This is a genomic window from Acinetobacter sp. ACZLY 512 (genome assembly GCF_023614015.1).
GTDB classification, from domain to species: Bacteria; Pseudomonadota; Gammaproteobacteria; order Pseudomonadales; family Moraxellaceae; genus Acinetobacter; species Acinetobacter soli.
Map to the genome: position 1 here is coordinate 115,344 of NZ_JAKIVI010000004.1, position 57,671 is coordinate 173,014.

Sequence of the window (57,671 nt, forward strand, 5' to 3'; positions counted from 1 at the left end):
GGCCCAGTGATTTTACTTCGCGAACCATTTCAAGCACATAAGGCATATCGCGCTCATGCGGATTACGCCATGCAGCACCCATACAAAAACGTGAAGAGCCAGATTCTTTAGCAGCTTTCGCTTCTAAAATAACTTTATCGACGGCAATACGCTTTTCTGCTTCTAATTTAGAATCATAATGTGCAGATTGAGAGCAATATTTACAATCTTCCGGGCATTTACCTGTTTTGATTGAAAGTAACGTACTTACTTGAATCGTGTTGGCAGAAAAATGCTCACGATGCACTTGTTGTGCCTGAAATACCAAATCTAAAAAAGGTTGATCGTAGAGTGCTTGGATTTCGTCACGAGTCCAATCATTACGTAATGTCATTGTCATAGTCCATGATGATTGCATTTACTAGTTCCTAATCATACAGAATTCGTGCCAAAGCCGAAGGGCAAAAAACATCATTTTTTAATGGATCTGGTATTGTTTTTTCAATTGTTGTTCAATTGCCCAATCAATATGAATTTGTACAATTTCATCATGCTGCTCGCGCGCCATTTTTAATGCCTCGATGACTTCATCTGAGTAGGATGCATTTCCCAACCCAATCGCAATATTGCGTTTAAATGATTGAAAGCCAGTTCGCCGAATTGGGCTACCTTCAGTATTTGCCAAAAATGTGGCCTCATCCCATGTCCATATTTCAAGTAGTGAAATATTATCTAATCCATGTCGCGGGTTGAAGTCCGGAATTGAAGCTATTTTTGCAAAACTGTTCCACGGGCAAATGAGCTGGCAATCGTCACATCCAAAAATACGATTACCAATACCAGCTCTTAATTCTTCAGCAATGATGCCTTTATATTCAATGGTTAAATAGGCAATACATTTGCGTGCATCCAGCATATAAGGTTCGACAATCGCTTGGGTTGGACAAATATCGATACAGGCGGTACATGAGCCACAATGTGCTGTGGCAGGCTGATCAAAGGGTAATTCCAAAGAGGTAAATAGTTCACCTAGCACAAAAAAAGAGCCAGATTTTTTATGAATGAGTAGGGTGTGCTTGCCCGTCCAGCCCATTCCGGCACTCTCCGCCAGTGATTTTTCAAAAATTGGCGCAGAATCGGCAAATGGACGTGATTCAAACTCACCAACGCGCGCTTTAATGATTCCAGCCAATGTTTTGAGGCGCCCACGCATGACCTTATGATAATCGCGCCCGCGTGCATAACGCGCAATAATGGCCGAATTGGGTTGATCTGGTACATATCGAGGCTTAGGGCTTTCTACCAGATAATTCATGCGCACACAAATAATGCTTTTGGTGCCCGGCACCAGTAGGGTTGGGTCGGCACGCTTATCGAGATTTTCTGCCAGATAATGCATATCGGCATGATAACCACGTTTTAAATACTCTTTAAAACGTGGCATTTGGTCTTGAGCATCTGGTTTAGCGATGACACAATCAGAAAAACCCAGCGCTAAGGCCTGCGATTTAATCCAGCTTTTGAGTTCTTCTGGATCATCTTGGGTAAGGGGAATGCTGCCATGCGGCTGATCAAGTGGCATAAATTAAAAAATAACGGAGAATTCAAAATGCATGCAGCAGTTTATCACAGCCAAGAGATCCGAGCATGGGAACAACGATGGTTCCAAAAGCAAAATTCATCGCTCGGGCTTATGCAACAGGTTGCATGGTCGATTTGCAATAAATTAGATCATTTTATTCAAAAAAATAGCCTAAGTGTTCGTAAAATCGCGGTTTGGTGTGGAATGGGGAATAACGCAGGTGATGGTTATTTTCTGGCGGATTATCTTCAGCAAGCGGGTTATCAGGTTACTATTTTTGCTGCCCCGGCAGGTGAATCTCCAGATCTTGCGCAGGCCGTACAAACTGCGCGTAGGTATCAGCTTAATATTCATTCATCTTTCGATGTACCCGATGTATATGATTGTCATATCGATGCGCTATTTGGTCATGGTTTAAATCGTAACCTCGACTCAGACTGGCAGACGGTGATTAAGCACTTTAATCAGCTTTCGGGGTTTAAAGTGGCGATTGATTTACCTAGTGGCTTAAATGCAAATACGGGGCAGTGCCTACCTATAGCAATTAAAGCCGATATCACCTATACCGTGCTTGCCCAAAAAATAGGACTGCATACAGGGCAAGGTTCTGAGTTCTCTGGACAAGTTGAACTGATTGACTTGCTTCCACCTGACGTTTCGTTGCAAGCGACCGCACTTTTAAAGCCTGCCAAGATTATATTGCCTAAACGTCAAGCCTTTGGACATAAAGGAACATATGGCCATGTACTGGTTGTTGGTGGCCATCGTGATATGGGCGGCGCGGTGATTATGGCAGCAGAAGCAGCCTTTCATGCTGGCGCAGGAAAAGTGACTGTGGCTTGTGATGCGACTCATCATGCTGCTATTTTGGCACGAGCGCCCAACATCATGATTAAAGACATTCAAGCTTTAACTTCAGATGAAATTCTGACTTTACTTCAGCAAATCGATTCGGTTTGTTTTGGTATGGGGCTTGGCCGTGATGAATGGTCAGAAAAACAGTTTATGAAATGGTGTCCTGTATTACTGAAACGCGCTGAATTACATCTAGTCATCGATGCCGACGCACTCTGGTTTTTAGCCGAACACAGTTTCACATTTTCACAAAACGTATATCTCACCCCTCATGCTGGCGAGGCGGCGAGATTACTAAATACTTCTGCTAAAGAGATCGAACAAGATCGAGTAACTGCCATTGAGCAGCTTTATCAGCGATTTTCAGGACAATGGGTACTCAAAGGTGCTGGTAGTCTTATTTTGGAGCCAGATCAGCTCTGGATCTGTACAACTGGCAATGCCGGCATGGGCACGGCGGGTATGGGGGATGTACTGGCAGGTATGATTGCCAGCCTGAAAGCACAACTCGATACGCATATTTCGTTATCGGATATTGTGACTTTACACGGACAGGCAGGTGATCGACTGGCGCAATCGGGCCAACGAGGGATTCAGGCGCACCAAATGCTTGATGCGATCTATCAGGTCGTTAATCCTTAGATTTCATTTTAACGACGCCGGCTACTGTATCTGCTGCGGCCTCTGGCCATACCGCCAAGTGCATTGAGCACTGCAAATTTACTCATATTGCCCGATGCATGGGCATGGCAAATTGCAGCAGCCAAGGCATCCGCAGCATCTGCCTGTGGTTTGATGGTTAAGCTCAAAATACGCATGACCATCATTTGCACTTGCTCTTTGTCGGCTGCGCCATATCCAACCACCGATTGTTTGATCTGACGTGCGGTATATTCAGCCACGTCTAAATCTAAATTGACCAATGCAGCAATCGCAGCGCCGCGTGCTTGACCGAGTTTTAAAGCAGAATCAGGGTTTTGTGCCATAAATACTTGCTCAACCGCAGCTTCGGTTGGGCCATGAAACTTTACAATGCGTTCAACGCCAGCAAAAATTCGTTTTAATCGCTCTGGCATTCCTTGGGTTTCGGTGCGAATCGTACCGGCATCGATAAAACGTAGGTCATTTCCATTTTTTTCAATGATTCCATAACCGGTTAAACGCGAACCTGGATCAATTCCGATGATTAATGGCATAAAAGACTTTAAAAATAAAATAATGCCCATATTTTTACATAAGCGCATGAAAAAAGCTTGATTCTCTTTGAGTCGGTCTTGATACTGCATAAAACCTTTAATTTTTTGAGATAGACATAGTTTTAAATGAATTTACTTCTTATTGTTGTTCTTGGCGCGATTCTGGAAATTGCTGTATGGATTGGCATTGCTCAATTCATAAGCGGCTGGTACGTGTTTTTCTGGTTTATTATCGCTTTTTTCATTGGTTTGAACATGTTACGTTCAAGTGCATCCACCATCATGCCACAACTACAACAAATGCAGATGTCAGGTCAGCTTGGTAACGATCCAGCGGTCAGCAAGAAACTTGCAACGGCGATGGCTGGCTTTTTACTAATGATACCAGGTGTGATTTCCGATATTTTAGCATTATTGATTTTAATTCCAGGGGTACAAACATTCTTCCGTAATGCCTTAATGAAAACGCTCGCTAAGCGTCAAGAAGCCATGATGAACAAAATGATGGGTGGCATGATGGGAGGTGCTGGCGGAGCAAATGGCCAAAACCCATTTGAAGATCTCATGCGTCAAATGCAAAATATGCAGAATCAGCAGGGTGGTGGATCTCCATTTCAAGATTCAAATGTAATTGATGGTGAAGCGCGCGAAGTGAAGCCAGATCAGAAACAAATCGAGCACAAAGATCAGAAATAAACGATTTTCTGAGTTGAAAAAAAGCTGAATGATATTTTCATTCAGCTTTTTTATTGTCATCAGTTTTATCAGAAGTCTCTTGATCTAATGTGAGACCAGAAGCTTCAGTACCGTGATTGGGTTGATATTTGTTGGGAAGGAGCGCAGTTTGGCGATTTTCAGACTGCTGATATCCACGGCTGCGGTTCGCGCGCTCACGGAAACCACCTTTGTTAATAAGTTGAGCCATATGATGAGGTTAATTGCTGCATGACATTTCACATTTTAACAGTTGAAACTTTTTTTCACTAGCCGTGCCAAAAATGTAACAATTTTGGCACTATTAAGTCATTTGATTGAAATGGTTTGCTGTTGAAATATCGTACACATTGTCATAGTATGCAATTAAAGATCCATATTTGGTTCTTAATTATGCAAACGAAACTAGAAAAATAAATCAGCACTAAGACAGGGGGAAGCCCATGCTGTATCAATATCGTTGTGCGTGTTGTGACAAGGTCGTTGCATCAACAGACAAAGAATGTCCTCACTGTGGTTCGCATCATATCCGTAGTCCTTACGGGTGGTGGGTATTTTGCTTAGTGGGTTGTCTAGCCGTAGTGATGGTGGTTAAAACCTTTCATTTCTATGTTGAGGCGCAAGATGACACACCCAATCAGCATACTTTGCTGGATATTTTTAATCATGATAAACCGACTAAATCGAATCAATAACGCGTAATTAAAACCAAAAAAATGTCCGACTTGTGTCGGACATTTTTTTAATCAATTGCTTAGCAATTAAAGGCCAGATGCATCTTTGAGCACTTGTACTTTATCTGTTTTTTCCCAAGTAAAGGCAGTATCTGATCCTTCGCGACCAAAATGGCCGTAAGCAGCAGTTTGCTTATACATCGGTTGAAGCAGGTTAAGCATACGGGTAATACCAAATGGACGAAGGTCGAAGTGTTCGCGCACCAAGGCCACGATCAATTCGTCATCTACTTTTCCAGTATTAAACGTATTGATTGAAATCGAAGTTGGCTCAGCCACACCAATCGCGTAGCTCACCTGAATTTCACATTTGTCTGCCAAGCCAGCTGCAACAATATTTTTTGCCACATAGCGCCCTGCATAAGCAGCAGAACGGTCAACTTTCGATGGATCTTTACCAGAGAATGCACCACCACCGTGACGTGCCATACCGCCGTAAGTATCTACAATGATTTTACGACCTGTTAAGCCACAGTCACCCACTGGGCCACCAATCACAAACAATCCCGTTGGATTAATGTGGAATTTAGTTGCGGCATGGAACATGTCTGCTGGAATAACTGGCTTGATAATTTCTTCAATAATGGCTTCTTTTAGCTGTGCTTGAGAAATTTCAGGATCGTGTTGAGTCGATAAAACGACCGCATCCAAGCGAACAGGTTTGCCATTTTCATAAGCGAATGTGACTTGGCTTTTTGCATCTGGTCGTAACCATGGCAAAACACCAGAGCGACGAAGCTCGGCTTGACGTTCCATTAAGCGGTGCGCATAAGAGATTGGTGCAGGCATAAGCACGTCAGTTTCACGGCTTGCATAACCAAACATCAAACCTTGGTCGCCAGCGCCTTGATCTTCAGGTTTCTGACGATCTACACCTTGTGCAATTTCAGGTGATTGCTTGCCGATCATGTTAATGACCGCACAGGTTGAACCATCAAATCCGAGATCAGAGTGATGGTAGCCAATACCGTTTACGGTTTGACGAACGATCGCTTCAAAATCAACATTCGCTGTTGTGGTAATTTCACCAGCCAGAACCACAGCACCTGTTTTTACGAGTGTTTCACAAGCAACCCGTGCGTATGGGTCTTCTTTTAAGATCGCATCCAAAATAGCATCACTGATCTGATCTGCCATTTTATCGGGATGACCTTCGCTTACAGATTCCGAAGTAAAAACAGCGTACTCGCGCATGAAAGTCCTATCACAGTTAATTCAAAAGACGGGATATGTTACATCGACTTAGACTTCAGGACTAGCTTAAGCTGACTAAAATCAATGAATTTATTTCAATTCATATAAATTTTAATTTATATCAATAGAACTTATAAAGCATAGTGTTTTGTCTAAGTTTCAGTTATACAATAATCAATCTCAGATGAAATTTATGTGAAATCATCCGATTCTTTTCACCGAAGTGTATTAAATCGAAAACTCTATAACTGATTGAAGCTAACAAAGACGTATATAAAGATGAATCAAATTCACTTTCAACAAGATTGAGTGTTTAAATTTATTGCCTTTAGATTTGTTCATCAGATTTGAGCAATTTAAAAATCATCGAGAATCAGTTAATTTTTAAACATTTTGTGCCTGAATTCAAAAAAACAAACATGAAACGTCACTCTAGGCTTTACCCATTCAGTTTTTTTTAAGACAATACTCACAGTTTGAATTCTGATTCATTTCTTCTTCCTTATCAGCTTTAATTTGGATACTGACCTATGACGACCCCTTTAAACGAACGTCGTATTGCAAACGCAATTCGTGTATTGGCTATGGATGCTGTGCAACAAGCAAACTCAGGGCATCCTGGTGCACCAATGGGGATGGCAGATATTGCTGATGTGGTGTGGCGTGAATTTTTAAACCATAATCCAGCAAACCCGCAATGGGCCAACCGTGACCGTTTTGTACTTTCTAACGGTCATGGATCAATGCTGCATTATGCTTTGTTGCATTTAACTGGTTATGATCTTTCAATTGACGATCTAAAACAGTTCCGTCAGCTTCATTCAAAAACACCGGGTCACCCAGAATATGGTTATGCACCAGGTATCGAAACAACAACAGGTCCTTTAGGTCAGGGCATTGCAAATGCTGTTGGTTTCGCACTGGCTGAAAAAACACTAGCCGCTCAGTTCAATAAAGACGACTTAACAGTCGTTGATCATTTCACTTATTGCTTCTTGGGCGATGGCTGTTTGATGGAAGGCATTTCACATGAAGTGTGTTCATTGGCGGGTACATTAGGTCTAGGCAAACTCATTGCTTACTATGATGATAATGGCATCTCGATTGATGGTGAGGTTGAAGGTTGGTTCAGTGATGATACTGAGCAACGTTTTAAGGCTTACGGTTGGCAAGTTCTTCGTGTAGATGGTCATGATGCCGCTGCAATTCGTCAGGCAACGATTGAAGCAAAAGCAGAAACTACTAAACCAACTTTAATTATCTGTAAGACAATTATTGGTTTAGGTTCTCCAAACAAGCAAGGTAAAGAAGACTGTCACGGTGCGCCATTGGGTGCAGAAGAAATCAAACTTACCCGTGAAGCACTGGGTTGGAGCGATGAAGCATTTGTTATTCCGCAAGATATTTATGCCGCTTGGAATGCCAATGAAAAAGGTCAAACTTCTGAAGCTGCATGGAATGATGTATTTGCCGCGTATCAAGCAAAATATCCAACTGAAGCAGCAGAATTATTGCGCCGTGTAAATGGTGACTTGCCAGCAGACTTTACTGCACAAGCCGATGCATTTATTGCGCAGGTGAATGAGAAAGCAGAAACAATTGCAACCCGTAAAGCGAGCCAGAACACCTTACAAGCGTTTGGTCCGTTATTGCCAGAAATGCTAGGCGGTTCAGCAGATTTGGCAGGTTCTAACCTGACACTTTGGAAAGGGTGTGAAGGTGTGCAGGACAACCCGGCAGGAAACTACGTTTACTATGGCGTACGTGAATTCGGTATGACAGCCATTGCTAACGGTGTTGCGCTGCACGGTGGTTTTGTTCCTTATGTTGCAACGTTCCTGATGTTTATGGAATACGCGCGTAATGCTGTACGTATGTCTGCATTAATGAAGCAACGTGTGATTCATGTATATACCCACGATTCAATTGGTTTGGGTGAAGATGGTCCAACACATCAGCCAATCGAGCAAATCGCGTCTCTTCGTGGTACGCCAAACCTCAATACATGGCGTCCTGCTGATACAGTTGAAACAGCAATTGCATGGAAATCTGCGCTTGAGCGTAAAGATGGTCCAACCGCATTGATCTTGTCTCGTCAAAACTTGCCATTCCAGTCACGTACTGAAGCACAAATTCAAGATGCTGCGAAAGGCGGTTATGTATTGGCACAAGAAAAAGGCGAATTGAAAGCGATTATTATTGCTACAGGTTCTGAAGTATCTATCGCGATGGATGCCTACGCACAGCTTGAAGGCGTTCGTGTGGTATCTATGCCTTGTGCAGAGTTGTTCATGACTCAAGATGCAGCATATCGTGAAGCGGTATTGCCTGCGAGCATTCGTGCTCGTGTTGCGGTTGAAGCGGCGCATGTCGATTACTGGTGGAAGTTCGTAGGTCTAGACGGTAAAGTGATCGGAATGACCACTTATGGTGAATCTGCACCTGCAAAAGATTTGTTCCAGCACTTTGGTATTACTAGCCAAGCTGTAATTGAAGCGGTACAAAGCTACTAAGTTTTAGCGCTTTAAAAGAAAGGCCCTTGTTTGCAAGGGCTTTTTTTTGCCTGTAATTGTGATCGATTGAATCAATAATGTAGCTTTTTGTCTTTTAAAATAAGATAAATTCTTTAGAGCAACTTTTATTACATCCTCTAAATGTATAATTTAAATAAATAAAATTCAAAATTATTAAGAAAAATTAAATTTAAAGTGTGGTGTTTCATCCATGCAACATATCGTTTTATAAATCAGAATGATTTAAATTGTTGAATGTATAGACTAAATAACATGATTTAAAAGGAAAACATCGAATGAAACTTCAATCATTATCTTTAGGTTTGGCGGTTGCGATCAGCAGTACATTCGCACTTGCAGCGCCAGTAGATTATAAAATTGATCCAACGCATACAGCAACCGTATTTAGCTGGAACCATTTTGGTTTTTCAACACCAAGTGCGAACTTCAGTGACATCCAAGGTGTCATTAAAGTCGATAACGCTAAACCTGCAAACTCATCGGTAGACGTGACGATTCCAGTCAGTAGCGTAAACACCAATGTGCCAGCTCTAGATAAAGAATTCCAGCAAGAAGGCTGGTTTAATGCAGCCAAGTATCCAAACATTACCTTCAAAAGTACTAAAGTTGAAACCAAAGACAAAAAACACTTCAAAATTACAGGTAATTTAACCGTTAAAGGCATTACCAAACCTGTGGTGCTTGATGCTGTACTTAATAAACAAGGTGAGCACCCAATGGCAAAAGTTCCAGCGATTGGCTTTAATGCAACCACTTCGTTTAACCGCTCAGAATTCGGTATCGGTAATTATGTGCCGAATGTGGGAGATAAGATCACAGTCAACATCACCACTGAAGCAACTGCTGCTAAAAAATAAGTAATGACACAATAAATCATTCAAAAAGAGATGCTGAGGCATCTCTTTTTTTATTGTGATTAAATTTGAACTTGTAAAGATTTGATTGTGTTATCAATCTCCCTTCTGTAGCAGGCATTAGGTTTTCTGTCCGTATGCAATTAAAAGTAAGCGAAGATTTGGAAGTTCCGATGAGCAAAGCGCAGAACCTCTAAAAGAGTTTTTATAAAATGGCAATTCCTTCCGACAGTGTTGCACGTGTAATTGCCTATGCAATTGAACAACCTAAAGATGTCGATATCAATGAAATTGTGCTACGTCCAACACAACGAGATTTTTAATGCTATTTAGTTTTACAAAAAATAAAAGCCTACTCATGATGAATGGGCTTTTGAATCTTTAACACAGAATGATTTGAATGACATGATCGCACCTCGTGATCACAGTTCCTTTAAATGCATACCATCTTGATCTTATAAAGCTTGACAAAACAAGGTATGATAACGCGTTTTGCATAACAACCTTTTGGAGATCCCTGAGTGGAGCGACCGACAATCAGCCCTGAACATTTACAGGAAGCAGCAGAAAGTTTAAGCACAATTCGTGATTTTATTCGTTTTGGTGTGACTGCATTACGTCAATATGATGCTCATTTAGGACAAGGGACAGAAGATTATTTTGCTGAAAGCTCAGCATTGGTATTGCAAACGTTGTCACTTGAATGGGCGGCAGACTCAGAAATTCTAGATGCCAAATTGCTGCCAAGTGAAAAAGCCGAATTTTTGAGTTTACTCGAACGCCGTATCAATGAGCGTACGCCAACGTCATATTTGCTCAATCTTGCTTATTTTGCCAACAAACCGTTTTATGTCGATGAGCGTGTTTTGATTCCTCGCTCGCCGGTAGCAGAGCTGATCGAACAACGTTTTGCGCCGTATTGCCTTGATGAAAATGGTCAAATGCGAGAGGCACAAAACAATCTGCCGGAAAATGCTGCGCCAAAAACACCGCACCGAATTCTAGATATGTGTACAGGTTCAGGATGTATCGCGGTTGCATTGGGTTATGCTTATCCAGATGCAGAAGTAGATGCAACAGATATTTCAAAAGAAGCACTTGAAGTGGCTGCGCTGAACGTTGAACATCACAATAAGCAATATCAAATTGCACTTATGGAGTCGGATCTTTTCGCAAAAATTCCTGCCGAAAATCAGTACGATTTGATTGTCAGCAACCCGCCTTATGTTGACGCTGAAGATATGGCTGACTTGCCAGAAGAGTTTTTACATGAGCCTGAACTGGCTTTGGCAGCAGGTCAGGATGGACTAGATTTGGTGCGTAAAATGCTCGCTCAAGCGGCTGATTACTTAAGCGAAAATGGTCTGATTGTGATTGAGGTGGGTAATTCTGAGTGGGCGATGCGTCAAAACTTTAATACGGTCGATTTCCACTGGTTGACATTCCAAAAAGGTGGTTCGGGAATCTTTGCATTGACTGCTGAACAGTGCCGTCGTCATCAGAAATTATTTCAAGCATCATTAGAGGGATAAGGAAGAAACGTTATGGCAGGGAATAGTATTGGGCAGCTGTTTCGAGTCACCACCTGTGGGGAATCGCATGGCGTCGGCTTGATGGCAATTGTAGATGGTGTTCCGCCGGGTCTTGAACTTTCTGAAGCGGATTTACAGCAGGATCTTGATCGACGTAAACCGGGTACCTCAAAGTTTGCAACACAGCGCAAAGAGCCCGATCAGGTTAAAATTATTTCGGGTGTGTTTGAAGGTAAAACTACGGGCACATCGATTGGTCTGTACATTGAAAATACGGATCAAAAGTCGAAAGATTACGGCAATATTGCGCAAACTTTCCGTCCTGGACATGCCGATTATACCTACACGCAAAAGTATGGTTTTCGCGATTATCGCGGTGGCGGACGCTCAAGCGCACGTGAAACGGCCATGCGTGTCGCTGCTGGCGCGATTGCGAAAAAGTTTCTTGCAGAGAAGTTTGGTATTGTCATTCGCGGGCACGTAACACAAATCGGAACTGAAGTAACAGAAAAACTCGACTGGAATGAAGTTTCTCAAAATCCATTTTTTTGTGGTGATGTTGATGCCGTTCCACGTTTTGAAGCTTTAGTTACCTCTTTACGTGAACAAGGTACAAGTTGTGGCGCCAAACTCGAAATCGTAGCGGAAAATGTTCCAGTTGGTTGGGGTGAACCTGTATTTGATCGACTCGATGCCGATATTGCACATGCGATGATGAGCATTAATGCAGTAAAAGGAGTTGAAATTGGCGATGGTTTTGCTGTCGCTGGCCAGTTTGGGCATGAAACCCGTGATGAGTTGAGCGCTGATGGATTCTTGGCGAATCATGCAGGGGGTATTTTAGGCGGAATTTCAAGCGGTCAGGATATTCGCGTTGCGATTGCCTTGAAGCCAACTGCGAGTATCACTACGCCGGGTAAAACCATTAATATCGATCGTGAAAATATCGATGTTTTAACCAAAGGTCGCCATGATCCGTGTGTCGGGGTTCGGGCAACGCCAATTGCAGAAGCAATGCTTGCGATTGTGTTGATGGATCATTTTATGCGCCATCGTGCACAAAATGCAGATGTGATTCCGCCTTTTGAGCCAATAGCGCCTTAAGACGCTATTTTTAAAAAACACCTCACACCATCGATGGCGTGAGGTGTTTTTTTATGACTTGTTATACACTTCGATAAAGTTTTTATAGGCGCTTGATTGTTGTCCATCTTTATACATGGCACGTTTGATTGGGCCATGATCGGTATTGATTTGTACTTCAATCGATTTTGCGTTTTTAAATTCAGATAAAAAGCTACTTGGTACCACAATATAGTTACTCGAACGTCTAGGCTCTAAACGATTCACATAACGTAAGACGGTAGGCTGTTTGGGTTTGTAAGATAAATGTTTACCATCAACAATAAAAGTCACCTTTTTGATGTCGTAATACAAATACGAGCTATTGAGGCGAACATCGATTCTTAATTGGCTCTTATTTTCCGGATTCCAGCGTGCACTCATAATTGGGCACTGTTCGGTCGGTTGACACAAAAGCAGTCCCGCCGTTGCCACATCATCCGGTGGAGCCGTATCTTGAGGAACAGTTGCACAACCATGCAATAAAAAGAGTGCTGTACACCACCCAAAAATTCTTTTCATGTTTTTCCTCGTTCATCCAATTTTGAGAAACTTTCGACTTAATCGTCTTTACCTAAAAAATGAAATGGGGTTGATGCTTTAAACTGACTGGTTGCATCTCCCGCATAGACATTTTCCTGATTTTTTCCTAAATCCAGTTTCTTTGTTATACCATCTTTAAAGTTAATCTTTTTTAAATCTATCCAAAAAATATTGGGTGAAAGAGCTGATTCAAAAAAGTACATTTTATGTTTATGGTCAACCACTGTTCGCCATCGGGTCGATGAAATATTAGGTTCTTCTTCAGTATTTAAGCCATAAGGAACAGATACGTTTCGAATCACGCCAAATACAGAAGCAAGACTGGCTTTTGGATCTTCAGTTTTGGGAATGGCATTGATATAAAACGATGCCCGAGCAAATCGGTCAGCTGCGCGGTTAGTTCCCGGTAAAAATGTTGTACCCCCTATTTTTTTCCAATATTCATTTAAGGCAAGCTGCTCTTCAAAAATAGGGGAGTTGGTCATCACCTGATAAGTCTTACTGTGATGAATCACTTGCTTGCCATTAATATATTCAACAATAGCGCTGTCGCCCGTGACATCGGAAAGTGACAAATGTAAGGTGGTTAGTCTTTGTTCTCCAGGAACTGCATCACTGACAATAATAAACGGCTCTTTTTCTAAAGCTATAACCGCTTCATTTACGGTTGCAAAATTATCGAGCGCATACTGTGCCCACGCGGCAATGGTTAATTTAGGCTTGTTCGAGGTTTTTTCGTCTGGATATTGTGATTCCACCAGCCACAATAGATTGGCGTTGAGTCCTGCTTCGTTGACACCGTCTGTGGTTGCAACATCATAACCAGTAGCAACAACGCTTCCGTATTTAGACGTCCACTGGATGGAGTTTTTACCTGAATTGCCACTGCGTTTGATACCGCTAGGTAGAATCCACAGATTGGTACCTACATCACTTTTCCAATCCATGGATCGGGCAGTGAGAATATTCTGATTGTTACCTTGATATACCACACGAGTACACGCCTGAGCAGTGTAAGATAAAAGAAAGGTCGAAGATGCAATAACAGAACTCAAAAGTATGTGCTTAAACATAATTTTGTCCTTTAATTCAAACTATAATTTTTAGAATGCGTTAATTTTCAATTAAAATTTAATGTACGATCTGCGTTTAATTACGCAGTCTGTTGTCCTGAATGTACTCGATTTAGGCAATAAAAACGAGTTTAATTACAAAAAGTAAGTTTTTAATTCACTTGGGCTGAATGAGTTCAACTTATTGGCCATCGACTATGATATTTGTCACTAAAATTTAGCCTGTATTAGCATGTCGGATAAGCTACACATCTTGCGCATCCTCCTCATTGATTCGATATGATGAGAATATTGAACAAACCGACACGGAAAAACATACGCTCAAGTCAGCGTTTTAACTAAAATCAAATCAGGCCATTAAATACACCAGAAGATAAAAACTGCTCAGGCTTATACAGATTGTGGCTAGCGTATGTCGAATAACATAGGCAACCAATATGGTAATCAATGTGGCAATAAAGTAGGGGTTTATAATGTGCTCTCGAAAGACATGATTATCCATCAGAATAATCGGAACGCAAATCGATGAAAGAATGCAAGGTGCAGAATAGCGCAAGGCACGATTAAGCCAGTCGGGAATTTTGATCGGAAAACGAGGTTCTAAAAAAATATAACGATTTAAAAAGACAATTCCCGCCAGTAAAAGCATAAATGTCCATGTCATTCTTTTTTCTCCTTAGATTCAGACCATGCCGCTACGCACATCCCAATCAGTGCAGCAATTAATCCACCCATCAAGATATTTAAATATAGGCTTAGTGCTGTCAGAACAAGCGTGGTGATCACCCCGATCAGAGCATGTCGGTTTTGAATGAGAGGCACAATAATGGCTATAAACGTTGCAACAATAGAAAAATCCAGATGCATGTGTTCAAGTTGTGAAAATGATGAGGTCAGTAGCACACCAAAAAAACTAAACACAAGCCAGCAGAGATAAAACCAGATTCCTGCACCGAGTAGGACACGGTAGTAGTTATAGTGTGGTTGAGTGCTACTGATTGCAAAGAGTTCATCGGTTAAAACAAATCCAAATAATACACGTTTGCCGAAAGATTCATTTTTCACAGATGAACGTAAGTTGAGCGCGTATAGGTAATGTTGTGAGGTGATCAGAAATACAGACAAAAAAATACTAATGAGTGGAGCGCCCGCCATGATCATACCAAGTGAAACCAACTGAGCTGCACCAGCAAATACAAAAGCAGACATCCCGATGGCTTGAGCAGGGGAAAGTCCAGCCTGAATCGCCATCGAACCGGCCAGTAATCCCCATGGCAAAACAGCAATGCACAAGGGAGTAATTTTTAAGGCGCCCGTAACTAAATCACGTATATGGGCCAAGTTAAAATAATTCGATATTACATTATTCATCATGATTGGATTTTATATCTCAAAATAACAGTACGATTTTAGCCACCTAAAATTGATCTTAATTGCATAAACTTGCTTATTTTAAACTTCGAATATAACCGCCGGGTGTGATGCCGAGTGCATTTTTAAAATGTCGCGTGAAATGACTTTGATCTGAAAAACCGCAACGTTGCGAGACATCTGAAATCGTCAAATCTTCACGTAATAATTTTTGTGCTTTCATAATACGACATTGAACAAGCCACGCATGCGGAGAAAAACCTACATGTTTTTTAAATTGTCTTAAAAAATGCCACTGGCTTAAATGTGCAAAGCCTGCGAGTTCACCCAGTGAAAAATCATGTTCGGGATGTGTTGCGATCATTTCTTTGATTGTAAGTATTTTGCTTTTGGCATCACTTAAGCTCAATAATGACGGCTTTGTTTGACTATAGCGTGTAGTCAACCAAGCCATGGTAGATAGAAAAAGTGTTTCTTTAAGTAAAATATTCTGTGGCTGCTCAAGAAGATCAAATAATAATCTGAGCTGCTGGGCAAGACCTTCATCATGAACCACAGCATGCGTAAACCAAGGAATGAAACGCTGGGTAGAAACCAAATCCTGAGTAAGACGGCTCAATAGTTCAGGGGTTGGATAAATTGCTCGATAGCGCCAACCAGTTTCAACAGCCGAAGAACCTGTATGAATTTCATCTGGATTGACTAAAATAATATCGCCTTTGGGTGCAACATGGTGAGCACCAGTACGGAAAAAACGCTGCGCACCTTCTTCAATTACACCAATACAAAAGCCTTCATGAACATGACGAGAAAATGTTTGCTGATAGTATTGTGCGCTCAGCATTTCTAATCCACCTAACTCCTTAAGATGCAGATAATGAACCTGTTCACGCGGTCTTCGGGACATAATAAACTTACCTGTAACGCATGCTGTAGAGAATGATAAAACGTGATGGTGGTTTATAGAACAAAATTGCTGCTTTTCAGTTTAAATTTCCAGTAAAAAATGATCATGTAGTCGTTAATTTTTTAAAATTAATCAAAGTGTAAAGAAATCTAAGTACTTTAAATAAGTATCAAGGCTGAAAGAATAGATCTGATGAAAAAAGCAAATGTTGCATATCTTGATCAATTAATTGAAGATTTTAAACATAATGGGGAAAAGCCATCCAAGATTGTGATTGGATATAAAATCTATTCGGAGTTGATGAATGATACAACTTTTTCTAATGAGGTTTTGCACTCAGCACTCGATGCCAGTAAGCGTAAATACAAAAAGCTCAAGATTAAAATTAGCCAAGATGAATTTCAGCTCAAAATTGAATAGCGACGCTGGCTGCAATTAAGCTGAGTGTTGAAAGCGCATAAGTGTTTACAAAATCTAAAGCATCACAGTGCAATATTTAGCCATGTGATGTTTTTTTTCGATAGTATAAAAGCCGACTCAAACAAATAAGGAAAATAAGAAATGTTAGGCGCTTGTTTGTGTGGTGCAGTGCAGATTGACGTTGAGGTCAATTCTGAGGAAATTACAGTGTGTCATTGCAGCATGTGTAGAACATGGGGAGGAGGCCCAGCTTTGACAGTTGAATCGACTCAAAAAATCAAGCTTACTGGGCAGCAATTTGTTCGAAAATATGACTCATCGGAATGGGCAGCGCGATATTTTTGCCAGCAGTGCGGCACCAATTTGTTTTACAAGCTGAACGAACGAGAGTATTACAGCATTAATGCCGAATTATTCGACTTAGCTTCCGATGCCAAAATCCATCTTGAGATTTATGCCGATCACAAGCCAGATTATTATCAGTTTCTAACGAAGTCACCTCAAATGACCGAGCAGCAAGTGATCGATCAATTTTCCAGTGACGAATAAAAGATCAGAAATAAAGCTGACTTATACTAGGTTAAGCTGCTTGAGATAATCTAAGAGAATCGAACGTGCCTCGTGAGATAAACCTTGAGCATAGCGTGCGGTATCGGCGCGAAGCGCTTGAACTAAAAAATTTCCTTGTCGAAGCTCAGCTGTATGCCCGATGAGCCAGCGTTCAAAGTTATCACCACACACTTCCAAATGAAACTGTAAAGCAAGTACATTCGTTCCACATGAAAAGGCTTGATGCGGATAATGTTCTGAACTTGCCAGCAGCGTCGCTGACGTAGGTAAATCAAAGGTATCACCGTGCCAGTGTAAAACCGGTTGATCGATCAGCCCCTGTAATGGGTTCTCTGATGTGGCCTTGATGTCTAAGGTACTCCATCCAATTTCTTTGTGCTCTCCAGCATAAACTTTGGCACCGAGTGCTTTGGCAATAAGCTGAGCACCTAAGCAAATTCCAATCGTCGGCTTATTCGCCGCTAAGCGCGCTTTAAGAAGTGCCGTTTCTTGTTTTAAAAATGGATAGTCGGCTTCTTCATACACACCGATTGGACCACCTAAAATGACGGTAAGGCCATCATGCTCAAAGGCAGGCTTGAGGTCATCTACACCTGCTTCAAAATAACGCACTCTAAAACCAAGCTCATAAAAAAGATCTTCAAGCGAGCCGAGATCTTCAAAGGCCAGATGTTGAACTGCATAAATAGTTTTCATGGCGTAAGTTACACAATATTAAAAAGATCTCATGCGATCATACCTGAAGTATGCATAGAACAAAATGCAAAGCCATACCTCGATATTGCTCAAAAGAAAGGCCCATCGTGGGCCTTTTTTTGTTACGTTACACGTGATTAGAAGAAGCCCATTGGTTTGGTTGAGTAGCTCACCAACAAGTTTTTGGTTTGCTGATAATGATCGAGCATCATTCTGTGGTTTTCCCGTCCAATACCAGACTGCTTATATCCTCCAAATGCGGCATGAGCAGGGTATAAATGGTAACAGTTGGTCCAGACTCGACCAGCCTGAATTGCACGGCCCGCACGATATGAGGTGTGTGCAGAGCGAGACCATACACCGGCACCTAAGCCATACATGGTGTCGTTGGCAATCTTGATGGCCTCGTCAAAATCTTTAAATGTGGTGACCGATAGTACTGGCCCAAAAATTTCCTCTTGGAAAATTTTCATGCTGTTGTCACCTTTAAAAATAGTCGGTTCAATATAAAAACCACCGTCAACATCGTGACGCGGATCGCCACCCGTCATCAATTGCGCGCCTTCGTTTCGACCAGTATCGATGCAGCCAATAATCTTATCAAACTGTTGTTTAGATGCTTGAGCACCAATCATGGTGTCGGTATCAAGTGGATGACCTGTTTTGATTTTTTTAACCCGTTCGACTGCCAATTCCAGAAACTGATCGGCAATACTTTCCTGTACCAGCGCGCGTGATGGACATGTACATACTTCACCTTGGTTCAGTGCAAACATGGCAAAGCCTTCAAGTGCTTTTTCAAGATAGTCATCTTGCTGTGCCAGCACATCTTCAAAGAAAATATTAGGCGATTTACCGCCCAGTTCGAGCGTAACAGGAATAATATTTTCAGTCGCGTATTGCATAATCATCTGGCCAACTTTTGTTGAGCCGGTAAATGCAATTTTTGCAATTCTTGGGTTCGTCGCCAGTGGACGACCAACCTCGGCACCGTAGCCATTTACAATATTGAGTACACCAGGTGGAATTAGGTCTTGAATCAATTCCATTAATACCAGGATACTTGAAGGCGTTTGCTCGGCAGGCTTTAATACAATGCAGTTACCCGCTGCAAGTGCTGGTGCAAGTTTCCACGCGGCCATTAAGATTGGAAAGTTCCACGGAATGATCTGTCCAACCACACCGAGCGGTTCGTGAAAATGATAGGCAATGGTATCTTCATCAATTTCAGAAATTCCACCTTCTTGAGCGCGAATACATCCTGCAAAATAGCGGAAATGGTCAATCGCCAGTGGAATATCTGCTGCCAGTGTCTCGCGAATCGGTTTGCCGTTTTCCCATGTTTCTGCTACGGCAAGTAACTCAAGATTTTCTTCTAGACGGTCTGCAATTTTAAGCAGTAAATTTGAACGAACAGTCGGTGATGAGCTGTTCCAGTCGGCTTTTGCTTTATGCGCCGCATCAAGAGCAAGCTCGATATCTTCAATACTAGAGCGTGGAATTTGAGTGAATACCTTGCCATCTACGGGAGAACTGTTGCCAAAATACTCGCCTTTAACAGGAGGCACCCACTGACCCCCAATAAAATTTTCATATTGTGCTTTAAATTGAACTTTTGAACCGGGTTGGTTTGGGTCGATGTATCGCATATCAGTATTCCTTTGCTTATTATTCATCTATGATTGAAGCATCTACAGCTTTGGTATAAGGTACTTTTGTACATTATTTAATTAGCATAGAAGAAATAAGGTTGGAGAAAGGTTGGAAATAATGAGAATTTGCAAGGGAACGACAAATGTTTACAAAACAGGATTTACTACACCAGCGGCATACCATTGATAAACTGAGAAATCAAAGTGTACTGACGCCGCAACATGCTGAAAAAATTGAACAAAGTATTGCGAGCTCTTGGCAGCGATCTGCATCTGCCGATATTCCTAAAGAGCGCTTAGCTGCACCTTTGCTCAAACCTGCCTCAAACAAAAATCCCAGTGTTTTAGATGTGGCGATTCAGGCGTGTCAACATGATCTTAAACACGTCGCGGAGCAATCATCGATGGTGATTGCGGTGGCAGATATAGGCAGCACGATTTTATGGGCAGCGCCAAGTGCGCAAATGCGAAGCGCTGCTGAGAAGGTCCATTTTGTTGCTGGTGGTCAGTGGAAAGAAGAGCTTGTAGGGACGAATGCTTTGGCTTTGTCACTTAAAACCCGGCAGTCGAGTTGTGTTTTTTCCAATGAACATTACATGTCTTCTGTGCATGATTGGGTGTGTTACGCTGCGCCAATTTTAGATCCTTATACACAACAACCTGTGGGTGTTGTCGATTTATCCGCCACTTGGAAAAATCACAATGCTTTAGGCATGTTGGCGGCAGAGCGTTGTGCTGCCATCATTCAAAATGCGCTTATCGAGCATCAGCGACAGCACTTATTTATTCGTGCTTTTTCTACACCGCAGATATTATTTAACGGCAAAGCGCTCGTATTAACGCCACGACAAGTTGAAATTTTAACTATTTTAACTTTATGTCCACAAGGGCTGAATCTGGAAAAACTGCATCATGCACTTTATGGTGAGCGCAAGGTCAGTGTAGGGACGCTCAAAGCTGAAATGTCTCAGTTACGTGATATTTTGGGTGGCTTACTCGGATCGAGACCTTATCGCTTACTGGCACATGTAGAGGCAGATTTTTTACAGGCAGAAGATGCGCTTAATGCAGGTTATGTCGCTGTGGCCTTAGAACTGTATACAGGTGTGCTGTTATCCCGCTCGGAGAGTCCTTTTATTTGTACATGGCGTGACTGTCTTGAATCACGTCTGAGTGATGCAATTTACAAAGCAAAAGAGCCTGATATGTTGCTCAAGCATCTAGCACGCTTTCCAGAAGCCATAGATGCTGTACAACGATTAACCGAGCTGCTTCCACTGGATCATCCTGCACACCAATTATTGGTCAAATATTATGAAGGATAAGGTCAGTATGAACTGATTTTGCTGTTAAGCCATTGAAATAACTTTTGATAGACAGCTTCACGTACAGCGGGCGCTGATAAGACCAGATCATGCACACCATTTTGGATGCTCTGGATTGTCACATCGCCCTTGATTTTTTTAGCGTATTTGCGAATGTCTTTTACATTTAAAATCACATCACTTTGTGTGACGCTCTTATGCCAGCGTTTCGGATTTTTAGTTTGATGTGAATGCATCACCAGTACAGGAATATCAATATACACACCTTTGTGAATTTCTTTTTGGGCACTATGTATAGCATGTACAAAACTAAGTAAAACGGTCGGTGCAGATACTGGCTTCCAGTTCAGATCAAAATCCCATTCGCCTTTTAGGCTTTGATGCAAACTGGTAACGTACCATCGGTTGAGTTTGCTCGGAAAAGGTTGACGCGGCAATACTCGACCAACCTGACTCAACAGCGGAATTCCCAGTTTCTTTTCGGCAAGACTCAAATTGAACTCATAAAATGGACTGTTTACCCAGAGTGCTTTGATCAGTGAATTCTGACGATAATGTGCAGCATACAAAGTGGCAATCAGCCCGCCAGTAGAGTGACCTGCAAGTAACACTTGATGATGAGATTCTTGCTCGATTAGCTCAAGTGCCAGACTAATTTCGGCATCGTATTCGCGTAAATCGTGCACATTAAAAAATGTTTGATGGGGGAGTTTAGAGCGGCCATATTTGCGTAAATCAAGGGCGTAAAAATCATAACCATGTAGATTAAATTGCTCGGCCATTTCTTTTTGAAAAAAATAGTCAATATAGCCATGAATATATAGCACAGCCTTATCAGTAGTATGATTGGCTTTTTTTCTTACCAGTGTGGCGATCACTCGACCTTCATAATCGTCAGGAAAATTCAGGATTTGCTGTTCATAGCCTTCACCTAAGAGATCGGCGCTGTAATCTGACATTCTTGTTTTTTCTATTGAATCATGATGTCTTCATCGTTATCTGAAATTTAAACTTTGTCAATTACGACATGTGAATAAAAAAAGGGAATATCCATGATGGAGATATTCCCAAAATCCGAGTAAGTTGGTTAGAGAGAACCTACTCAGAAGAGGATTTTTGCTTTTTAAGCCAGTTACAATGCTGCTTTAAACATCTCGACAACTTGTGCATGCGTTGCTTTACGTGGATTGGTAAGCATACAGGCATCATTTTGTGCATTTTCTGCCATAACTGCCAAATCTTCTGGTTTAACGCCCAATTCTGTTAAACCAGATGGAATACCAATTGAAGAAGACAACTCACGTATCGCATTAATCGCTGCATATGCCGCGGCAGTGGTACTCAAGCCTTGAGTATTTACACCCATCAGTTCTGCAATTCGGGCATAACGTTCAGGGCACGCAATTAGGTTGAATTCACAAACATGGGGCAATAAGATCGCGTTGCATACGCCGTGCGGCAGATTATAAAAACCACCTAATTGATGTGCCATGGCATGTACATAACCCAATGAGGCGTTGTTAAATGCCATACCTGCCAGATACTGCGCATAGCTCATGGCATCGCGCGCTTCGATATCTTCACCGTTGGCTACTGCGGGTCTGAGCCATTGACTGATCATGCTAATAGCTTTTTCTGCACAGGCATCGGTAATGGGGTTGGCTGCTGTCGATACATAAGCTTCAACCGCATGTGTCAAGGCATCCATCCCTGTGGCAGCGGTCAAGCCTGTCGGTTTAGCAATCATAAGTTTAGGGTCGTCTATGGCAATCAATGGTGTGCAGCGCCAATCGACAATTGCCATTTTTACGTGCGTATCTGTATTGGTGATGATACAAAAGCGTGTCATTTCAGAAGCGGTGCCTGCTGTAGTATTGACTGAAATCAGCGGGGTCATTGGGACTTTGCTTTTATCAATTCCTTCATAGTCACGGATGTGACCACCGCCGGCAGTCACCAGTCCAATGCCTTTGGCGCAGTCATGTGATGAACCGCCTCCTAAAGACACAATAAAATCACAGTCATTGTGAGTATAGGCTTCTACACCACGATGTACATTGATGTCGGTCGGATTAGGTTCTGCACCTGAAAAAATATGACTTTTTACACCGGCGCTATGTAGATATTCTGCAATTGTGTCGGCTACACCAAATTTAAAGAGGCCTTCATCGGTCACAATCAGAGCTTTTTTTGCTCCTAAATCAATTGCTTTATTTCCAATTTCTTTGGCACATCCTGGACCAAAAAGTGAAACGCTCGGGATGAAAAAACCGTTGGTTTGATCTGCAATTTGTTTAAACGCCATTGAGATATTCCTTATTCAATCTGTTTATGTCTTGTTATCTAGGTGTCCTTCACCATGTCACTAGTATTATCTGAGCGTAAAATAATGTGTACCTACCAAACACCTACCAAGAATTTTTGAATTAAGATTTTGTATTTTAAGTGATATTTTAATCGATTGAGCTTTAGCATTTTACTTTTATGTCAAAGTCGTTAAGCTATGTGCTCGTTGTTAGAAGTCGTTGGATTATGAAGCAAGAAACTGCACTGAAGTTATTAAAAGCCGGAGAAAATGTATTCCTAACGGGCTCGGCCGGTGCAGGTAAAACCTATACACTTAATCAGTACATTCAGTATTTAAAGGCGCGTAAGGTACCCGTTGCCATTACTGCCTCAACAGGTATCGCGGCGACGCATATGAATGGCATGACCATTCATACATGGGCAGGTATTGGCATTAAGGATCATCTATCCGATGATGACCTGAAACGTATGAAAGAGCGCAAGTATTTAAAAGAACACCTTGAAAACGCTCAAGTGCTGATTATTGATGAAATTTCAATGTTACATGCCAAACAGCTTAATCTGGTAAATCAGGTACTGAAATACTTCAAAGAAAGCGACGAAGCATTTGGCGGTATACAAGTCATTGTGGCCGGTGATTTTTTTCAGTTGCCGCCTGTTGGTAAAAATGATGAACGCAACCGCGATAAATTTTGCTTTATGTCGGATGCGTGGGTTGAGGCAAAATTTCGAGTCTGTTATTTGACAGAACAACACCGTCAGGACGATGAAATTTTAAATCAGATTTTAAATGCCATTCGAGCGCAAAATATACAGCCAAATCATAAGCAAGCCTTATTGTCATCGCGTCAGCATGATATTGGGGATACGTTTACACGGCTTTACACCCACAATATGGATGTAGACGCGATCAATTTTCAACATTTGAATGAAATTGAAAATGATGGCCATCAGTTTAATGCCACATTAGATGGCAATGAAAAATTACTTGAAACATTAAAATCGTCGGTACGCGCGCCTGAAGAGCTTACGCTTAAAAAACATGCCAAAGTGATGTTTGTAAAAAACAACTTTGATATGGGATATATCAATGGCAGTTTAGGCGAAGTGATCGGATTTGAAGAAGACGACGAATTTGGCTTACTGCCCAAAGTAAAAATGACAGATGGAACCACGTTGCTGGTAGAGCCTGAAACATGGTCGATCGAAAACGAAGCCGGGAAGGTGATTGCAAGTTTCCAGCAAATTCCATTACGTTTGGCTTGGGCGATTACCATTCATAAAAGCCAAGGTATGACTTTGGAAGCCGCAGAAATTAATCTAACCCATACGTTTGAAAAAGGTCAGGGTTATGTGGCTTTATCTCGACTGAAGTCATTAACGGGTTTGCGTTTACTTGGTTTTAACGAGCAAGCTTTGGAGCTTGATACCCTTGCGCTTAAAGCAGACAAGCGTTTTCAGGAGTTGTCTCAAGAGGCAGAAGATCATTTTGCAGAAATTGATTTAACCGATAAGCACAAAGCGTTTATTCGACATTGTGGTGGTACGCTCAATGAAACCGAAATTGCTCGTAACGAGAAAAAACTCGCCAAAGGTGAAAAGCAAAATTATGGCTCTGCGACCTTAGATGAAACTCGTGAGCTATTCGAGGGCGGGTACGACATTCAAGATATCGCCCAAGAGCGAGGACTTACACCAGCCACCATTATTAATCATCTGGCGCGTTTACACCGTGAGCAAGGACTGGATATTTCGGTGGCCCACCCGGGTGATGAGGTAGTCGAGCAAGTACGTAAATTGTTTAAACGTGTGCAAAAAAGCAAACGGCCAGAAAATTTTAATGACGATGGTTCAATCAAACTCAAGCCGATTGTGGATCTCACTAGCCCGAGAATGGGCTATGATCAGGTACGTCTTGCACTGTTATTTATAGAATAGGAAGTCAAACCGTATGCCCCATATTATTGTGGATTATTCGGCCAATATTGAATATTTCGATCCGAAGCAATTGTTGTCTCAAATCAATACCAGCATCATTGAGACAGGCTATTGCGATGCGATAGATATTAAATCCCGCGCCCGAAAAGATGATATCTTTTTGATTGGAGAGGGAGATCACAATCAGGCCTATGTGCATGTCAAAGTTTATTTGCTCTCTGGACGTACCGAACAACAAAAGACCGAGATTGGTGAAAAGGTATTACAGGCAATAACTAGCAATCAGAGTTTAATGAGTCAGAAAAAACCGATCCAAAGCTGTGTTGAAATTGTGGAAATGCCCAAACAGGATTATTTCAAACAAGTGATTAAATCGCAATTTTGATCAGGATCGGCATGTTTAATCATTTCATAATATATCTATCAAATGAACATGTATTAAAGCTATGACGGCTTATGATCTGAAATTAAAACGCGTGTGTGATTACATTCAACAACATTTGGATGAATCTTTAAATTTACAACAATTGAGTGAAGTTGCTGGATTATCCAGATTTCATTTTCATCGTATTTTTTATGCACATCTGGGCATGAATGTAATGAAATATACGCAAATGTTGCGATTAAAACGCGCATCATTTCAGCTTGTATTTAAACCAGAAGTAAAAGTGATCGAGATTGCTTTAGATGCTGGTTTTGATAGTCCAGAAGCATTTGCAAGAGCATTTAAACGTTCATTTGATCAAACGCCCAGTGTCTTTAGAGTTGAGCCAAACTGGCAAAATTGGCACAGGAAGTTTGTTTATTTCACCCCTAAAAGTGAGCTAGAAATGAACGTTACCATTATTGAACGACCTGTCGAGAAGATCGCTTATATTTCTCATCAAGGTTCACCTGAAAAAGTATTTGAAACTGCAGCCAAGTTTATCGAATGGCGTAAAAGAACAGGGTTGTCTCCCGTTAAAACATCGGCAACCTATGGTATTCCTTTTTCGGATCCTGAGCAGACGCCTGAACAAGAATTTCGCTTCGATATTGCAGGATCAATCACTAAGCCGATTGATCCTAATCATGAAGGCATCGAAATGAGTGAAATTCCCGCGGGACGCTATGCTATTGTTCGGCATTTGGGAAGTCATGATCATATACGTGATAGCGTCTATTTTTTATTTAGAAACTGGTTACCAGCGCAACAGGAAGAAGCGGGCGATTATCCAGTATTCTTTCATTATCATAATTTTGTACATGAAGTGAAAGAAGCTGATTTGGTCACCGATATTTATTTGCTACTGAAATAAACCTATCTAGGGACGATTAAAATCGTCTCTAGATATTTTAAAAATATAGAACTGAGATTTTCAATCATCAGAAATTAATTCAATACGCGCATACTGTTCAATCAAGTTTGCATCGAGCATATGGATATAATCCATAAACATAATATTAAAACTCCCCACCGTTTGTGCTTGATCAAAAGCAAGCTTTCCGGCAATTGCAAAATGCACATGCGCAGTAATTGCAGCCAAATGAACAGGTGCGACAGCACAGTATGCTGCGACTAAAGCACCCAGTGCACAACCTGTTGCAGTGATGCGTGGCTGTAAATGGCTACCACCTTGAATTTTGACAATGCAGGTCATTGCATTTGACAGGATATAATCGGTTTCACCTGAAATCGCCACACAACTGGTTTTAGTTAAAAGATGCTGGGCGTGATGAAACATTTCATCGCTTTTGAGAGTACTGTCTACACCTTTAGATTGGGTCAGGCGCCCTGCAAGGACACTAATTTCAGAAGCATTACCGCGAATAACCGAGGGGTGATACTGTAATAGCGCATCGACAGCGTCACTTCGCCATTTGAGAATTGGCCCGTATCCTACAGGATCCAGCACCCAAGGAATGTGATGTTTGTGCGCCGTTTGAGCCGAAATCATCATGGCCTGCATCTGCTCTGTGGTCGGGGTACCAGTATTGATGCTAAGTGCGCCACAAATTTGGGTAAAACTCTCAGCCTCAAATGGATTATCAATCATTGCAGGTGAGGCACCCGCTGCCAGCAAAACATTTGCCGCATAGTTGGCTGCCACGCTGTTGGTAATACATTGTACCAGCGGTGCTTGTGCCTGTAATTTTTCCCAAGTATCAATAACATGTTCAATAATGTTGCATGAGTTATACATGGTTGACCCCTAAAAAGAAAAAGCTTACTTGGTAAAATAATGATCTTGATGTTTGCAGTTTCGGCAAATTAACGACACATAATCTGTCGCATCATAATCGACCTCAAGGTCGTTTGAACCACAATTCATACACCGTTTTAAAGAAAAAAAGTTAAGGCGCGGCTCAATCTTGCGCCATGCTTTCCATATCGGTTGTATAAAGATGCGTTCATCATAAGATAAAAACCGATACAAAAATATCTGACTCATTTTACTTAAGGGTAAATTCATGGGTCGAGGTAAAGTTGAGGTTTCCCATCGTTCTGTAATGGCACGCTCTCGATATTGTTCTAGCGTTTTTTTTAGTAAATTCGTATTGATGAAGCTTTCATTACGTGGCTGAAGCGCTTTTTGGGTATACAAATACTCTAATGCAGTCTGGATCAGATAGTAAATCTGTCCCACCGCCAAACCATCAAGAAGTTTATAACAAAATTGCTGGAAATGACGGTTGCCTGCAATTTGTATATTCCATGTTCGACAGTACATTTGCATAAATTGCACAATTTCTTGATACAACAATTCAAACAACACGTTTTTGACGTCTTCTGTCGTTTTGTAAGGAATTCCCATACTTAGATTTTCATAAAACCAATGTCTGAGCTGTTGTACGATACTAAACAAGCTAGGGTCGGAGTAGCCATCGAGTCGAACCCTCAAATAAGCAATCTGTTGTTGTTCATCAAGATGCTCAGGAATAACCAAAATACCCAAATGCAGCAGCTCTTTATACAATGCATTGTTGAAAAGATAATGTGGGCTGATGCTGTGGTACTTAATGGCATGCCAATGTACAAATTCATCGTGCGGAATATTTTCATGCACATGATCATCTAGTAAAGCCAACAAAAACAGTTTATGCATCAAGCTCAAGTCTTCAAGATTGAACACTTTGTCATCTTTAATCTGGTTTTTTTTCTGCTCTTGCTGACGAGCTTGTTTAATCATTTTTTTGCGTTGTTCGGTACAGCTTATGCAATGACACACACGCTTATGATCTTGAAATACACGATGCTGACAGTGGCTGCATTCTTGAAATTGAACATCCTGCTCATACTCTTCTGCCTCAACCCAAAACATAGCGGCTTGGCACAGTGGGCACTGACTACTTTCATCAAGTTGTTTTTGCAGAATATTCAAAATAACACTCAGGTAAAGAACGAGAGTTGAATTATATCGCGTCTGTTCAAATTGCGACATCCAGATTTACAGATCAAATGATCAGATCAAAGCTCTCTATAAATAGAACACACAAAAAAGGCTCAAAGTTAAATCTTTGAGCCTTCTACTTTACATAAATTTAAACAGGGCAAGGCAAAGATTCGTCGTGTTGGCCAAGTTTTTTGGCTGCAATAAGGGCTTTGACCTTGCGCGAAGGTGCTTTTTCTTTACCCAAAGCATCGTAAGTATTCACAATGGCTGTGACACCCTGTGCGGTAAGTTCAATTCCTTCTGCGGTCATGAACACCGCAATAACATTGGGACAAACGCCAGCACTGTGCAAATCATGAATGGCTTTGATATTTTCAACGCGATGTAAGTGTTGTGTGAGTTCCATATCGATCACCTCTTCGACATTATGTATTTTATATTGGCCAACTTGGTCTTGCTAATACAAGCAAAAAACGTGCACAAAATGTAATCGAAACTTAAAAATGTAAGTCGACGTTACAATGACATAAAATGACATAGATTGTCATACGCCCAGTCAAAATTAAACAAAGAAAAAGGAAGAGCTGAAAAACTCAAGCTAAACATAACGTTTTTTGAACATTTGTACGTACTTACAATTGAAAAATAATTCGATAAGACGCATCTTAATTTTAAATTGAAACTTCGCAGACACATTGATTAAGTTGGCGTATGATCAAATGCATACACAATAATGAATGATGCCATGCATAAGGGCAAAATAGGAAAATATATGAATATTGCGGCGAACCCTCATATTTCGGCAGATCAAACGGTTTATCTTAAAGATTATCAAAAGCCATCTTTCTTGGTCGATTCGATCAACCTTGATATTCAGGTACACGATGATCACACGCACGTGTTTTCTACACTGGTGATGAAAAGAAATAGTGCAGGTGATTTAGTGCTGTTGGGGCGTGATCTTGAACTGGTATCGATTAAATTAAATGGCGAGCCGCTTAACAGTGAAGATTACACGCTTGATGATGAGCAATTGGTGATTACCAATGCACCAGATCAACTCACACTTGAAACCCAAGTGGTGATTCATCCAGAAAGTAATACCCAGCTAGAAGGTCTGTACAAAGCTGGCGATTTGTTTGTCACGCAAAATGAACCAGAAGGTTTCCGCAAAATTACCTTTTATCCTGACCGTCCAGATGTATTGTCAGTATTCACTACACGCGTTGAAGCCGATAAAAAATATCCTGTATTACTGGCTAACGGTAACTTGCTTGAAACGGGTACCGTGGGTGAAGACCGTCATTTTGCCATCTGGCAAGATCCAACTAAAAAACCAAGTTATTTATTTGCCTGTGTGATTGGTGATTTGGCTGTACTGAAGGATCGATATACGACTTCCGAAGGCCGCGATGTAGCACTTGAAATATATGCCATTGAAAAAGATATTCCAAAATGCAAAATTGCCATGGAAGCACTTAAGCATTCTATGCGTTGGGATGAAGAGCACTATGGCCGTCCATACGACTTAGACAATTATATGATTGTAGCGGTCAGCCAGTTCAACATGGGGGCTATGGAAAACAAAGGCTTAAATATTTTTAATACCTCTTGTGTACTGGCCGATGAAGAATACACCACCGATGCCGCGATTATGCGTGTACAGTCCGTGATTGCACATGAATACTTTCATAACTGGACTGGAAACCGTATTACTTGTCGTGACTGGTTCCAGTTGTGCCTAAAAGAAGGTTTAACCGTTTTTAGAGATCAGTCATTTTCTGAAGACCTTCAATCTGCTGCGGTACAACGCATTGACGATGTCGCGGTACTCAAAGCGCATCAATTTCCAGAAGATGCTGGCCCACTTTCGCATCCACCACGTCCAGATCATTTTGTGGAAATTAATAACTTTTACACCGCTACGGTGTATGAAAAAGGTGCCGAAATTAACCGAATGATGGCGACACTTCTTGGCAAAGAAAAGTTTCGCCAAGGCACTGATGAGTATTTTAAGCGCTTCGATGGTCAAGCAGTTACGGTTGAAGACTGGATTGATGCACTTTCAGCTGGATCGGGTGTCGATTTATCCGCCTTTTTGATCTGGTACAACCAGCCGGGAACACCAAAGCTCGAAGTTGAGAGCGAATATCACCCTGATCAGCGCATCTATCGTTTGAACTTTAAACAAAGTCTTAAAGCGCATCCTAAATATCCAAATTTAAAGGCCGTGCCTATTCCTGTTGCTTTGGCGCTGTTTAACCCGCAAACAGGTGAACAATACACCTTAAATAGTCCAGATTTGTTTGAAAATCAGGTGAAAGACGGTGTGTATTTATTTGATCAAGATCACGCAAGTATTGAGTTTTCAGGTGTCGATCAGCCGCCTGTCATTTCGTTACTACGTAACTTTTCTGCACCAGTGAATCTGGTCTTTAATTATACCGATGAAGAGCTGGCATTTTTAATTCAGCACGAAACCAATGGATTTAATCAGTGGCAGGCGAGTCAAACCTTACTTGAGCGCATTTTATTGCAGGAACACTCGGTTGAGCCTTATATCGACGCCATTCAAAAAACGTTACCTACGCTAGTACGTCAGGATCCATTATTGGCGTCACGACTTTTTGATGTTCCAACAGAGGGTTATTTGGGAAGTCGTATCGATCACGATTATCAGCCTGAGCAAGTGCAGGAAAAGCGTAATTCTGTTTTAGAAACCCTAGCACGTGCATTAAATGGGTTCTGGAAAGAAACCTATTTAGCGTTGAATCCAGCACTACAACACGATTTCTCTCAAGCAATGGGAGAGCGTGCGCTTAAAAATATCATGCTCAGCATGATGGCGCGCCAAGGTGACGATGAGGTGTTCGAGCTCGCTTATACCCAGTATCAAACAACTGGCAACATGTCAGAGCGTTTAGGTGCGTTACGCGTACTGGTCTGGAATGATGCGCCTCAGGCACAGCAGGCACTTGATGACTTTTATAATCGTTATAAGGATGAGGCGCTATCGCTTGATCAGTGGTTTATGATTCAGGCGGCGAATCCTGATGCTACAGCAGAGACCATTCGTACACTTACTCAGCATCCTGATTATGATTTGGGAACACCAAACCGCGTACGCTCGGTGAGTGGTGGTTTGAGTAATAATCCTGTCAATGCATGGAGTTATGGGGTAGAACACTATATCGATTTGGCTCAGTATTTTGACGAAAAAAATCCGATTTTAGGTTCACGCCTCTTACAAGTATTATCTCGCTGGTACACCTTGGCCGAGCCGCATAAAACGCGTGTAAAAGAAGCACTTCAAGCATTGCAACCTAAAGTTAAATCCAAGAACGTAAAAGAGACACTCAATAGTATTTTGAGTGTCTGATCGTATCAGTTGTCAGTGAAATGATAAACGGGACTTCCATTCTTGTGAGGTCCCGTTGTAATTTGAAAGCTGGATTTTCATAAACAACAATGACTTTTATTCAAAAGGATATTATTCAATGAAAAAGAATATTTTATGGGCTGCTTTACTGCTGCCATTAGCAGCATGTTCGTCTTATCCGCATTCAGGTGAAAAAATGCCAAAAATCGGTATGCCTAATCCGGCCAGCCAGTATTGTGTTGAGCAAAAAGGAAAGCTGGAAATTCGCAATGGACCAGAAGGGCAAACGGGTTATTGCCACTTGCCAAATGGACAAGTCGTTGAGGAGTGGGCATTATTTCGTTCTCAACAAAAAAATTGTATGCCAGATGAAGCCCAAAAGCTTGTTGGACAGTCGGGTTTGACTGATGAACAGATTAAACAGGTATCACGTGCACAAATTGTGCGCAATATAGCACCCGGGCAGCCAGTGACCATGGATTATCGTGAAAATCGTGTCACTGTGGTTACCGATCCTTCAACCAAAAAAATTGTAAAGGTAAGTTGTGGTTGATTTGACCTATTTTTAATGTTTTAAAAATAATTAAATAGTCATGCAATCTTTGAAATATAAGATTGCGTGGCCTTTATAATCTATCGACCTGAATTATTCACTCGAATAGTGGATAGAAAGAGATAGATATATTTTACGAATCTATGCTTGGTTTCAGAATAAATGTTTCATTATATTTAATAATTTGACAGTGATTAGACAGAGTTGTTTATATTGAATGACCAAATGACTCAACTACTTTTTTGTTTAACTTATAAGCATATGCCATTTTGAAATGAAGTTTTCGCCATTAGGCATAGCAACATTGCCAAAGGAATATTCAATTTTACTGTGACAGGTTACATAAGCTAGGACGCAGCGCTGTTGTCGATAGGATGCACTTTCAACAATTATCTTAGTGATTAATTTTTTGGAGGTCAGATGAATCATCTACAGTTTTTGCTGTTAAAACTTTCTGAGGAATGTCATCAAATTGGAAAGATTGCATCAGATAGCGCACAATTGGGTTTGCTCAACGCCAATCCTGAACAAGGAGAGCGTAATAAAGCATGCTTACACAGCAGGTTGAATCACTTAAATGCCATCGTTTTGTTGTTGAATGAATCATACAATCTGGATTATCGCCCAGATGTAATGCAAATGAATAAATCTCAGGTCAAAATCAATAAAGATTTAAATCATGCGATTGGTTCAGGTATGGTCACTTTACACGTGCCATTTCAACAATGGCACGATGCCGAATTAAAACAACAAAAATGAAAAAACCCTGAATTGATCAGAGCTTTTATAAGTTTGAACAAAAAATTATTTTTTTACAATCATCACAGGGACCACACTTTCACTGGCGACTTTTTGTGCGACACTACCTAAAACAAATTTTTTCAGCCCTGATCGGCCGTGAGAACCCATAATAATCAGATCGGCATTTACTTCATCGGCAATATTCAAAATGCCAGTCGCAGTTGGTTCTTCACGAATGATTTTAACGTCTGTGTCGATTTGATGTGCGAGAAACTGTTGCTGAATCTGCTCAAGATGCTTTTGAGCATGTGCTTCGGCATCCATAAAGTGATTGGTAATAGCAGGGGCTACCTTATAAAAATCGACACCAACAAATGGATCGACTGCCACAACACTCATGACTGTAACTCGACTGCCAAAAGCTTGAGCAATAAAAAGTGCATGCCGGGTAGCAATTTCTGAAAGTTCCGAATCATCAACGGGAACAAGAATGTGTTGGTAGCTCATGTTATTCTCCTTTATTACTCTTTTTAAAACTTAAATTACATTTTTAGCTTAACATACTGTCTAAAAGATAAAGCCTATTTAGAATTTTTTTAGAGATAAAATTTCATATAATCAACAAATTAAACACGAATTACCAACACTAAGTTTTGTTATATACATCCAAAAAAAAGCCCGCAAGTAATCCTTAACGGGCATCTTTTACTGCGCAAAACGCAATTAGTTTTTAAGGGCAGGTGTTGCTGCTGCAATCGCATCCGCCACAGCATCATCTTCACTACGGTTTTGTTTGGTGGTTGAACGAGCTGGCTGTTCTTCCGTATTCGCCGTTGAAACTTCCGTTTTCGGTTCGGCTTTTGGTTCTTCTTTCACTGGCGTTTCAACAGGTTTTGCGGCATGGTGCTGCTCACGACGAATCTCTGTTGTGGTATTTGGTGTTTCCATACGCTCAATTACGACGGTCTGTTCTGTGGTCGACTGTTGGTTTTGTGCCTCTTGAAGCGGTTTGAGCTCAGTTGGTTGCTGCTCCTGAGTGCTTGTTTCCATTTGAGACTGATTTTCATCTTTTGGTTGTTCTTTTTTTGAACAAGCCGTTAAAAATAAGCCAGCAGCAATCAATCCACAAATTAAGAATTTTTTATTCATGTGTGTACAAATTAAATCTAGAAATAGGTGCGCCTATTATAACAATAAAAATCGCTATGAAAATCCTCGTTACAAAGTCTAATTTTCCAATAAAAATGCTGCTAGAATAGCCAATTGTTTATTGTTCTAACATTTGATGCTGAATGACTTTGCTTTATAGGTGCAGAGTAAAGTAAAATTGCCCAGCATTGCATGCCGATTTAGGCTCGATTGTACGAGAAACCCAATGACCCATTTTATTTTCGTAACTGGTGGTGTTGTTTCATCACTAGGTAAAGGTATTTCAGCTGCTTCAGTTGCTGCACTTTTAGAAGCCCGTGGTTTAAAAGTAACCATGGTAAAAATGGATCCATATATTAATGTTGATCCGGGGACAATGAGTCCATTCCAACACGGTGAAGTTTTTGTTACTGAAGATGGTGCCGAAACAGATTTAGATTTGGGCTATTACGAACGTTTCTTACGTCGTGCGAAAATGACCAAATTGAACAACTTCACCAGTGGTCGTGTTTATCAAGACGTTTTAAATAAAGAACGTCGTGGCGATTACTTAGGTGGTACGGTTCAAGTTATTCCACATATTACCGATAACATCAAAGAACGTGTTCTTGCAGCCGGTGAAGGCTATGATGTCGCGATTGTCGAAATCGGTGGTACGGTTGGTGATATCGAATCTTTACCATTTATGGAATCTGTACGTCAGTTAATGGTCGAACTTGGCCATAAGCGTACGATGTTGATGCATTTGACACTCCTCCCATATATTCGTTCAGCAGCAGAGTTGAAAACCAAACCAACTCAACATTCTGTGAAAGAATTATTGTCAATTGGTATTCAACCGGATATTTTGATCTGCCGTACAGAGCATGACGTAGATGCCGACACCAAACGTAAAATCGCATTGTTTACCAATGTTGAAGCACGTGCGGTTGTGGTATGTAAAGATGCGAAAACCATCTATCAAATTCCGCGTAACTTCTACGAGCAAAAAGTAGACGACCTCATCTGTGAGCGTTTCGGCTACAACGATTTGCCACAAGCTGATCTTTCAGATTGGGATCAGGTATGTGAAGCGTTATTTAACCCTGAATACATTGTTCGTGTCGCAATGGTGGGTAAATACGTTGAACTTCCAGATGCTTATAAGTCTGTCAATGAAGCTTTACTTCATGCGGGTATTCAAAATCGCGTAAAAGTTCAGATCGACTATGTCGATGCAGAAACGCTTGAAACCCAAGATATCTCTATTTTGTCTACGGCTGACGCTATCCTTGTACCGGGTGGTTTTGGTGAGCGTGGAACAGAAGGCAAGATGTTGGCGATTAAGTATGCGCGTGAGCAAGGTATTCCATTTTTAGGAATCTGCTTGGGCATGCAGCTTGCGGTAATTGAATACGCACGTAATGTTGCAGGTTTGGCAGAAGCTACATCGACTGAATTTAACCGTTCGACCAAGTTCCCAATCATTGGTCTGATCACAGAGTGGTTAGACGAGCGTGGTGAACTTCAACAGCGCAGCGTTGAGTCAGATCTTGGTGGAACCATGCGTTTGGGTGCACAAAAATCTGAACTGGTCGAAGGCACCAAAACACGTCAGGTGTATGGTAAGGCTGAGATTGTAGAGCGTCATCGTCACCGCTATGAAATGAACGACCGCTTTATTGAGCCAATTGAAAAAGCGGGTATGAAAATTTCGGGCTATTCAACTGCGCAACATTTGGTTGAAACAGTCGAAATTCCTGAACATCCTTGGTTTATTGCTGTACAATTCCATCCTGAATTTACAAGTTCGCCACGTGATGGACATCCATTATTTGCTAGCTTTATCGATGCTGCGAAAAAACAGCACCTTAAAACGAAATAATACGACGCATAAACTAGGACTGTTTAAATGTCACAATTAAAACCCCAAGAGATTGTACGTTTAGGCGATATACAAATGGCAAATCATTTGCCATTTGTATTATTTGGCGGAATGAATGTACTTGAGTCGAAAGATCTTGCATTTGAAATTGCAGAAACCTATGTGGATATCTGCAAACGCCTTGAAATCCCTTACGTTTTTAAAGCAAGTTTTGATAAAGCAAACCGTTCAAGCCTACATTCGTTTCGTGGTCCTGGCCTCGAAAAAGGTATTGAATGGCTCGGTGAAATTAAAAAACATTTTAATGTTCCAATTATTACCGATGTGCATGAACCGTATCAGGCTGCTCCTGTTGCAGAGGTTGCCGATATTATTCAATTGCCTGCATTCTTGAGCCGTCAAACGGATCTGGTTGAGGCAATGGCAAAAACCCAATCTATTATTAATATTAAAAAAGCACAATTCTTGTCGCCGCGTGAAATGAATCATATCTTGAACAAGTGCCTTGAAGCGGGCAATGACAAGCTGATTTTATGTGAGCGTGGAACCTCTTTTGGCTACAATAATCTTGTGGTCGACATGCTTGGTTTCGACACCATGAAAGAGATGAATGTGCCGGTATTCTTTGATGTCACGCATGCACTTCAAACACCTGGTGGTCGAGCTGACTCGGCAGGTGGTCGCCGTGCACAAATTACGACATTAGCTCGCGCAGGGATGGCGACTGGATTGGCTGGATTGTTCTTAGAAGCACATCCAGATCCTGAAAAAGCCAAATGTGATGGTCCTTGTGCGTTACGCCTATCACAGCTTGAGCCTTTCTTGGCACAATTAAAAGAATTGGATACTTTAGTTAAAGGATTCAAAAAGTTAAATACTGATTGATGCAAATGATTGCATCTTATTTTTCATTCAATTGAGGAATTGTTCATGAGCCAAATCGTTGACATTCGTGCACGTGAAATTTTGGACTCTCGTGGTAACCCGACCATCGAAGCAGACGTAATCTTAGCATCTGGCGTAGTTGGTCGTGCATGTGCACCATCTGGTGCTTCAACTGGTTCTCGTGAAGCGTTAGAACTTCGTGATGGCGATAAAGCACGCTATTTGGGTAAAGGCGTTAAAACTGCGGTGAATAACGTCAACACCGTTATCCGTGACGCTTTAGTGGGCAAATCAGTATTTGAACAAAAAGACATCGATAACACGATGATCGAGCTTGATGGTACTGAAAATAAAGAAAAATTAGGTGCGAATGCAACTTTGGCGGTATCACTAGCTGCTGCACGCGCTGCTGCCGATGAAAAGAAAATCCCTCTTTTCCAATACATCGCAGACTTACGTGGTCAAACTATCTTGACGATGCCTGTACCTATGATGAACATCATCAATGGTGGTTCGCATGCAGACAATAACGTTGATATTCAAGAGTTTATGATTGAGCCTGTTGGCTTCACTTCATTCTCTGAAGCATTGCGTGCAGGTGCTGAAATCTTCCATTCTCTAAAATCAGTTTTAAACAAAAAAGGTTTAAACACTGCTGTGGGTGATGAAGGTGGTTTTGCGCCAAACTTGCGTTCTAATGAAGAAGCAATCACTGTTATTCTTGAAGCGATTGGTCAAACTGGCTACAAGGCGGGTTCTGACATCATGCTTGCACTTGACTGTGCATCTTCAGAATTTTATAAAAATGGTCAGTACATCTTGGCTGGTGAAGGCAATAAGGCATTCACAAGCAACCAGTTCTCTGACTATTTAGCAGGTCTTGTAAACCAGTATCCAATTATCTCTATTGAAGATGGTTTAGATGAGTCTGATTGGGAAGGTTGGTCTTACTTGACATCGATTCTGGGTGACAAAATCCAGTTGGTGGGTGATGACCTGTTTGTAACCAATCCAAAAATCCTTCAACGTGGTATCAATGAGAAAGTAGGTAACTCTATCTTAATCAAGTACAACCAAATTGGTACGTTGACTGAAACGCTAGATGCAATCTATTTAGCGAAAGACAATGGTTATTCTACAGTGATTTCACACCGTTCAGGTGAAACTGAAGATTCAACTATTGCAGATCTTGCAGTAGGTACTGCTGCGGGTCAAATCAAAACAGGTTCATTGTGCCGTTCTGATCGTGTATCAAAATACAACCAGTTGCTTCGTATTGAAGAGTTAACTAAAGCGGCTTACCGTGGTAAGGCGGAATTCAAAGGTTTAAATTAATCTTTGAATGTAATTGCAAATCATCGTCAGTCTTGAATTGAAGAGATTTGCAGGTAATAAAAGGTGCTATGTTTAATAGCACCTTTTTTATTTTAGAGTGATATTTTCACATTTAGTGATTCATACACTGCACAACAGTTTTTGAAATGAGTTGCTAATTTAAAAAGAGTGCGGAAACTGACTATATTTCTCTATTGAGCAATGAAAAGTGGCTGAATTACATTTAAAGCATCCAGAAGAATTGCAAAAAATAGCATAAAATTAATAGCAGAAAGTTGCCTTAGTTTTGAGTAGATTACTCAAATCATACCCGATAGACCCTTTTCAATTGAGATGAACTTTGACAAAATGAGACGCGTCAAAAAGGTCAATAACGTTATGATTGGCTTTTAATTTTTTTATTTAGATTTGGCCACAATTGTGCATGCCAAGTTTCAAATTGTTATATCATACAAAACATTAAAGGATGTTTTAATTGAAGTGCTCAAGACTATGTTAGAAGTTTTTAAGTCTACTTCGAGCAAACTTATATTGGGGCTTGTCATCATTTTGGTTGCAGGTCTTCAGTACAGTTTCTGGTGGGGTGAGGGTGGTTATTTTCCGCATCAAGCCTTAACACAGCAAATTGCTCAACAAGCTGAAATCAATCAAGAATTAAAAGAGCGAAATCGAATTCTTGCTGCTGAAGTCTATGATCTGAAAAATGGCACAGAGGCGATTGAAGAACATGCACGTCTCGATTTGGGTTTAATTAAGCCTCATGAAACCTTTGTTCAAATGAGTACGATTAGTACCCAGTACAAGCCGATTTATATCGATCCAAATGCTAAAGTAGATATGCAAACCAATGAAACCCCACCAACACCCGACATTCCAGACTAAGTTATGGGCAATTATTCCTGCTGCTGGAAGCGGGTCGCGTTTTTCTAAAACCGAGTTAAAACAATACCAGTTGATTGATGATAAAACTGTTTTAGAACATACAGTTGATCGATTAAATGGCTTACCCCTCGATGGTTATGTTTTGGCCATTGGTCAAGATGATAATATTGCCCAGACACTTCCTTTAAAGAATCGCCAGAAAGCACATTTTTGTTTGGGCGGAAAAGAACGAGCCGACTCAGTATTAAATGCGCTGAATCATCTTTTGCGCTTTGCTTCAGAAGATGACTATGTTTTGGTGCATGATGCTGCTCGTCCATGTGTGAGCTTGCCCAACCTAGAGGCATTGATGACACATTGTACAACGCATGGTGTATATGCCATTTTGGCAACACCTGTCAGAGATACGCTCAAACGAGTACAACAACAGCCTAAAATTGAGAAAACTGTTGATCGGAGTTTCCTCTGGCAGGCACAAACACCACAAATGGCAAAGCTGGGTATTTTAAAGCGTTGTATTGAGTATGCTTTAATGAATCAAATTCCGATCACAGATGAAGCAAGCGCATTAGAATATATGGGTGAAACTGTAGATGTGGTTCAAGGGCGTTCTGATAACATTAAAATTACTTATTCAGAGGATTTACAACTTGCTCGCCTGATTCTAAATGCACAGCGGCAGAGTTGATTTGAGTCAATATTTTTTAAAGCGTTTGTATTTGAAAAGATACAGGCGCTTTTTTTATACACTACAATTCACTAACGATAATAAGTTGATTTTATACTGAATTGGCATATACATTGCTTTTATAAACATAACGATTATTGCAGGAGAGATGTCCTTTTAGGATACGCCGAAGGAGCAACGACCCCGGAAACTCTCAGGCAAAAGGACTGTAGTGATCGATAAGTAATCTGGAGAGAAGTATCTTAGTATACTCACCGAAGGGGATGGTCGACAGATTTATGGTAAATCTCGTCGCATCGAAGCTCTCAGGTACCATGACAGATGGGGCAACTTCTGAAATGTTGTAACATTTCAAAGGAGCAATTATGTCTCATATTATTGTGATTGGTGCGGGTATTACAGGTGTTACATCGGCCTATGAGCTGGCGAAATTGGGGTATCAGGTCACGGTGATTGACCGACATTTGTTTCCAGCCATGGAAACATCATTTGCCAATGGTGGACAGCTTTCAGCCTGTAATGCAGAAGTCTGGAATCAAAAATCTACAGTGGCCAAGGGCATCAAGTGGATGTCTCACAAAGATGCACCGTTACTGTTAAATCCTTCATTTAATTTGCATAAATATAGTTGGCTATTTGAGTTTTTATCGCAAATCAGAAATTATGAAAAAAATACCATCGATACGGTACGATTGGCACTTTTAGCCCGCCAACGCCTGTTTGAAATTGCTAAAGATGAAAATATTGATTTTAATCTGGAAAAGCGCGGTATTTTGCACATTTATCACAATGAATCGGACTATATCGTTGCCAAAAATGTGAATGATCTGTTGGTTAAAGGTCAGCTTGAGCGCTTTGGTGTCACGCCTGAACAAATGAAGCAGATTGAGCCGACTTTGGCAGGTGAATATTTTGGTGGATATTACACGCCTGGAGATGCAACAGGCGACATTCATAAATTTAGTGTGGGGTTGGCCGAGCGCTCAAAAACGTATGGCGTGAATTACCAGTTTGGTTGGGATGTCAAAGATGTTCAGTTAAATGAGCATATGGTTCGTGTGATATGTTTGCCAAGTGATGAAAACATGTCGCAGTTATCAAAGGAAGAGCTTTGTATTGAGGCCGACGGTATTATTGTCTGTGGTGGTGTGGGAAGTTATCAGCTTGCAGATATGCTGGGCGATCGAGTAAATGTATATCCAGTCAAAGGATATTCGATTACGGTGCATTTGAAAGATACGAAAAGCATTGCCAACGCGCCTTGGGTGAGTTTACTCGATGAGCGTGCCAAGATCGTGACATCACGCTTAGGAGAAGATCGCTTACGTGTAGCCGGGACTGCCGAATTTAATGGCTATAACCGAGATATTCGGGCAGATCGTATTCAACCTTTAATTAACTGGGTAAATGAAAACTTTGATCTTTCAACCGAGCATGTGGTGCCTTGGGCAGGCTTAAGACCTATGATGCCCAACATGATGCCGGTTGTAAAACAGGGCAGACATCCACGTGTATTTTACAACACTGGACATGGCCATTTAGGATGGACACTTTCGGCCGCAACTGCTTCCATGATTAGTCAAGAAATTGCGATGAAGGTTCCTGCCTAAGCATATACGCACGGCATGCATTCAGGTGTATGCCGATTTAATCGTAAAGCCGATAAATACCTGTAAAACGCTCACAGCCTTTTTGCTCGGTTTTAACAACTAAAAGGCTTTTTTGAAAATTAAATGTATACGCACAGTCGTGCTCGTTATCGACAATCTGATTTTTCTTCTCAGGTGAGGTATAAGCTAAAAAAGGCACAGTTTGGGTTTCAGATCGATTGTTCGGATTTCGATATGCAATTCCTTCAATCTTGATTTTATCTTTGCTTAATTGATGAACTTGTAAATGAACTGGCGATGTGGCTAATGTTCCATTGTCATATTTGAGAAAATGCTGTGTAAGCGTTTGATTTAAAGATGTATAAGTATTGAGCTCATCGGAACGAACATCAAATTGTTGCTTGATACATTGAGAGGTTTTGCAAAGTTTGGTTTGATTCAGCCACAAGGTGTGAGTGTCTTTGAGCAACTGAACCGGTGCATCTGAAACCAGATAAGCGGTTAAAAATTTGCTGTGGAGTGCTTGGCGTGAGCTTTTAAACGTACCTGAGCAGATCTTTCCCTCAAGCGGTGTATCAGATTTTGCATCACAATTGCTCAATGGAAAAGCTTGGGCAAATGTACACCATCCACCAATCATTAGAACATAAGCTACGTTTTTTAAAGGAAATCTATCTGTATTAAACGGCATGATCGCTTATACTTTCATTTGACTTTGCTTCACGTACTATAGCGAAACCGCAAGCCAGAATACAAGATGAGTTGTTTATTTATAGAAGGAATGAATAGTGGTTGTACAAGTTCGAATTGGCCAGGGATTAGATGTGCATGCCTTTGAAGAGGGCGATCATGTCACACTGGCTGGAGTCAAGATTCCGCATTCACATGGCTTAAAAGCGCATTCAGATGGTGATGTCGTGTTACATGCATTGTCCGATGCACTTTTAGGAGCATTGGCATTAGGCGATATTGGTCAGCACTTTCCAGATACAGATCCAGCATTTAAAGGTGCGGATAGCCGAGTATTGCTTAAACATGTTTATCAGCTTATTTTGGATCGTGGCTATGTACTCAATAATGCGGATATCACGGTTGCCTGTGAGCGACCTAAGCTAGCCAAGCATAATCTTGACATGCGTCAGAGTATTGCCGATGTTTTGGAGGTTGATGTGACGCAGATCAGTATCAAGGCCACTACAACCGAACAGCTGGGTTTTACGGGACGTCAGGAAGGTATTCTGGCTACAGCAACCGTATTGATCTCGCATCAGGTAAAATGATCGGATTGATTCATGGTATTTTGAATATCGCGTGTTGCTTTACGGCCTTGAAGCTGTAAAGCAATACTGTGAATAATGCCCGTCCAAGTTTCGTTGGGTTGCCACACTTCTTCAAGTTGTGTTTGAGCCTCTGAAATATCAATATCCATATAATATTGACGATATAGGTACATCAAACAACTGACCCGATAATTTTTAGCACAATGAATCCAGACCATTTCATTACCGACAAGATGATCAATCAGGTCTAAAATTAACAAACCTTGTTCAGCATTTGGCATGTCCCATAACATAGGCAAATGGATATAATTGAGCCCAAGTTCGAGACAGATTCGATCTTCATGATCTAAGTGTGGATCGGCATCATTTAAGGCCAGATTAATGACGGTACTAAAGCCATATTCTTTAATACACTTAAGCTGTTCTGCGCTTGGTTGACCAGAACTAAAAAGATGTGCATGGATAGGTGCGAAGGCTGGAATTTCAGCAAGAGATTGTTCTAAAGATGTCATAAGCGTTTTGCTGAGTATTCATATTAAAGCTTAAAAATCACTTATAACCAATTCTTTATGACAAATCCAGACAATTTCGCTTATTCGTGACGAATCAAAAAATCATGACATAAAAAAAGAGAGGATAACCTCTCTTTTTTTATAACACCTATAACTTAAGCTTTCTGTGCAACCAAAGGTGCTGCTTCACGTCGCTTGAGTAAAGCGTAACTCAGACCTGTTACCAAGCTGCCCGCAGCAATCGCAATGAGATACAGCCACGCGTGGTTGATTGCATTTGGAATCAGCAATACAAATACGCCACCATGCGGTGTAACCAGCTCGCAATGAAATAGTGCAACAAGCGCACCTGTGACTGCACCACCAGCGATACAGGTTGGAATTACTCGCATCGGATCTTTTGCTGCAAATGGAATTGCACCTTCAGAAATAAAACACAAGCCTAAAACAAATGCAGCCTTACCAGCATCACGTTCGCCCGTATTAAATTTATTTTTCGCAAAGAATGTAGCCAGCGCCATTCCGAGTGCAGGTACCATACCGCCCGCCATTGTGGCAGCCATTGGCATATACGTATTGGTGGTTAAAAGGCCTACAGTAAAAGCATAAGCTGCTTTGTTGATTGGCCCACCCAAATCGATACACATCATCGATGCCAAAACAATTCCCATCAACACAGCGTTGGTTGTACCCATGTTGTTCAGGAAGTCTTTCATCATTTCAAAGATTTGAGCAACCGGACTACCCACAACATAGTACATGATCAAACCAACCGACAATGTTCCTAATAATGGAACAATGAGGATTGGTTTTAATGACTCAAGGCTGGTTGGCAACTTGATTTTTTTGGCTAAAAACAACGCGATATAACCAGCAAGGAAACCTGAAACAATCCCGCCCAAAAAGCCTGCTTGTAACTGGGTCGCCAATAAGCCACCAATCAGTCCTGGTGTTAAGCCTGGGCGGTCGGCAATTGAATAGGCAATATAGCCAGACAACATCGGCACCATGAGTGTAAAAGCTGTTACACCAATTTGCTTCAAAACATAAGCTAAACTTCCGCTTTGTTCAGCAGCATTTAAACCAAAACATAGCGATAGTGCGATAAGCAAGCCACCCGCAACCACCATAGGTAGCATGAAAGAAACACCTGTCAGTAGGTGTTTATACACGCCAGCCTTTTCTTTTGTCGCTGAGCCAGACGCTGCGGTTGCAGCTTGCTTGGACGATTCAAGAACCTTCGCTTCGCTAATCGCTTGTTGAAACGCTTTGTCAGTTTGTTTTAAGGCAAAGCCTGTGCTGCAACGATAAACGCGTTTACCCACAAAGCGGTCGGTATTCACTTCAATATCTGTTGCCAAAATGACAATGTCGGCCGCTTCAATCGCTTCTGCTGTCAGAATGTTTTTTGCGCCAACAGAGCCTTGGGTTTCAACATCAATGATATAGTCGTGCTTGGTCGCACCTTGTTGTAAAGCCTCAGCAGCCATAAAGGTGTGCGCTACACCCGTTGGGCAAGCTGTGATTGCAACAAAGCGTTTTGCCTGATTGCCAGTTGAAGCTGTGAGTGAGGCAGACTCACTTGCAGCTTGAGCATTGTTTAAGGCATGACTGAGTAATTCATCTGTATTTTTTGTGGCATCATCCAAACGAATTTGTGCGACCAGGTTTGCAGGGTACGCAGCAACATTACTCGGTAGATCACCCAGAAACACCACAACATCGACATTATGCTGTGGAATGTCATCTTTTGATGCAATAGTCGTGCTGGTATAGCCCAATTTGTTTGCAGATTGAGTCAACTTTTTTGCCAAAATCGAAGCATTGACGTACTGCTGCGTACTATTGATCACAAATAAGAGGGATTGAACTGTCTGCATCAGATTAACTCAATGATTTGATAGTGGTTTGTTGTTTAAGATTCAACAGCTTTTCTTCTGTTGGTACGCGAAAGCCAATTTGGCTCACAGCATTACTTGCAATTGCAGTTGCCGTTTGAAGTGTTTCTTCGGCAGAGAGCTTGCTGACCAAACCATGTATCATTCCTGCCAACAATGAATCACCTGCACCTACTGTACTTTTCACTTCTACTTTAGGCGGCAACGATTTTAATGCTTGAGCAGGGTTGAGCCAGTGCACGCCGTCTTCACCCATCGAAATCACAACATGCTCAATACGGCTATCGAGCGCTTTAAACAATTCGATTTGTTCAGACAGTTCGGTGAGCTTCTTACCATAACTTTCTTCAAGTTCATCGGTATTGGGTTTGATCATCCAAGGATGCATCGAAATTGCGGCGACAAGTGCTTCACCACTGGTATCAATTGCGACCAGTTTATTGGCTTTTTGCAACATATCCATCAATGCTTTTAAATCGTCTACTGAAAATCCTTGTGGCAAACTTCCACCAATGACAACGCATTCGACTTCTTGAGCAGCCTGATGAATCTGAAGCATCAAACGTTGCTTGTCACTTTCGGAAACCAGAAAACCTTTACCGTTAATATCCGTCATGCGGCCAGAGTGTTCTGCAATTTTGACGTTCTGGCGTGTTTCGCCCGGAATATAGATAAACTGATTTTCAAAGTGCATTTCTTCAAAGTGGCGATCAAAAATCTCTCGATTTCTTACCCCTAAGAAGCCCGAAACAATGACATCATGCCCCAAATCATGTAAGACCTGTGCAACATTTAATCCTTTACCTGCAGCATGTAATTGTACATGCTGCTGACGATTGACTGCACCGACATGAAGTATTTCAAGTTCGATAGTGATATCAATAGCTGGATTTAGAGTAATAGTTAAAATTTTTGCCATGGGTTATTATTCCGCCAATTCACGAACTGCAGTCGCACTATCGCAAAGCAATGCTTTTTGCGCGAGTTTTTGACACTCAGCATAATTTAAGTGGCGCACTTGAGCCTTAACCAGTGGAATGCTAGAAATTGACATACTGAGCTCATCAACACCAAGTCCCATTAAAATGGGTACAGCTTTAGGATCTGCGGCAAGTTCACCACAAATACCCACCCATTTGTTGTTGGCATGTGCAGCACGTACCGTTTGATCAATTAAAAGCAGGATACTTGGGTGAAGTCCGTCTGCTTCAGCCGATAAAATCGGATGACCACGGTCAATTGCCATGGTGTATTGCGTTAAGTCATTTGTACCGATACTAAAGAAGTCGACCTCTTTAGCTAAAATAGGGGTCAAGAGCGCTGCGGAAGGAACCTCAATCATGATGCCGACTTCAAGGTTTTCACACGGATACTGCTGTAGTACTTCGTCTAAGATGCCTTTAGCAGCGCGCCATTCTTCAACTCGACCAACCATTGGGAACATAATGCGCAGCGGGCGATTATCTGCCGATTTAAGCAATGCAATTAATTGCTGACGCAGTAATGTTGGTTTGCGTAAAGTCAAACGAATACCGCGTAATCCCAAAAATGGATTTTCTTCGGCTGCAATCGGTAAGTATGGAAGTGGCTTGTCTCCACCTACATCAAGTGTACGAACGACAAGTGGACGGCCTTCGAGTGCATCAAGTACATGACGGTAATCTTTTTCTTGAGCTAATTCATCTGGTGCGCTGTTATGCGACATAAACACCAGTTCAGTACGCAATAAGCCAATGGCTTCTGCGCCGTTTTGAACAGCTTTAGCTGTATCGACAATTTTTCCAACATTGGCAGCAATTTCGATTTGATGCTGGTCTGTGGTAATCGCTGGCTCGTGTGCAGATTTTTCAGCTTCTTCACGGCGTAGACGCTGTACTTCGCGTTCACGAATTGCATGTTCAATCTGTTCAGGTGAAGGATTCACTTCGAATTCACCTGTGTCCCCGTTAATGAGTACAACTGCATGCGAATCAATGTTCAGTACAGCATCACCTGCACCCACAACAGCTGGAATACCTAATGCACGAGCGACAATGGCACTATGGGCACTTGCACCACCAATCGATGTCAGAATACCTGCGACACGGTCTTTGTTTAGGCGGGCAACATCGCTCGGACCTACATCATGCATAATCAGGATATAAGGCTGTTCTGGCTCTTCCACTTCAGGCTCATTACACAAAATGGCCAAAACCTTATCGCCGATATCACGCAAATCAGCAGCACGTTCTGCAAGCAGTTTATCCTTCAAGCCTTCTTGTGCCTTGGCTGCTTTTTCAATATGTTCATGCCATGCAGCGGCCGCACTTAAATTGTGATTTAACGCCAAATGAACTTGTTGAATCAAATCTGGGTCATCAAGCATTTCAAGGTGAGCAAGAAAAATTTGCTTAATGTCTTTCGATGCAGATTTTGAAATGTATTGGTGAATGGTGTTTTTAACCGTACGAATTGCAATTTCAAGCTTTTCTTTTTCTTCTTTTAAACTGCCTGCATAACGATCGTAATTAAATTTTTTCGGCTTAATGACATGCGCAGGGCCAAATGCTAAACCAGAAGAGGCTGCAATACCGCAATGGGTAATTTCATACTGTTCGGTTTCAGCCGAGCTGTCCTGATCAAGTACTGAATTTAAAAACAGATTTTCTTCAATTGGCTCAACTTCTTCACCTAAACCATCACGTACAGCCTCGACAATCTGATCGAGTGCCAAAATTGCATCTGTATCAGGTTCTGCAATAAAGGTTAGGCGTTGACCTCGTTGACAACCCAAAGACAGGAGTTTAGTCAGACTTTTTGCAGAAACAAAACTACCACCATCTACTGATACCTGAAGATCACCACTAAAGGTTTTGGTAAGGTTCACCAGTTGTGTTGCCGGGCGTGCATGTAAACCATGGGCATTGGCAAGTAGAATATTGCGTGAAGGCCAGTCTGGAATCGTTTCTGCACCAACAAGTTTGGCAATTTGATTGCTAGATTGCTCATCGTCTAGCTGTTGTTGTACTTGTGGTTGAAACAGCACATCCATTAAGCGGTTAAATTGTTGTGTATCGAGCTGTTCATTTTCAGCAATACAAATCAGGGTTTTGATGGTACTGCCTTGAAAAGCCAATGGTTGATTCGCTTTCACAATACTCACGGCAGGTTGTTTTACATAACCTGAACCTGAAATTGACCAAAGATCATCTTGAATTTGAATCGTATTTTTAGGATTAAGTTGACTAATAAAACCAGGTTCAACCAATTTTTGTTGTTTGAGAAGCTTACTTGCATTCCAGAAGAAGTCTTCGATATCGTCAACCTGTGTATCGGTTTGAATTAAATTTTCATGCAAGACCAATGATTGGGGCTGTGCTTGTAAAATTTCGATAATCTGTTCTGCTGTTGTAGCAGACTTAACCAACTCATGTACATCTTTACTCAACGCACGCGTCAGAATTTGTAAAACCTGCAAATGTTCATCTGATTTTGCTGCAATAACCACAGCCAAGTAAATAACATTTTCACCGTCCCAGACAACACCGTCTGGAAAATGTGCTAAACGAACACCTGTGTTTAAAATAAATTCTCGTGATTGTGGTGTTCCATGTGGAATCGCAATCCCTTGACCCAAATATGTCGCGCTTTGCTTTTCACGTGCCTCAAGTCCAGAAAGATATTCAGCAGTTACGAGTTGGTCTTCAACCAGAATATTTATTAAACATTGTAGCGCTTCTGCTTTATCACCAGCATGTTGATGCATGTGAACATGTTGGGGCTCAAGTACTAACATAAAGCTTCCTTTGATAATTTTAATGAAGACCTTGAAATGCTCAGGATATAAAAAAGAAGCCAATTCATCGTCATTTTAAATCAAGTTAAACTTAAAAATAGGACTTAGCTTCCGGTGAAACTTTAACAGAACTTCATAAAATTATCGATATGATAAAGTACCAACTCACTTATTTTTTAGTCAAAAGCTTAAACAAAAATAGAAACTTTTCTGCAAGTTACATATAATTCGTCAAATTGATTTAGTAAGCGGATGCGGCTATAAAAGCGGGTGACTTTAAACGCAAATATTAAGCGGGAGTAATGATGCGAGTAATTGAACGTATTTTAAAGCGATAAGTCATGATATTTTGAATAGAACATATAAGATTAAATAAGAGAGAAGGGCAATTGGCAAAAATGGTCAAAAAATAAAAATAATAAAAGTGAGTAAGTAATTTAAGCTCAAACAGATGAAAAAAATGGATGATTACTCATCCATTTTCTCTAATTTAGATTTGGCTCTTTCGGCACCCAGTTTTCGAAACTTATGGTCGACGAAAGCCCATACACAGAAGGCGAAAGATACGATCAAGGCATAGCCAAAGTATTCGGGCTTTAAGTTACCCTTAATCATGCCTTGAAACATGATCGTAAGCATCAGAGCAAACGTGGTTACTCCATATACGACCATATTTGAGGTCTTCAGAGTGTTAATGAAGACTTGCTTATTGAAATGTATTGATGACATCTCCACCCCTCCCATGTTTATTTACGTTTAAATCACAGTAGCGAATTGCTATATCGTTTGTTGTACTGCGATTTAGATTCTATTTCAAGAGTTGATACTATTATTTTTTCACTTGATATACAAAAATGATAATACACTGCATCATTATTCAAGAAAAATAATAATATTTAGCTCGAAAATATTAAAGCATCTTAAAGTGTAGCTTCAGTATACGATAGGAATAACGCGATCAATATTCGACAAAAGTGTCACGTAGATGCTTCATTATTGTTAAGCAAAAAATGAGCCAGAAAAGATAGTTTTAGAATTTTTATCAGTATCAAATAAAAAATGCCTGTTTTGGGTAAAAACGACGGCATTTTTATTGATTGCAAGATGCGGCTTGGATAAAGCACGCGCTTACATTAACGATGGGTGAAAACGATTAATTTTTCACTTTATCGATCACAATAGAAATGACGAGTACCACTAAAGATGGGATCAACCATGCTAAATTTTGCTCATTGAGTGGCAAATGCTGCACAAACGATGGAAGTGCATCTGTGAAACCGGCTGTTTTTAAGCCTTCTATAATACCAAACAAGAATGAGCATGCAGTCACAGGGCCTACAACGTTGGATGGTTTTTTCCAAAATTTCCAGAAGAAACTCAGCATAATCACCACAATTGCAGGTGGATAAATTGCAGTCAGTACCGGTACCGACACCGCAATCAGTTTAGTCAAACCAAGATTTGAGATAATGAGCGAGAAACCGACCAGCACAAATACAAATAATTTGTAAGGAAGTTTAGTTAATTGCGCAAAATACTCAGCACATGCACAGGTGAGGCCAATCGCGGTCACCATACAGGCAAGGAAAATCAGGCCAGATAAAAACCAAGTACCTAGGTTTCCAAAGGCATGCTGCACATAAGCGTGCAAAATCACAGCACCGTTGCTCGCATTAGGTGCAACTTCATGACTACCTAAGCCGAGTTTAAACAAGCTTAAATAAACCAGTGTTAAACCAATACCAGAAATAATGCTGGCAATGACAGCATAACGTGTAACCAGTTTCGGATCACTTACACCACGAGAGTAAATCGCCTGAATAATGACGATACCAAAAACCAGTGCACCCAAAGTATCCATAGTCAAATAGCCATTTACAAAACCTTCCGACACCGGGTTGGTGACGTAGTTGTTGATGGCTGGTGGGATATAACCTGATGGAATTGCAACCGCAGCGATACCTAAAATCGCCAAGGCGAAAATCTTAAGAGGCGCCAATACATGGCCAACGGTATCGAGAAGTTTGTTTGGATACAATGAAACCAAAGTCACTACAGCAAAATACACGATACTGTAGATCAGCAAACTGCTTGCAGATGTGCCAAAAAACGATGAAAAGCCAATTTCATACGAAACGGTGGCAGTTCGTGGAGTAGCAAAAAGTGGACCGACAGACAGATAACACACAACGGTCAAAATTAAGCTGAAAACACGTCCAAGCGGTGAGCTGATCATCGCGATTGAACCTTCCATACGAGACAAGGCCATAATCGTGATGACTGGTAGACCCACTGCGGTGATCAAGAATCCTGCAGCAGCCAGCCAGACGTGTTCACCTGCTTGTTGTGCAACAATCGGTGGGAAGATAATATTGCCAGCCCCAATAAATAGAGCAAAGGTCATAAACCCCAATGCAATAATATCTGAAGTACGAAGACTAGTCATAAAAAAGGTGAGACGCAGTAAAGAAGCGCGAATTTTAGAGCAAAAGGAGCCATTTTTGTGCAATTCGCACGGCTCAAAAATTAATAAAAACACCTATTTTCTGCCTGATTGTTTAGTAAAAAAGCACATTGTTTAATTTATATACTTGATATCTTTGCCAACATTTTTAATTTCAAACTTTTATTGCGAATAAAATTTTTATTCATTTATTCATCAAATTTACATTAAATGTGCAAATATTAATCTATTTTGAGTTTTTATTGTGATGTGCCGAATTGGAAATTGAACCATTCCATGATAGTTATGTTAATGATTCTCAAAACTAGTATAATAAGTCGGATACGACCGAGGGTAATTACATGCGTGCATCAACTGTAACGATTAAAGACCAGCAAGACTTAGAACATCTACGTGTATCTGGGCGTTTGGCTGCTCAAGTGCTTGAAATGATCGGTCAATTTGTAAAGCCTGGCGTGAGTACAGATGAGCTTGATCAACGTTGTCATGATTTTATTGTAAATACGCTGAACGTAATTCCAGCAAATGTCGGCTATCACGGCTTTACCAAGACCATCTGTACCTCAGTCAATGAGGTAGTCTGTCATGGTATTCCATCGCCAAGTAAAATTTTACAAGATGGCGATATTATCAATATCGATGTTGCGATTATTAAAGATGGATATTTTGGCGATACCAGCCGCATGTATCTGGTGGGAGATGTACAACCAGAAGCAAAAAAACTGGTGATGACCACTTATAATGCGATGCGTGCCGGAATACTCAGTGTCAAACCTGGTGCTACTTTGGGCGACATTGGTCATGCCATTCAAAAAGTTGCCGAAACTGAAGGTTATTCCATTGTGCGTGAATATTGTGGTCATGGAATTGGAAAGGTCTATCATGAACAGCCGAATATTCTGCACTATGGTCAACCGAATCAGGGCATGGTATTGCAAAAGGGGATGGTATTTACCATTGAGCCGATGGTAAATGCGGGCAAACAGCATGTGAAAGAATTGAGTGATGGCTGGACTGTGGTAACCACGGATAAATCTTTATCTGCACAATGGGAACATATGGTGGCGGTGACTGATACAGGTTTTGAGTTACTCACGCCGTGGCCAGAAGGAACCGGAATTTATCCTGAAATTGAACAATCAATATAAGTTGTAAACAGACCTCAACATGTGTCTAAAGCATTTTGAGGTCTGCACAAATAAGAAATCATGATCTTTTTTACTTTAAAAAATCTAAAACACAATAATGAGACATCATCATGACCTATAAATATGAATATGCGGGATTTTGGTTGCGTGTAGGTGCAACAATTATTGATACCTTGATTATTTTGCTTGCAGTGATTCCGGCTGCTTGGATTTTTTACCATGGCGATATGGATTTGATCTTTTCGACTGGATTAAGTGATCGACAATCTTCGCCTTGGTTTGATGCAATCATCAACTACGTTTTTCCATTTATTTATTCCATTTTGTTTTGGATTTTTTTAAAAGGTACACCTGGCAAACGTCTGATGCGCCTAAAAGTACTCGATGAACAAACGGGACATCCCTTAACATGGGGGCAAGCTATTTTGCGCTATATTGGTTATTTTCCATCTACTTTGGTTTTATTTTTGGGCTTTTTCTGGATCGCTTTTGATAGCAAGAAGCAAGGCTGGCATGACAAAATGGCCAAAACAGTGGTGGTTCGCGAGCTATAGACCGCTAAAATTTTTAAATGCACGTCTTGTAAATTAATTTTAGAGAAATATAATACGTGCAAATTTAATACGAGGAGACCCTAAGTGGGAAGTTGTTCGAGGTTGTGCTGTCAAACGGTTAAGCGCGTTATTCTCTGAGCAAGTTAGTACACATTTAGGGTGGCTATCTTGCAATGAGATAGCCTGTTTATCATTTTTCATCATGTTCTTCTTATCCGTCTGCATTTTTTGCTGGGCAGAATGTCGTCTTCTTGCTTAGGCCTCCTGTGATCTGGGAGAAGCCTATGTGGTTACATGCTTCGTTACTAAAACTCTTGAGCATGCAATGCTTATGTGCGTGGTTGTGTATTTTGTTTGTGCAATATGTACACGCAAGCCCGCTTTTAAATACTGATGATCCTGAGATCACAGCGTATGCCCATTGCCAGCTTGAGACTTCTGTTGTGGCCTCTAAGCCATCAGCAACTGTTTCACAGTTCAATACAGCCTGCCAAGTAGTGAAAGGCGTAGAAACATCACTTGGATATGCGAACACCTCTGCCACAGCCAACTCGACAGCATGGTCTGCGCAAATTAAATCGGTATTGGTGCCCATGCAACGCTGGGGGCTTGCCGCAAGCCTTAGCACAACAAAAAATGATTCACCGGTAGGGGACCAACGAGCTTGGTTTCTTAATTTTCCTTCTGCTGTTTCACTCAATGATGGACACATCCATTTGTATAGCAATATTGGCTATCAAAAGGTGCAATCGCATGACGATTTGATGCGTTGGAGCACAGCAATGGATATTGGGCTCACCCAAAATACAGGAATCAGTTTAGAGTTTTTTAATCAAGACCGTCAGGCGCCATTTACTCAAGCTGTTATACATCATGTTTTTTCAGATGTTTTGAGTTTAGAGTTTTCATTTGGCCAGCGCTTACAAGATTTTCGACAGCGATGGTTTGGCTTTGGCCTGAGCTTTACGCCTTAATTTTTATTTTCTTTACATTGTAAACACATCTCTAAACAAACGGCTTTTTTACATAAAAAAGTCACGACTTCGTATGCCTGAAAAAAGGAGATCTTTTATGAAATATGATCTATGGCAACGTCTATTTACTCGATTTTTGCAAACATTTCATCTTAAGCGTTTTTTTGAGCGACATCGTTCTTTTAAAGAAATGCATCAATCAAGTTATGCCAAAGAAATTGGACAGGCTTTATCGCAACAGCTGAAGGCCAATGCTCAAATGGAAATGAGTCAGCTTTTAGAAAAATTACATACAGCGCAAGATGGTTTAACAGAAGCGCACGCGTATCAACAGCAACAGACACATGGTTTGAATGAAGTTGCTCAGGAAAAGCCACTTACTTGGTGGCAGCATGTATGGTATTGCTATCGTAATCCATTTAATGTGCTACTTAGTCTTTTAGCGCTTGTTGCTTTTTTAACTGATGATTTCACTGGTGGATTAATCATCACTATTATGGTGTCACTATCGACCTTATTACGCTACTGGCAGGAATCTAAATCCAACAAGGCTGCTGAGTCGCTTAAAGCAATGGTGACCAATACGGCTATGGTGCTGCGCCATAACGTCAATACTCAAGATCAGATTTTGATCAAGCAACGTTATGGCGTTGAGGTGAAGCAATTAAAAAGTATTCAATTTGAAATACCGATTCAGTATTTGGTGCCTGGCGATATTATTTTACTTTCAGCTGGCGATATGATTCCGGCCGATTGTCGAATTTTGACGGCAAAAGATTTATTTGTTTCGCAAGCAGCCATGACAGGTGAATCGATGCCTGTGGAGAAATATGCAGCTGCACATACATCAGACATAAATTCTCCTTTAGAACTCGACAATTTACTGTTTATGGGCACCAATGTTGTTTCTGGAACAGCGCGTGCAGTGGTGATGAGTACAGGCATTCAAACTTATTTTGGTGCGCTGGCGCACCGCGTGACGGCAACTGATTATGCAGTGACTTCTTTTCAGCTAGGAGTAAATAAAGTCAGTTGGTTACTGATCCGTTTCATGTTGGTAATGGCACCGATTGTTTTGTTTATCAATGGCTTCACCAAAGGGGATTGGGGTGAGGCTGTGCTGTTTGCTTTATCCGTTGCGGTGGGTTTAACGCCTGAAATGCTTCCCATGATTGTGACGTCAACCCTTGCAAAAGGAGCAGTGTTTTTATCGCGTAAAAAAGTGATTGTAAAACGACTAGATGCTATACAAAATTTTGGTGCTATGGATGTGCTGTGTACAGACAAAACAGGCACATTAACGCAAGATAAAATCTTTCTTTCGCATCATGTTGATGTGCTTGGTAAAAAATCGCATTCCGTATTAATGCAGGCATTCTTAAACAGTTATTACCAAACGGGGCTTAAGAACCTGTTGGATGTGGCCGTATTAGAAGCGGTTGATCAGGACATGAAGTTTGAAAAACTACGCTTTAAAAAGCTAGATGAAGTACCTTTCGATTTTGAACGCCGTAGAATGTCTGTTGTTGTGCGTACGCCACAGACCCAAGTGCGTATGGTCAGCAAGGGAGCCGTTGAGGAAATTTTAAAAGTATGTTCGCATGTTGAGCTACAAGGCGAGATTAAACAGCTTAGCCCAGCGTTACGTCATGAGATACAGACCATAACGCAAAACTACAACCGCGAAGGATTGCGTGTTGTAGCAGTTGCATATCGTAATATTGATACGCCTCAAGAAAGTTTTTCTGTGGCAGATGAACGTGATCTGATTCTGATGGGCTATCTTACCTTTTTAGATCCACCGAAAGAGTCAGCTCGACCTGCCATCCAGCAGTTACATGCCCATGGTGTAGCTGTGAAGGTATTAACGGGCGATAACGAGTTCGTCACACAAAAAATATGCCGTGAAATCGGGATTGCCCATGACAAGGTACTCCTCGGTGGCGAAATCGAAATGCTATCCGACGCGCAGCTTAAAGTTGCGGTTGAGCAGCATACTATTTTTGCAAAATTAAGTCCTATTCATAAAGAACGTATTGTCGATCAGCTAAAAGCGAATGGGCATGTGGTCGGATTTTTGGGCGATGGAATCAATGATGCTGCCGCAATACGTGCTGCAGATATTGGCATTTCAGTCGATTCAGCAGTGGATATTGCCAAGGAATCTGCCGATCTGATTTTACTAGAAAAGAGTTTGATGGTGCTTGAAAATGGTGTGCTTGAAGGGCGTCGAACATTTGCCAATATGCTCAAATATATCAAAATGACGGCCAGTTCAAATTTTGGTAATGTTTTTTCGGTATTGGTGGCGAGTGCTTTTATTCCATTTTTACCTATGCTGCCGATTCATCTACTGGTACAAAACTTACTCTACGATGTATCTCAGATTGCTATTCCGTTTGATCATGTGGACGAAGAACAACTAAAAAAACCGCAGCGCTGGCAGCCTTCTGAAGTTGGGCGCTTTATGGTGGTATTTGGTCCGATTAGCTCCATCTTTGATATTCTGACCTTTTGCATGATGTGGTTTATTTTTCATGCCAATACGCCAGCGCAGCAAACCATGTTTCAATCTGGCTGGTTTGTCGTGGGGCTACTCACGCAAACCATGGTTGTGCATATGATTCGAACCAAAAAAATACCGTTTATTCAAAGTTGCGCAGCTCCGCCACTATTGATAATGACGGTAATTATTTGTGCAATTGGCATTTTTTTACCAATGGGACCTCTGGCAAGCTACTTAAAGCTTGAAGCATTGCCTTGGATTTACTTTGTATTTTTGCCTTTTATTTTGTTTGCTTATATGTGTTTGACTCAATTCATCAAACAAATTTATATCCGTCGATATGGCTGGCAATAAGAGAAACAGCATGACTTTACAATTTTTACAAAATACCAGTGTGTCCAATATGGCCGATACCTTAATTAGTCTGGCAGCCGCATTTATTTTGGGTGGATTGATTGGATTCGAGCGACAATACCGACAGCGTACAGCCGGGCTGCGAACCAACGTATTGGTTGCGCTTGGCGCTGCAATTTTTGTCGATATTGCAAATAACCTGTCGGCGTCGGATGGCGCTGTGAGGGTTATTGCTTACGTGGTGTCAGGGATCGGTTTTTTAGGTGCAGGTGTAATTATGCGCCAAGAAGGTAATATTCATGGTCTAAATACAGCGGCTACACTTTGGTGCTCAGCCGCTGTGGGCGCAGCCGCAGGAGCTGATCTGATTGTGGAGGCATTGGTCGCGACAGCATTTATTCTGGCCGCCAACACATTACTGCGACCCTTGGTGAATATGATTGATCGCCAGCCGCTAGATGCAGAATCTGAAGTGACGCATATCATTTACCTAACGTCTAATAAAAGTCATCGTAAATTGGTGATGTATAAATTGACCGAAATCCTGCATCATTTTAATTATCCATTAAAAGACCTAGATGTCGAACCCTTTGGCGAAAATGATATTGAAATTGAAGCGACACTGATTGCGACCTCGATTGATCCAGT

At 41.2% G+C, this 57,671-nt stretch carries 54 protein-coding genes, 1 pseudogene and 1 riboswitch (2 of these 56 cut by a window edge); of the genes and pseudogenes, 29 read left to right on the forward strand and 26 right to left on the reverse strand.

Translation table 11 applies throughout. The annotated features are described in order from the left end of the window. Together bioB and queG are read right to left on the reverse strand one after the other, a co-directional pair. On the reverse strand, positions 1 to 373 hold the 5' end (the start) of the coding sequence (gene bioB / locus L2096_RS06320; protein WP_025095189.1) for a biotin synthase BioB. The gene continues 617 nt to the left of window position 1, outside the view; only the first 373 of its 990 coding nucleotides appear in the window; the start codon lies at positions 371 to 373; the stop codon falls past the left edge of the window. An 84-nt stretch (positions 374 to 457) separates the two neighbouring features. After that, on the reverse strand, positions 458 to 1,561 hold the full coding sequence (gene queG / locus L2096_RS06325; RefSeq protein WP_250365078.1) for a tRNA epoxyqueuosine(34) reductase QueG: 1,104 nt from the start codon (positions 1,559 to 1,561) through the stop codon (positions 458 to 460). 27 nt (positions 1,562 to 1,588) lie between these two features. Here queG and L2096_RS06330 point away from each other — a divergent pair, with 27 nt between their 5' ends. After that, on the forward strand, positions 1,589 to 3,058 hold the full coding sequence (locus L2096_RS06330) for an NAD(P)H-hydrate dehydratase (RefSeq protein WP_250365079.1): 1,470 nt from the start codon (positions 1,589 to 1,591) through the stop codon (positions 3,056 to 3,058). 8 nt (positions 3,059 to 3,066) lie between these two features. Here the strand turns inward: L2096_RS06330 and ruvC are convergent, their stop codons facing one another. Beyond that, positions 3,067 to 3,612 (reverse strand): crossover junction endodeoxyribonuclease RuvC, encoded by a 546-nt coding sequence (ruvC, locus tag L2096_RS06335; protein ID WP_025095186.1) that lies wholly within the window; start codon positions 3,610 to 3,612, stop codon positions 3,067 to 3,069. Positions 3,613 to 3,738: 126 nt separating this feature from the next. Between ruvC and L2096_RS06340 the strand changes: the two genes are divergently transcribed. Beyond that, positions 3,739 to 4,308: an FxsA family protein gene (locus L2096_RS06340; protein ID WP_025095185.1), complete on the forward strand. Its 570-nt coding sequence runs from the start codon at positions 3,739 to 3,741 to the stop codon at positions 4,306 to 4,308. Positions 4,309 to 4,345: 37 nt separating this feature from the next. Here the strand turns inward: L2096_RS06340 and L2096_RS06345 are convergent, their stop codons facing one another. Continuing rightward, complete coding sequence (locus L2096_RS06345; protein ID WP_048763061.1) at positions 4,346 to 4,537, reverse strand: hypothetical protein; 192 nt, start codon at positions 4,535 to 4,537, stop codon at positions 4,346 to 4,348. Between the two features lie 232 nt (positions 4,538 to 4,769). Between L2096_RS06345 and L2096_RS06350 the strand changes: the two genes are divergently transcribed. Beyond that, positions 4,770 to 5,021: a hypothetical protein gene (locus L2096_RS06350; protein WP_004937217.1), complete on the forward strand. Its 252-nt coding sequence runs from the start codon at positions 4,770 to 4,772 to the stop codon at positions 5,019 to 5,021. A gap of 66 nt (positions 5,022 to 5,087) precedes the next feature. Here the strand turns inward: L2096_RS06350 and metK are convergent, their stop codons facing one another. After that, on the reverse strand, positions 5,088 to 6,254 hold the full coding sequence (gene metK / locus L2096_RS06355; protein WP_004937219.1) for a methionine adenosyltransferase: 1,167 nt from the start codon (positions 6,252 to 6,254) through the stop codon (positions 5,088 to 5,090). 530 nt (positions 6,255 to 6,784) lie between these two features. On the opposite strand from metK, the gene tkt reads away from it, so the two are divergent. From tkt to aroC, 5 genes and pseudogenes are all read left to right on the forward strand, one after another. Next, positions 6,785 to 8,767 (forward strand): transketolase, encoded by a 1,983-nt coding sequence (gene tkt, locus L2096_RS06360; protein WP_119025780.1) that lies wholly within the window; start codon positions 6,785 to 6,787, stop codon positions 8,765 to 8,767. 296 nt (positions 8,768 to 9,063) lie between these two features. Beyond that, complete coding sequence (locus tag L2096_RS06365) at positions 9,064 to 9,645, forward strand: YceI family protein (RefSeq protein ID WP_250365080.1); 582 nt, start codon at positions 9,064 to 9,066, stop codon at positions 9,643 to 9,645. A gap of 130 nt (positions 9,646 to 9,775) precedes the next feature. Continuing rightward, positions 9,776 to 9,965, forward strand: a pseudogene (locus tag L2096_RS06370) (oxidoreductase); the annotation flags it as partial. A 198-nt stretch (positions 9,966 to 10,163) separates the two neighbouring features. Further along, positions 10,164 to 11,174: a 50S ribosomal protein L3 N(5)-glutamine methyltransferase gene (prmB, locus tag L2096_RS06375; RefSeq protein ID WP_004937225.1), complete on the forward strand. Its 1,011-nt coding sequence runs from the start codon at positions 10,164 to 10,166 to the stop codon at positions 11,172 to 11,174. Positions 11,175 to 11,186: 12 nt separating this feature from the next. Continuing rightward, complete coding sequence (gene aroC / locus L2096_RS06380) at positions 11,187 to 12,278, forward strand: chorismate synthase (protein WP_004947003.1); 1,092 nt, start codon at positions 11,187 to 11,189, stop codon at positions 12,276 to 12,278. 51 nt (positions 12,279 to 12,329) lie between these two features. Here aroC and L2096_RS06385 read toward each other — a convergent pair whose 3' ends face one another. The 5 genes from L2096_RS06385 to L2096_RS06405 all read right to left on the reverse strand — a co-directional run bounded on the left by L2096_RS06385 (position 12,330) and on the right by L2096_RS06405 (position 16,190). Continuing rightward, positions 12,330 to 12,818, reverse strand: coding sequence for a hypothetical protein (locus L2096_RS06385; RefSeq protein ID WP_025095180.1), 489 nt, complete (start codon positions 12,816 to 12,818; stop codon positions 12,330 to 12,332). A gap of 38 nt (positions 12,819 to 12,856) precedes the next feature. Continuing rightward, positions 12,857 to 13,912: a linear amide C-N hydrolase gene (locus tag L2096_RS06390; protein WP_250365081.1), complete on the reverse strand. Its 1,056-nt coding sequence runs from the start codon at positions 13,910 to 13,912 to the stop codon at positions 12,857 to 12,859. A 349-nt stretch (positions 13,913 to 14,261) separates the two neighbouring features. Next, positions 14,262 to 14,576, reverse strand: coding sequence for an AzlD domain-containing protein (locus L2096_RS06395; protein WP_004937233.1), 315 nt, complete (start codon positions 14,574 to 14,576; stop codon positions 14,262 to 14,264). Next, a complete protein-coding gene (locus tag L2096_RS06400) occupies positions 14,573 to 15,286 on the reverse strand; it encodes an AzlC family ABC transporter permease (protein ID WP_250365082.1) in 714 nt (237 codons plus the stop codon). Before L2096_RS06400 ends, L2096_RS06395 begins: the two co-directional genes overlap by 4 nt. A 73-nt stretch (positions 15,287 to 15,359) precedes the next feature. Then, on the reverse strand, positions 15,360 to 16,190 hold the full coding sequence (locus tag L2096_RS06405) for an AraC family transcriptional regulator (protein ID WP_151746217.1): 831 nt from the start codon (positions 16,188 to 16,190) through the stop codon (positions 15,360 to 15,362). A 192-nt stretch (positions 16,191 to 16,382) separates the two neighbouring features. On the opposite strand from L2096_RS06405, the gene L2096_RS06410 reads away from it, so the two are divergent. Together L2096_RS06410 and L2096_RS06415 are read left to right on the forward strand one after the other, a co-directional pair. Continuing rightward, complete coding sequence (locus tag L2096_RS06410) at positions 16,383 to 16,610, forward strand: hypothetical protein (protein ID WP_004937238.1); 228 nt, start codon at positions 16,383 to 16,385, stop codon at positions 16,608 to 16,610. A 141-nt stretch (positions 16,611 to 16,751) separates the two neighbouring features. Next, entirely contained in the window at positions 16,752 to 17,159 is a 408-nt protein-coding gene (locus L2096_RS06415; protein WP_048763068.1) for a GFA family protein, read from the forward strand. A gap of 21 nt (positions 17,160 to 17,180) precedes the next feature. Here L2096_RS06415 and L2096_RS06420 read toward each other — a convergent pair whose 3' ends face one another. Together L2096_RS06420 and exaC are read right to left on the reverse strand one after the other, a co-directional pair. Beyond that, positions 17,181 to 17,876: a glutamine amidotransferase gene (locus tag L2096_RS06420; protein ID WP_250365083.1), complete on the reverse strand. Its 696-nt coding sequence runs from the start codon at positions 17,874 to 17,876 to the stop codon at positions 17,181 to 17,183. Between the two features lie 137 nt (positions 17,877 to 18,013). After that, a complete protein-coding gene (exaC, locus tag L2096_RS06425; protein ID WP_104124325.1) occupies positions 18,014 to 19,525 on the reverse strand; it encodes an acetaldehyde dehydrogenase ExaC in 1,512 nt (503 codons plus the stop codon). A gap of 146 nt (positions 19,526 to 19,671) precedes the next feature. On the opposite strand from exaC, the gene L2096_RS06430 reads away from it, so the two are divergent. Beyond that, positions 19,672 to 20,853: a transcriptional regulator gene (locus L2096_RS06430; RefSeq protein WP_111812559.1), complete on the forward strand. Its 1,182-nt coding sequence runs from the start codon at positions 19,672 to 19,674 to the stop codon at positions 20,851 to 20,853. A gap of 2 nt (positions 20,854 to 20,855) precedes the next feature. On the opposite strand, the gene L2096_RS06435 is transcribed toward L2096_RS06430, so the two are convergent. Together L2096_RS06435 and mdh are read right to left on the reverse strand one after the other, a co-directional pair. After that, positions 20,856 to 21,812, reverse strand: coding sequence for an alpha/beta hydrolase (locus tag L2096_RS06435; RefSeq protein WP_151868551.1), 957 nt, complete (start codon positions 21,810 to 21,812; stop codon positions 20,856 to 20,858). Between the two features lie 173 nt (positions 21,813 to 21,985). Then, entirely contained in the window at positions 21,986 to 23,158 is a 1,173-nt protein-coding gene (gene mdh, locus L2096_RS06440) for an iron-dependent methanol dehydrogenase (protein ID WP_004937247.1), read from the reverse strand. A gap of 227 nt (positions 23,159 to 23,385) precedes the next feature. Between mdh and L2096_RS06445 the strand changes: the two genes are divergently transcribed. From L2096_RS06445 to L2096_RS06455, 3 genes are all read left to right on the forward strand, one after another. After that, positions 23,386 to 25,098, forward strand: coding sequence for a DEAD/DEAH box helicase (locus L2096_RS06445; protein WP_048763072.1), 1,713 nt, complete (start codon positions 23,386 to 23,388; stop codon positions 25,096 to 25,098). A gap of 13 nt (positions 25,099 to 25,111) precedes the next feature. Beyond that, complete coding sequence (locus L2096_RS06450; RefSeq protein WP_250365084.1) at positions 25,112 to 25,483, forward strand: 5-carboxymethyl-2-hydroxymuconate Delta-isomerase; 372 nt, start codon at positions 25,112 to 25,114, stop codon at positions 25,481 to 25,483. 61 nt (positions 25,484 to 25,544) lie between these two features. Continuing rightward, on the forward strand, positions 25,545 to 26,396 hold the full coding sequence (locus L2096_RS06455; protein ID WP_004937251.1) for an AraC family transcriptional regulator: 852 nt from the start codon (positions 25,545 to 25,547) through the stop codon (positions 26,394 to 26,396). A 60-nt stretch (positions 26,397 to 26,456) separates the two neighbouring features. On the opposite strand, the gene thiM is transcribed toward L2096_RS06455, so the two are convergent. From thiM to L2096_RS06470, 3 genes are all read right to left on the reverse strand, one after another. Next, positions 26,457 to 27,281 carry a hydroxyethylthiazole kinase gene (gene thiM / locus L2096_RS06460; RefSeq protein WP_250365085.1) on the reverse strand — a complete coding sequence of 275 codons (825 nt, stop codon included), beginning with the start codon at positions 27,279 to 27,281 and terminating at the stop codon, positions 26,457 to 26,459. A 24-nt stretch (positions 27,282 to 27,305) separates the two neighbouring features. Beyond that, entirely contained in the window at positions 27,306 to 28,520 is a 1,215-nt protein-coding gene (locus L2096_RS06465) for a TFIIB-type zinc ribbon-containing protein (protein WP_111812564.1), read from the reverse strand. 100 nt (positions 28,521 to 28,620) lie between these two features. Beyond that, on the reverse strand, positions 28,621 to 28,878 hold the full coding sequence (locus L2096_RS06470; protein ID WP_250365086.1) for a hypothetical protein: 258 nt from the start codon (positions 28,876 to 28,878) through the stop codon (positions 28,621 to 28,623). A gap of 366 nt (positions 28,879 to 29,244) precedes the next feature. Here L2096_RS06470 and pepN point away from each other — a divergent pair, with 366 nt between their 5' ends. The 3 genes from pepN (at position 29,245) to L2096_RS06485 (ending at position 33,163) form a co-directional block, all read left to right on the forward strand. Next, the gene (gene pepN / locus L2096_RS06475; protein WP_250365087.1) at positions 29,245 to 31,851 is read left to right on the forward strand and encodes an aminopeptidase N; all 2,607 of its coding nucleotides are present in this window, start codon (positions 29,245 to 29,247) and stop codon (positions 31,849 to 31,851) included. Positions 31,852 to 31,969: 118 nt separating this feature from the next. Next, positions 31,970 to 32,404 (forward strand): I78 family peptidase inhibitor, encoded by a 435-nt coding sequence (locus tag L2096_RS06480; protein WP_025095165.1) that lies wholly within the window; start codon positions 31,970 to 31,972, stop codon positions 32,402 to 32,404. 420 nt (positions 32,405 to 32,824) lie between these two features. After that, positions 32,825 to 33,163, forward strand: a complete 339-nt coding sequence (locus L2096_RS06485; protein ID WP_227265304.1) for a hypothetical protein — start codon at positions 32,825 to 32,827, stop codon at positions 33,161 to 33,163. Positions 33,164 to 33,208: 45 nt separating this feature from the next. Here the strand turns inward: L2096_RS06485 and L2096_RS06490 are convergent, their stop codons facing one another. Together L2096_RS06490 and L2096_RS06495 are read right to left on the reverse strand one after the other, a co-directional pair. Then, positions 33,209 to 33,652, reverse strand: a complete 444-nt coding sequence (locus tag L2096_RS06490; RefSeq protein ID WP_004937265.1) for a universal stress protein — start codon at positions 33,650 to 33,652, stop codon at positions 33,209 to 33,211. A 216-nt stretch (positions 33,653 to 33,868) separates the two neighbouring features. Continuing rightward, entirely contained in the window at positions 33,869 to 34,294 is a 426-nt protein-coding gene (locus L2096_RS06495) for a hypothetical protein (RefSeq protein ID WP_004947060.1), read from the reverse strand. Between the two features lie 226 nt (positions 34,295 to 34,520). Here L2096_RS06495 and pyrG point away from each other — a divergent pair, with 226 nt between their 5' ends. The 6 genes from pyrG to L2096_RS06525 all read left to right on the forward strand — a co-directional run bounded on the left by pyrG (position 34,521) and on the right by L2096_RS06525 (position 41,558). After that, positions 34,521 to 36,158 carry a CTP synthase gene (gene pyrG / locus L2096_RS06500; protein ID WP_004927357.1) on the forward strand — a complete coding sequence of 546 codons (1,638 nt, stop codon included), beginning with the start codon at positions 34,521 to 34,523 and terminating at the stop codon, positions 36,156 to 36,158. 27 nt (positions 36,159 to 36,185) lie between these two features. Beyond that, positions 36,186 to 37,043 (forward strand): 3-deoxy-8-phosphooctulonate synthase, encoded by an 858-nt coding sequence (kdsA, locus tag L2096_RS06505; protein ID WP_250365088.1) that lies wholly within the window; start codon positions 36,186 to 36,188, stop codon positions 37,041 to 37,043. 45 nt (positions 37,044 to 37,088) lie between these two features. Next, positions 37,089 to 38,378 carry a phosphopyruvate hydratase gene (eno, locus tag L2096_RS06510; RefSeq protein ID WP_004937269.1) on the forward strand — a complete coding sequence of 430 codons (1,290 nt, stop codon included), beginning with the start codon at positions 37,089 to 37,091 and terminating at the stop codon, positions 38,376 to 38,378. Between the two features lie 492 nt (positions 38,379 to 38,870). Further along, positions 38,871 to 39,260 carry a cell division protein FtsB gene (gene ftsB, locus L2096_RS06515; RefSeq protein ID WP_004937272.1) on the forward strand — a complete coding sequence of 130 codons (390 nt, stop codon included), beginning with the start codon at positions 38,871 to 38,873 and terminating at the stop codon, positions 39,258 to 39,260. After that, positions 39,226 to 39,948, forward strand: coding sequence for a 2-C-methyl-D-erythritol 4-phosphate cytidylyltransferase (ispD, locus tag L2096_RS06520; RefSeq protein WP_250365089.1), 723 nt, complete (start codon positions 39,226 to 39,228; stop codon positions 39,946 to 39,948). The genes ftsB and ispD overlap by 35 nt, the downstream gene beginning before the upstream one ends. A gap of 130 nt (positions 39,949 to 40,078) precedes the next feature. Next, a riboswitch (glycine riboswitch) is annotated at positions 40,079 to 40,167 on the forward strand. A gap of 146 nt (positions 40,168 to 40,313) precedes the next feature. Further along, complete coding sequence (locus tag L2096_RS06525) at positions 40,314 to 41,558, forward strand: D-amino acid dehydrogenase (protein ID WP_250365090.1); 1,245 nt, start codon at positions 40,314 to 40,316, stop codon at positions 41,556 to 41,558. A gap of 37 nt (positions 41,559 to 41,595) precedes the next feature. Here the strand turns inward: L2096_RS06525 and L2096_RS06530 are convergent, their stop codons facing one another. Next, the gene (locus L2096_RS06530; RefSeq protein ID WP_250365091.1) at positions 41,596 to 42,249 is read right to left on the reverse strand and encodes an A1S_1983 family putative colistin resistance protein; all 654 of its coding nucleotides are present in this window, start codon (positions 42,247 to 42,249) and stop codon (positions 41,596 to 41,598) included. A gap of 97 nt (positions 42,250 to 42,346) precedes the next feature. Between L2096_RS06530 and ispF the strand changes: the two genes are divergently transcribed. Beyond that, positions 42,347 to 42,838: a 2-C-methyl-D-erythritol 2,4-cyclodiphosphate synthase gene (gene ispF / locus L2096_RS06535; protein ID WP_004937279.1), complete on the forward strand. Its 492-nt coding sequence runs from the start codon at positions 42,347 to 42,349 to the stop codon at positions 42,836 to 42,838. Here the strand turns inward: ispF and L2096_RS06540 are convergent. The 6 genes from L2096_RS06540 to brnQ form a co-directional block, all read right to left on the reverse strand. Further along, positions 42,826 to 43,350, reverse strand: coding sequence for a protein tyrosine phosphatase family protein (locus L2096_RS06540; protein ID WP_025095160.1), 525 nt, complete (start codon positions 43,348 to 43,350; stop codon positions 42,826 to 42,828). The two genes, ispF and L2096_RS06540, sit on opposite strands and share 13 nt — an antisense overlap. A gap of 155 nt (positions 43,351 to 43,505) precedes the next feature. Next, positions 43,506 to 45,230: a fructose-specific PTS transporter subunit EIIC gene (locus L2096_RS06545; RefSeq protein WP_055414666.1), complete on the reverse strand. Its 1,725-nt coding sequence runs from the start codon at positions 45,228 to 45,230 to the stop codon at positions 43,506 to 43,508. A gap of 4 nt (positions 45,231 to 45,234) precedes the next feature. Continuing rightward, positions 45,235 to 46,167, reverse strand: coding sequence for a 1-phosphofructokinase (pfkB, locus tag L2096_RS06550; protein ID WP_250365092.1), 933 nt, complete (start codon positions 46,165 to 46,167; stop codon positions 45,235 to 45,237). A 6-nt stretch (positions 46,168 to 46,173) separates the two neighbouring features. After that, on the reverse strand, positions 46,174 to 49,023 hold the full coding sequence (ptsP, locus tag L2096_RS06555; RefSeq protein ID WP_119025760.1) for a phosphoenolpyruvate--protein phosphotransferase: 2,850 nt from the start codon (positions 49,021 to 49,023) through the stop codon (positions 46,174 to 46,176). A gap of 468 nt (positions 49,024 to 49,491) precedes the next feature. Further along, positions 49,492 to 49,752 carry a hypothetical protein gene (locus L2096_RS06560; protein ID WP_004937288.1) on the reverse strand — a complete coding sequence of 87 codons (261 nt, stop codon included), beginning with the start codon at positions 49,750 to 49,752 and terminating at the stop codon, positions 49,492 to 49,494. Between the two features lie 424 nt (positions 49,753 to 50,176). Further along, on the reverse strand, positions 50,177 to 51,469 hold the full coding sequence (brnQ, locus tag L2096_RS06565) for a branched-chain amino acid transport system II carrier protein (RefSeq protein WP_040053985.1): 1,293 nt from the start codon (positions 51,467 to 51,469) through the stop codon (positions 50,177 to 50,179). 359 nt (positions 51,470 to 51,828) lie between these two features. Here brnQ and map point away from each other — a divergent pair, with 359 nt between their 5' ends. The 5 genes from map to L2096_RS06590 all read left to right on the forward strand — a co-directional run. Then, positions 51,829 to 52,635, forward strand: coding sequence for a type I methionyl aminopeptidase (map, locus tag L2096_RS06570; protein ID WP_111812572.1), 807 nt, complete (start codon positions 51,829 to 51,831; stop codon positions 52,633 to 52,635). A gap of 110 nt (positions 52,636 to 52,745) precedes the next feature. After that, positions 52,746 to 53,189: an RDD family protein gene (locus L2096_RS06575; RefSeq protein WP_025095155.1), complete on the forward strand. Its 444-nt coding sequence runs from the start codon at positions 52,746 to 52,748 to the stop codon at positions 53,187 to 53,189. 284 nt (positions 53,190 to 53,473) lie between these two features. Beyond that, positions 53,474 to 54,163, forward strand: coding sequence for a PA4824 family protein (locus tag L2096_RS06580; RefSeq protein ID WP_227265297.1), 690 nt, complete (start codon positions 53,474 to 53,476; stop codon positions 54,161 to 54,163). A gap of 97 nt (positions 54,164 to 54,260) precedes the next feature. Further along, positions 54,261 to 57,023 carry a magnesium-translocating P-type ATPase gene (gene mgtA / locus L2096_RS06585; RefSeq protein ID WP_250365093.1) on the forward strand — a complete coding sequence of 921 codons (2,763 nt, stop codon included), beginning with the start codon at positions 54,261 to 54,263 and terminating at the stop codon, positions 57,021 to 57,023. 10 nt (positions 57,024 to 57,033) lie between these two features. Next, positions 57,034 to 57,671, forward strand: partial view of an MgtC/SapB family protein gene (locus L2096_RS06590; RefSeq protein WP_004937301.1) — the 5' portion only. Its footprint extends 82 nt past the window's final position; 638 of the gene's 720 nt are visible here — the first part of the coding sequence; it begins with the start codon at positions 57,034 to 57,036; its stop codon lies off the right edge, out of view.

Excerpts from the sequence above, each read along its gene's own strand:
- L2096_RS06405 (WP_151746217.1), bottom strand. The coding sequence starts at position 16,190 with ATGTCCCGAAGACCGCGTGAACAGGTTCATTATCTGCATCTTAAGGAG.
- L2096_RS06430 (WP_111812559.1), top strand. The coding sequence starts at position 19,672 with ATGTTTACAAAACAGGATTTACTACACCAGCGGCATACCATTGATAAA.
- L2096_RS06545 (WP_055414666.1), bottom strand. The coding sequence starts at position 45,230 with ATGCAGACAGTTCAATCCCTCTTATTTGTGATCAATAGTACGCAGCAG.
- pepN (WP_250365087.1), top strand. The coding sequence starts at position 29,245 with ATGAATATTGCGGCGAACCCTCATATTTCGGCAGATCAAACGGTTTAT.
- L2096_RS06445 (WP_048763072.1), top strand. The coding sequence starts at position 23,386 with ATGAAGCAAGAAACTGCACTGAAGTTATTAAAAGCCGGAGAAAATGTA.
- L2096_RS06490 (WP_004937265.1), bottom strand. The coding sequence starts at position 33,652 with ATGAGCTACCAACACATTCTTGTTCCCGTTGATGATTCGGAACTTTCA.
- brnQ (WP_040053985.1), bottom strand. The coding sequence starts at position 51,469 with ATGACTAGTCTTCGTACTTCAGATATTATTGCATTGGGGTTTATGACC.
- thiM (WP_250365085.1), bottom strand. The coding sequence starts at position 27,281 with ATGTATAACTCATGCAACATTATTGAACATGTTATTGATACTTGGGAA.
- L2096_RS06385 (WP_025095180.1), bottom strand. The coding sequence starts at position 12,818 with ATGAAAAGAATTTTTGGGTGGTGTACAGCACTCTTTTTATTGCATGGT.
- pyrG (WP_004927357.1), top strand. The coding sequence starts at position 34,521 with ATGACCCATTTTATTTTCGTAACTGGTGGTGTTGTTTCATCACTAGGT.
- L2096_RS06345 (WP_048763061.1), bottom strand. The coding sequence starts at position 4,537 with ATGGCTCAACTTATTAACAAAGGTGGTTTCCGTGAGCGCGCGAACCGC.
- L2096_RS06395 (WP_004937233.1), bottom strand. The coding sequence starts at position 14,576 with ATGACATGGACATTTATGCTTTTACTGGCGGGAATTGTCTTTTTAAAT.
- L2096_RS06330 (WP_250365079.1), top strand. The coding sequence starts at position 1,589 with ATGCATGCAGCAGTTTATCACAGCCAAGAGATCCGAGCATGGGAACAA.
- L2096_RS06410 (WP_004937238.1), top strand. The coding sequence starts at position 16,383 with ATGAAAAAAGCAAATGTTGCATATCTTGATCAATTAATTGAAGATTTT.
- L2096_RS06575 (WP_025095155.1), top strand. The coding sequence starts at position 52,746 with ATGACCTATAAATATGAATATGCGGGATTTTGGTTGCGTGTAGGTGCA.
- exaC (WP_104124325.1), bottom strand. The coding sequence starts at position 19,525 with ATGCGATACATCGACCCAAACCAACCCGGTTCAAAAGTTCAATTTAAA.
- L2096_RS06455 (WP_004937251.1), top strand. The coding sequence starts at position 25,545 with ATGACGGCTTATGATCTGAAATTAAAACGCGTGTGTGATTACATTCAA.
- L2096_RS06400 (WP_250365082.1), bottom strand. The coding sequence starts at position 15,286 with ATGATGAATAATGTAATATCGAATTATTTTAACTTGGCCCATATACGT.
- L2096_RS06435 (WP_151868551.1), bottom strand. The coding sequence starts at position 21,812 with ATGTCAGATTACAGCGCCGATCTCTTAGGTGAAGGCTATGAACAGCAA.
- L2096_RS06415 (WP_048763068.1), top strand. The coding sequence starts at position 16,752 with ATGTTAGGCGCTTGTTTGTGTGGTGCAGTGCAGATTGACGTTGAGGTC.
- mgtA (WP_250365093.1), top strand. The coding sequence starts at position 54,261 with ATGAAATATGATCTATGGCAACGTCTATTTACTCGATTTTTGCAAACA.
- mdh (WP_004937247.1), bottom strand. The coding sequence starts at position 23,158 with ATGGCGTTTAAACAAATTGCAGATCAAACCAACGGTTTTTTCATCCCG.
- L2096_RS06390 (WP_250365081.1), bottom strand. The coding sequence starts at position 13,912 with ATGTTTAAGCACATACTTTTGAGTTCTGTTATTGCATCTTCGACCTTT.
- ispD (WP_250365089.1), top strand. The coding sequence starts at position 39,226 with ATGAAACCCCACCAACACCCGACATTCCAGACTAAGTTATGGGCAATT.
- L2096_RS06485 (WP_227265304.1), top strand. The coding sequence starts at position 32,825 with ATGAATCATCTACAGTTTTTGCTGTTAAAACTTTCTGAGGAATGTCAT.
- ruvC (WP_025095186.1), bottom strand. The coding sequence starts at position 3,612 with ATGCCATTAATCATCGGAATTGATCCAGGTTCGCGTTTAACCGGTTAT.
- kdsA (WP_250365088.1), top strand. The coding sequence starts at position 36,186 with ATGTCACAATTAAAACCCCAAGAGATTGTACGTTTAGGCGATATACAA.
- aroC (WP_004947003.1), top strand. The coding sequence starts at position 11,187 with ATGGCAGGGAATAGTATTGGGCAGCTGTTTCGAGTCACCACCTGTGGG.
- tkt (WP_119025780.1), top strand. The coding sequence starts at position 6,785 with ATGACGACCCCTTTAAACGAACGTCGTATTGCAAACGCAATTCGTGTA.
- metK (WP_004937219.1), bottom strand. The coding sequence starts at position 6,254 with ATGCGCGAGTACGCTGTTTTTACTTCGGAATCTGTAAGCGAAGGTCAT.
- L2096_RS06340 (WP_025095185.1), top strand. The coding sequence starts at position 3,739 with ATGAATTTACTTCTTATTGTTGTTCTTGGCGCGATTCTGGAAATTGCT.
- L2096_RS06450 (WP_250365084.1), top strand. The coding sequence starts at position 25,112 with ATGCCCCATATTATTGTGGATTATTCGGCCAATATTGAATATTTCGAT.
- queG (WP_250365078.1), bottom strand. The coding sequence starts at position 1,561 with ATGCCACTTGATCAGCCGCATGGCAGCATTCCCCTTACCCAAGATGAT.
- L2096_RS06470 (WP_250365086.1), bottom strand. The coding sequence starts at position 28,878 with ATGGAACTCACACAACACTTACATCGCGTTGAAAATATCAAAGCCATT.
- L2096_RS06365 (WP_250365080.1), top strand. The coding sequence starts at position 9,064 with ATGAAACTTCAATCATTATCTTTAGGTTTGGCGGTTGCGATCAGCAGT.
- map (WP_111812572.1), top strand. The coding sequence starts at position 51,829 with ATGCGTGCATCAACTGTAACGATTAAAGACCAGCAAGACTTAGAACAT.
- L2096_RS06580 (WP_227265297.1), top strand. The coding sequence starts at position 53,474 with ATGTGGTTACATGCTTCGTTACTAAAACTCTTGAGCATGCAATGCTTA.
- eno (WP_004937269.1), top strand. The coding sequence starts at position 37,089 with ATGAGCCAAATCGTTGACATTCGTGCACGTGAAATTTTGGACTCTCGT.
- L2096_RS06420 (WP_250365083.1), bottom strand. The coding sequence starts at position 17,876 with ATGAAAACTATTTATGCAGTTCAACATCTGGCCTTTGAAGATCTCGGC.
- L2096_RS06525 (WP_250365090.1), top strand. The coding sequence starts at position 40,314 with ATGTCTCATATTATTGTGATTGGTGCGGGTATTACAGGTGTTACATCG.
- L2096_RS06495 (WP_004947060.1), bottom strand. The coding sequence starts at position 34,294 with ATGAATAAAAAATTCTTAATTTGTGGATTGATTGCTGCTGGCTTATTT.
- L2096_RS06350 (WP_004937217.1), top strand. The coding sequence starts at position 4,770 with ATGCTGTATCAATATCGTTGTGCGTGTTGTGACAAGGTCGTTGCATCA.
- L2096_RS06480 (WP_025095165.1), top strand. The coding sequence starts at position 31,970 with ATGAAAAAGAATATTTTATGGGCTGCTTTACTGCTGCCATTAGCAGCA.
- L2096_RS06530 (WP_250365091.1), bottom strand. The coding sequence starts at position 42,249 with ATGCCGTTTAATACAGATAGATTTCCTTTAAAAAACGTAGCTTATGTT.
- ptsP (WP_119025760.1), bottom strand. The coding sequence starts at position 49,023 with ATGTTAGTACTTGAGCCCCAACATGTTCACATGCATCAACATGCTGGT.
- L2096_RS06540 (WP_025095160.1), bottom strand. The coding sequence starts at position 43,350 with ATGACATCTTTAGAACAATCTCTTGCTGAAATTCCAGCCTTCGCACCT.
- L2096_RS06465 (WP_111812564.1), bottom strand. The coding sequence starts at position 28,520 with ATGTCGCAATTTGAACAGACGCGATATAATTCAACTCTCGTTCTTTAC.
- ftsB (WP_004937272.1), top strand. The coding sequence starts at position 38,871 with ATGTTAGAAGTTTTTAAGTCTACTTCGAGCAAACTTATATTGGGGCTT.
- L2096_RS06560 (WP_004937288.1), bottom strand. The coding sequence starts at position 49,752 with ATGTCATCAATACATTTCAATAAGCAAGTCTTCATTAACACTCTGAAG.
- pfkB (WP_250365092.1), bottom strand. The coding sequence starts at position 46,167 with ATGGCAAAAATTTTAACTATTACTCTAAATCCAGCTATTGATATCACT.